The organism is Sphingobium sp. CCH11-B1, from assembly GCF_001556865.1.
Lineage (GTDB): Bacteria > Pseudomonadota > Alphaproteobacteria > Sphingomonadales > Sphingomonadaceae > Sphingobium.
This window is the reverse complement of record NZ_LSJY01000214.1, coordinates 1-57,671: the sequence shown is the minus strand read 5'-3', so window position 1 is coordinate 57,671 and position 57,671 is coordinate 1. Positions and strand designations below refer to the sequence as shown.

General features: G+C 64.3%; 47 protein-coding genes, 1 tRNA gene and 1 pseudogene. 26 read left to right on the top strand and 23 right to left on the bottom strand.

The window, feature by feature from the left end; all coding sequences use genetic code 11:
- Positions 1 to 44: 44 nt before the first annotated feature.
- The 3 genes from nadA to AX724_RS22215 are packed head-to-tail and all read left to right on the top strand — an operon-like array spanning position 45 to position 2,596.
- Positions 45 to 1,043 (top strand): quinolinate synthase NadA, encoded by a 999-nt coding sequence (nadA, locus tag AX724_RS22225; RefSeq protein ID WP_082733642.1) that lies wholly within the window; start codon positions 45 to 47, stop codon positions 1,041 to 1,043.
- Positions 1,044 to 1,047: 4 nt separating this feature from the next.
- Positions 1,048 to 1,896 (top strand): carboxylating nicotinate-nucleotide diphosphorylase, encoded by an 849-nt coding sequence (gene nadC / locus AX724_RS22220; RefSeq protein ID WP_066771454.1) that lies wholly within the window; start codon positions 1,048 to 1,050, stop codon positions 1,894 to 1,896.
- Positions 1,889 to 2,596, top strand: coding sequence for a ribonuclease T2 family protein (locus AX724_RS22215; protein WP_066771451.1), 708 nt, complete (start codon positions 1,889 to 1,891; stop codon positions 2,594 to 2,596). The genes nadC and AX724_RS22215 overlap by 8 nt, the downstream gene beginning before the upstream one ends.
- On the opposite strand, the gene AX724_RS22210 is transcribed toward AX724_RS22215, so the two are convergent.
- The gene (locus AX724_RS22210) at positions 2,593 to 3,015 is read right to left on the bottom strand and encodes a DUF4112 domain-containing protein (RefSeq protein WP_066771449.1); all 423 of its coding nucleotides are present in this window, start codon (positions 3,013 to 3,015) and stop codon (positions 2,593 to 2,595) included. The genes AX724_RS22215 and AX724_RS22210 overlap by 4 nt on opposite strands.
- 19 nt (positions 3,016 to 3,034) lie before the next feature.
- On the bottom strand, positions 3,035 to 4,525 hold the full coding sequence (locus tag AX724_RS22205; RefSeq protein WP_066771446.1) for an ABC transporter substrate-binding protein: 1,491 nt from the start codon (positions 4,523 to 4,525) through the stop codon (positions 3,035 to 3,037).
- A gap of 142 nt (positions 4,526 to 4,667) precedes the next feature.
- On the opposite strand from AX724_RS22205, the gene AX724_RS22200 reads away from it, so the two are divergent.
- Both AX724_RS22200 and AX724_RS22195 read left to right on the top strand, forming a co-directional pair.
- Positions 4,668 to 6,095: an OprO/OprP family phosphate-selective porin gene (locus tag AX724_RS22200; protein ID WP_066771603.1), complete on the top strand. Its 1,428-nt coding sequence runs from the start codon at positions 4,668 to 4,670 to the stop codon at positions 6,093 to 6,095.
- 25 nt (positions 6,096 to 6,120) lie between these two features.
- Positions 6,121 to 6,420 (top strand): putative quinol monooxygenase, encoded by a 300-nt coding sequence (locus AX724_RS22195; protein ID WP_066771443.1) that lies wholly within the window; start codon positions 6,121 to 6,123, stop codon positions 6,418 to 6,420.
- 16 nt (positions 6,421 to 6,436) lie between these two features.
- On the opposite strand, the gene AX724_RS22190 is transcribed toward AX724_RS22195, so the two are convergent.
- Positions 6,437 to 7,405, bottom strand: coding sequence for a diacylglycerol/lipid kinase family protein (locus AX724_RS22190; RefSeq protein ID WP_066771438.1), 969 nt, complete (start codon positions 7,403 to 7,405; stop codon positions 6,437 to 6,439).
- A 10-nt stretch (positions 7,406 to 7,415) separates the two neighbouring features.
- The gene (locus tag AX724_RS22185; RefSeq protein WP_066771437.1) at positions 7,416 to 7,910 is read right to left on the bottom strand and encodes a DUF2141 domain-containing protein; all 495 of its coding nucleotides are present in this window, start codon (positions 7,908 to 7,910) and stop codon (positions 7,416 to 7,418) included.
- A gap of 128 nt (positions 7,911 to 8,038) precedes the next feature.
- Here AX724_RS22185 and lptF point away from each other — a divergent pair, with 128 nt between their 5' ends.
- Both lptF and lptG read left to right on the top strand, forming a co-directional pair.
- Positions 8,039 to 9,253: an LPS export ABC transporter permease LptF gene (gene lptF, locus AX724_RS22180; RefSeq protein WP_066771435.1), complete on the top strand. Its 1,215-nt coding sequence runs from the start codon at positions 8,039 to 8,041 to the stop codon at positions 9,251 to 9,253.
- A 4-nt stretch (positions 9,254 to 9,257) separates the two neighbouring features.
- Entirely contained in the window at positions 9,258 to 10,358 is a 1,101-nt protein-coding gene (gene lptG / locus AX724_RS22175) for an LPS export ABC transporter permease LptG (RefSeq protein WP_066771433.1), read from the top strand.
- A 170-nt stretch (positions 10,359 to 10,528) separates the two neighbouring features.
- Here lptG and AX724_RS22170 read toward each other — a convergent pair whose 3' ends face one another.
- Positions 10,529 to 11,596: a fatty acid desaturase family protein gene (locus AX724_RS22170; protein WP_066771431.1), complete on the bottom strand. Its 1,068-nt coding sequence runs from the start codon at positions 11,594 to 11,596 to the stop codon at positions 10,529 to 10,531.
- A gap of 150 nt (positions 11,597 to 11,746) precedes the next feature.
- Here AX724_RS22170 and AX724_RS22165 point away from each other — a divergent pair, with 150 nt between their 5' ends.
- Both AX724_RS22165 and AX724_RS22160 read left to right on the top strand, forming a co-directional pair.
- Entirely contained in the window at positions 11,747 to 12,904 is a 1,158-nt protein-coding gene (locus AX724_RS22165) for a hypothetical protein (RefSeq protein ID WP_066771600.1), read from the top strand.
- Between the two features lie 100 nt (positions 12,905 to 13,004).
- Entirely contained in the window at positions 13,005 to 13,187 is a 183-nt protein-coding gene (locus AX724_RS22160; protein WP_066771423.1) for a CsbD family protein, read from the top strand.
- 96 nt (positions 13,188 to 13,283) lie between these two features.
- On the opposite strand, the gene AX724_RS22155 is transcribed toward AX724_RS22160, so the two are convergent.
- A complete protein-coding gene (locus AX724_RS22155; RefSeq protein ID WP_066771421.1) occupies positions 13,284 to 14,648 on the bottom strand; it encodes an alanine/glycine:cation symporter family protein in 1,365 nt (454 codons plus the stop codon).
- Positions 14,649 to 14,749: 101 nt separating this feature from the next.
- Between AX724_RS22155 and glmM the strand changes: the two genes are divergently transcribed.
- From glmM to AX724_RS22135, 4 genes are read left to right on the top strand one after another with little or no spacing between them, the layout of a single operon-like run.
- On the top strand, positions 14,750 to 16,090 hold the full coding sequence (gene glmM / locus AX724_RS22150; protein ID WP_066771419.1) for a phosphoglucosamine mutase: 1,341 nt from the start codon (positions 14,750 to 14,752) through the stop codon (positions 16,088 to 16,090).
- Positions 16,090 to 16,314 carry a DUF1272 domain-containing protein gene (locus AX724_RS22145; RefSeq protein WP_066771417.1) on the top strand — a complete coding sequence of 75 codons (225 nt, stop codon included), beginning with the start codon at positions 16,090 to 16,092 and terminating at the stop codon, positions 16,312 to 16,314. The genes glmM and AX724_RS22145 overlap by 1 nt, the downstream gene beginning before the upstream one ends.
- Positions 16,311 to 17,072, top strand: a complete 762-nt coding sequence (gene thiD / locus AX724_RS22140) for a bifunctional hydroxymethylpyrimidine kinase/phosphomethylpyrimidine kinase (RefSeq protein WP_066771414.1) — start codon at positions 16,311 to 16,313, stop codon at positions 17,070 to 17,072. The genes AX724_RS22145 and thiD overlap by 4 nt, the downstream gene beginning before the upstream one ends.
- Positions 17,065 to 17,664 (top strand): ribonuclease HII, encoded by a 600-nt coding sequence (locus tag AX724_RS22135; RefSeq protein WP_066771411.1) that lies wholly within the window; start codon positions 17,065 to 17,067, stop codon positions 17,662 to 17,664. Before thiD ends, AX724_RS22135 begins: the two co-directional genes overlap by 8 nt.
- Here AX724_RS22135 and betI read toward each other — a convergent pair.
- The gene (gene betI / locus AX724_RS22130) at positions 17,651 to 18,301 is read right to left on the bottom strand and encodes a transcriptional regulator BetI (protein WP_066771408.1); all 651 of its coding nucleotides are present in this window, start codon (positions 18,299 to 18,301) and stop codon (positions 17,651 to 17,653) included. The two genes, AX724_RS22135 and betI, sit on opposite strands and share 14 nt — an antisense overlap.
- Before the next feature lie 158 nt (positions 18,302 to 18,459).
- A complete protein-coding gene (locus AX724_RS22125; RefSeq protein ID WP_066771405.1) occupies positions 18,460 to 18,801 on the bottom strand; it encodes an ArsR/SmtB family transcription factor in 342 nt (113 codons plus the stop codon).
- Positions 18,802 to 19,088: 287 nt separating this feature from the next.
- Here AX724_RS22125 and AX724_RS22120 point away from each other — a divergent pair, with 287 nt between their 5' ends.
- A complete protein-coding gene (locus tag AX724_RS22120; protein ID WP_066771402.1) occupies positions 19,089 to 20,234 on the top strand; it encodes a site-specific DNA-methyltransferase in 1,146 nt (381 codons plus the stop codon).
- A gap of 91 nt (positions 20,235 to 20,325) precedes the next feature.
- Positions 20,326 to 21,444 (top strand): dihydropteroate synthase, encoded by a 1,119-nt coding sequence (gene folP / locus AX724_RS22115; RefSeq protein WP_066771399.1) that lies wholly within the window; start codon positions 20,326 to 20,328, stop codon positions 21,442 to 21,444.
- A gap of 13 nt (positions 21,445 to 21,457) precedes the next feature.
- On the opposite strand, the gene AX724_RS22110 is transcribed toward folP, so the two are convergent.
- Positions 21,458 to 21,913 (bottom strand): vgr related protein, encoded by a 456-nt coding sequence (locus AX724_RS22110; protein WP_066771397.1) that lies wholly within the window; start codon positions 21,911 to 21,913, stop codon positions 21,458 to 21,460.
- On the bottom strand, positions 21,910 to 22,386 hold the full coding sequence (locus AX724_RS22105; protein ID WP_066771597.1) for a copper chaperone PCu(A)C: 477 nt from the start codon (positions 22,384 to 22,386) through the stop codon (positions 21,910 to 21,912). Before AX724_RS22105 ends, AX724_RS22110 begins: the two co-directional genes overlap by 4 nt.
- 185 nt (positions 22,387 to 22,571) lie before the next feature.
- Between AX724_RS22105 and dnaK the strand changes: the two genes are divergently transcribed.
- Both dnaK and dnaJ read left to right on the top strand, forming a co-directional pair.
- Positions 22,572 to 24,470, top strand: a complete 1,899-nt coding sequence (dnaK, locus tag AX724_RS22100; protein WP_066771395.1) for a molecular chaperone DnaK — start codon at positions 22,572 to 22,574, stop codon at positions 24,468 to 24,470.
- 62 nt (positions 24,471 to 24,532) lie between these two features.
- Positions 24,533 to 25,666: a molecular chaperone DnaJ gene (gene dnaJ / locus AX724_RS22095; RefSeq protein WP_066771393.1), complete on the top strand. Its 1,134-nt coding sequence runs from the start codon at positions 24,533 to 24,535 to the stop codon at positions 25,664 to 25,666.
- A gap of 87 nt (positions 25,667 to 25,753) precedes the next feature.
- On the opposite strand, the gene AX724_RS22090 is transcribed toward dnaJ, so the two are convergent.
- Positions 25,754 to 27,556 carry an acyl-CoA dehydrogenase C-terminal domain-containing protein gene (locus tag AX724_RS22090; RefSeq protein WP_066771391.1) on the bottom strand — a complete coding sequence of 601 codons (1,803 nt, stop codon included), beginning with the start codon at positions 27,554 to 27,556 and terminating at the stop codon, positions 25,754 to 25,756.
- 40 nt (positions 27,557 to 27,596) lie between these two features.
- Positions 27,597 to 28,007, bottom strand: coding sequence for a MerR family transcriptional regulator (locus AX724_RS22085; protein ID WP_066771389.1), 411 nt, complete (start codon positions 28,005 to 28,007; stop codon positions 27,597 to 27,599).
- An 86-nt stretch (positions 28,008 to 28,093) separates the two neighbouring features.
- On the opposite strand from AX724_RS22085, the gene AX724_RS22080 reads away from it, so the two are divergent.
- Positions 28,094 to 29,713: an NAD(P)/FAD-dependent oxidoreductase gene (locus AX724_RS22080; protein WP_066771387.1), complete on the top strand. Its 1,620-nt coding sequence runs from the start codon at positions 28,094 to 28,096 to the stop codon at positions 29,711 to 29,713.
- A 355-nt stretch (positions 29,714 to 30,068) separates the two neighbouring features.
- On the opposite strand, the gene AX724_RS22075 is transcribed toward AX724_RS22080, so the two are convergent.
- From AX724_RS22075 to hflK, 10 genes are all read right to left on the bottom strand, one after another.
- A tRNA-Gln gene (locus AX724_RS22075) sits at positions 30,069 to 30,142 on the bottom strand.
- Positions 30,143 to 30,343: 201 nt separating this feature from the next.
- Entirely contained in the window at positions 30,344 to 34,630 is a 4,287-nt protein-coding gene (gene rpoC / locus AX724_RS22070; protein ID WP_066771386.1) for a DNA-directed RNA polymerase subunit beta', read from the bottom strand.
- Positions 34,631 to 34,709: 79 nt separating this feature from the next.
- Entirely contained in the window at positions 34,710 to 38,876 is a 4,167-nt protein-coding gene (gene rpoB, locus AX724_RS22065) for a DNA-directed RNA polymerase subunit beta (protein WP_066771384.1), read from the bottom strand.
- A gap of 369 nt (positions 38,877 to 39,245) precedes the next feature.
- On the bottom strand, positions 39,246 to 40,583 hold the full coding sequence (locus AX724_RS22060) for a cell wall hydrolase (RefSeq protein WP_066771382.1): 1,338 nt from the start codon (positions 40,581 to 40,583) through the stop codon (positions 39,246 to 39,248).
- 18 nt (positions 40,584 to 40,601) lie between these two features.
- Positions 40,602 to 41,519 (bottom strand): cysteine synthase A, encoded by a 918-nt coding sequence (cysK, locus tag AX724_RS22055; protein WP_066771380.1) that lies wholly within the window; start codon positions 41,517 to 41,519, stop codon positions 40,602 to 40,604.
- Positions 41,516 to 42,820 (bottom strand): MFS transporter, encoded by a 1,305-nt coding sequence (locus tag AX724_RS22050; RefSeq protein ID WP_066771377.1) that lies wholly within the window; start codon positions 42,818 to 42,820, stop codon positions 41,516 to 41,518. Before AX724_RS22050 ends, cysK begins: the two co-directional genes overlap by 4 nt.
- Positions 42,821 to 42,977: 157 nt before the next feature.
- Positions 42,978 to 44,609, bottom strand: a complete 1,632-nt coding sequence (locus tag AX724_RS22045; RefSeq protein ID WP_066771375.1) for a helicase HerA-like domain-containing protein — start codon at positions 44,607 to 44,609, stop codon at positions 42,978 to 42,980.
- Positions 44,610 to 44,734: 125 nt separating this feature from the next.
- Positions 44,735 to 46,237, bottom strand: coding sequence for a Do family serine endopeptidase (locus tag AX724_RS22040; RefSeq protein WP_066771373.1), 1,503 nt, complete (start codon positions 46,235 to 46,237; stop codon positions 44,735 to 44,737).
- 127 nt (positions 46,238 to 46,364) lie between these two features.
- Positions 46,365 to 47,210 (bottom strand): protease modulator HflC, encoded by an 846-nt coding sequence (gene hflC, locus AX724_RS22035; protein ID WP_066771371.1) that lies wholly within the window; start codon positions 47,208 to 47,210, stop codon positions 46,365 to 46,367.
- Positions 47,210 to 48,325, bottom strand: a complete 1,116-nt coding sequence (hflK, locus tag AX724_RS22030) for an FtsH protease activity modulator HflK (protein ID WP_197421669.1) — start codon at positions 48,323 to 48,325, stop codon at positions 47,210 to 47,212. The genes hflC and hflK overlap by 1 nt, the downstream gene beginning before the upstream one ends.
- Before the next feature lie 74 nt (positions 48,326 to 48,399).
- On the opposite strand from hflK, the gene AX724_RS22025 reads away from it, so the two are divergent.
- Positions 48,400 to 49,365, top strand: a complete 966-nt coding sequence (locus AX724_RS22025) for an Mrp/NBP35 family ATP-binding protein (protein WP_066771362.1) — start codon at positions 48,400 to 48,402, stop codon at positions 49,363 to 49,365.
- Here AX724_RS22025 and AX724_RS22020 read toward each other — a convergent pair whose 3' ends face one another.
- Positions 49,366 to 49,824 carry a GNAT family N-acetyltransferase gene (locus tag AX724_RS22020; protein ID WP_066771356.1) on the bottom strand — a complete coding sequence of 153 codons (459 nt, stop codon included), beginning with the start codon at positions 49,822 to 49,824 and terminating at the stop codon, positions 49,366 to 49,368.
- Between the two features lie 86 nt (positions 49,825 to 49,910).
- Between AX724_RS22020 and AX724_RS22015 the strand changes: the two genes are divergently transcribed.
- The 7 genes and pseudogenes from AX724_RS22015 to AX724_RS21985 form a co-directional block, all read left to right on the top strand.
- Positions 49,911 to 50,345, top strand: a complete 435-nt coding sequence (locus tag AX724_RS22015; protein ID WP_066771346.1) for a CoA-binding protein — start codon at positions 49,911 to 49,913, stop codon at positions 50,343 to 50,345.
- A gap of 39 nt (positions 50,346 to 50,384) precedes the next feature.
- Positions 50,385 to 52,652 (top strand): molybdopterin cofactor-binding domain-containing protein, encoded by a 2,268-nt coding sequence (locus AX724_RS22010; protein WP_066771343.1) that lies wholly within the window; start codon positions 50,385 to 50,387, stop codon positions 52,650 to 52,652.
- Positions 52,649 to 53,650: a ferrochelatase gene (gene hemH, locus AX724_RS22005; protein WP_066771341.1), complete on the top strand. Its 1,002-nt coding sequence runs from the start codon at positions 52,649 to 52,651 to the stop codon at positions 53,648 to 53,650. Before AX724_RS22010 ends, hemH begins: the two co-directional genes overlap by 4 nt.
- Positions 53,651 to 53,676: 26 nt before the next feature.
- Entirely contained in the window at positions 53,677 to 54,399 is a 723-nt protein-coding gene (phbB, locus tag AX724_RS22000) for an acetoacetyl-CoA reductase (protein ID WP_066771340.1), read from the top strand.
- Complete coding sequence (locus AX724_RS21995; protein WP_066771338.1) at positions 54,399 to 54,680, top strand: ribbon-helix-helix domain-containing protein; 282 nt, start codon at positions 54,399 to 54,401, stop codon at positions 54,678 to 54,680. Before phbB ends, AX724_RS21995 begins: the two co-directional genes overlap by 1 nt.
- 60 nt (positions 54,681 to 54,740) lie before the next feature.
- The gene (locus AX724_RS21990; RefSeq protein ID WP_066771336.1) at positions 54,741 to 57,107 is read left to right on the top strand and encodes a TonB-dependent receptor; all 2,367 of its coding nucleotides are present in this window, start codon (positions 54,741 to 54,743) and stop codon (positions 57,105 to 57,107) included.
- A 183-nt stretch (positions 57,108 to 57,290) separates the two neighbouring features.
- A pseudogene (locus AX724_RS21985) lies at positions 57,291 to 57,671 on the top strand (energy transducer TonB); the annotation flags it as partial.

Sequence of the window (57,671 nt, the reverse complement as noted above, 5' to 3'; positions counted from 1 at the left end):
CCCGCCTATCTGCGCGAGCATCGAGGCGATACGGAGTTGACAGGGTGGACGCACGTGGCGGCATAGGCGGATCGTTGCAGGGGTTGGACCTGCGCGCGGAGATCGACCGGCTGCGCAAGGAACGCAACGCCGTGATCCTGGGCCATTATTACCAGACTCCCGAGATCCAGGACCTGTCCGATTTCGTCGGTGACTCCCTGGAACTGTCGCGCAAGGCGGCGGAGACGGATGCGGACGTGATCGCCTTTTGCGGCGTGCGCTTCATGGCGGAGACGGCGAAAATCCTGTCGCCCGAAAAGATCGTCGTGCTGCCGGACATGGACGCTGGCTGCAGCCTTGAGGACAGTTGCCCGCCCGCGCAGTTCAAGGCATTCCGCGAGGCGCATCCCGATCATATCGCGCTCAGCTACATCAACTGCTCGGCAGAGGTGAAGGCGCTCAGCGATATCATCGTCACTTCGTCTTCGGCGGAGAAAATCCTCTCGCAAATCCCCAAGGACCAGAAGATCATCTTCGGCCCGGACAAGCATCTCGGCGGATATCTCAAGCGCAAGTTCGACCGCGACATGCTGTTGTGGCCGGGCGTGTGCATCGTGCACGAGGCGTTCAGCGAAACCGAATTGCTGAAGCTGAAGGCGCAGCATCCCGACGCCCCCGTCGCCGCGCACCCGGAATGCCCGCCCTATATCATCGATCATGCCGACTATGTCGGGTCGACCAGCGGCATTCTGGACTTTGCGAAGACCATGCCGGGCGACACGCTGATCGTCGCGACAGAACCGCACATCATCCACCAGATGCGTAAAAGCGTGCCGCACAAGGAATTCATCGGCGCGCCCGGCGCGGACGGCAACTGCAATTGCAACATCTGCCCCTATATGGCGCTCAATACGCTGGAAAAGCTCTATCTGGCGCTGCGCGACCTGCAACCGCGAATCGAGATGGATGAAGGGTTGCGTCTGCAGGCGAAGAAGAGCCTCGACCGGATGCTGGAGATGGCGAGCGGGAGCGTGGGACAGGGCGATCTGGGCGCGCGGAACTGATCCGGTGACGTTCACGCTTCCCGGTTTCGAACTCGACGCCTTTGTCGCGGCGACCCTTGCCGAAGACCTCGGCCCTGACGGCCGGGACGTGACCAGCGAGGCCGTGATCCCCACCGACGCGATATTCGAAGGCGTGATGGACAGCCGCGATGCGGTGACACTGGCGGGGTTGCCGATCGCCATCGCCTTCTTCCGCGCACTCGACCCGGAGGTGGAGATCGAGCAGCTTCATCAGGATGGCGAGAGCGTGGCGGCAGGGACCGACTTGCTGCGCATTCGCGGCAAGGCGCGGGCGATGTTGACGGCCGAGCGGTCGGCGCTGAACACGGTGCAGCATCTGACCGGGATCGCCACGATGACGCGCGCCTATGTCGATGCGATCCTGGGCACCGGGGCGACGCTGCTCGACACGCGCAAGACCATCCCCGGCCTTCGCGTCCTGGAAAAATATGCGACGCGCATGGGCGGGGCGACCAACCATCGCATGGGCCTGTGGGATGCGGCGATGATCAAGGACAACCATGTCGCGGTCGCAGGATCGGTCGAGGAAGCGGTGCGGCGGGCCGTCGCCGCAGGGGTGGAGCGGATCATCGTCGAGGTCGACCGGATCGACCAGATCGAACCCGCGCTCGCCGCCGGGGCGACCCACCTGCTGCTGGACAATATGGATGCCCCGACATTGCGCGGCGCGGTGACGCTGGTCGGCGGACGCGTGCCGACGGAGGCTTCGGGCGGCGTGACGCTGGACACGATCCGCGCGAAAGCGGAGACGGGCGTGACCTATATCAGCGTTGGACGCCTTACCCAATCGGCACCGGCTGCCGACATCGGACTGGATTTTGCCTATGCTTAAGATATTGCTGCCCGTGCTGGCGCTTGCCGCGCCGACCGCCGCTCTGGCGCAGGCGGGGCAATGTCGCTTGCCGGACATCATTTCCCGGCCTGTGGTCGAAGGGCCGACCGAGCAGGAGCCGAAGCGCGTTCTGCCGATCGGCAGCTACACGCTCGCGGTCAGTTGGTCACCCGACTATTGCGCACGGTCCAGGGGCGGCGCGAAGGATGATTTCCAGTGCCGCTCGGGCAATGATTTCGGCTTTACGCTGCATGGCCTCTGGCCTGACGGATATGGCAAGGACTGGCCGCAATATTGCAAGCCCGCCGCGGTGCTGCCGCGCAAGGTGGTGCGCGAACATCTCTGCTCCACGCCGTCGGTCCAGCTGATCCAGCATGAATGGGTGAAGCACGGCACTTGCCTGCCGACCACGCCGACCAAATTCTTCGCCCTGTCACGCAAACTGTATCAGGCGCTTCGTTTCCCCGACATGAAGGAACTCGCGGCGCGGCCGACTCTGTCCGCGCGGGCGTTCGCCACGGCCTTCGCCGCGGCGAACAAGGGCATGAGCGCCGATATGATGCGCCTCAACGTCTCGCGCGAGGGGACACTGAGTGAGGTGTGGGTCTGCATGGACCGCAAGCTGCGCTACAGCCGCTGCCCGTCGCATCAGGGCGGCGTCAATGACGGGACGCAAATTCGGATCGTGCCGAAGCGTTAAGCGTCGATCGTCACCGTCGAGGGATGGTGGCGATCGAGATGCTTGCGGATGATCCGCAGATTTTTGGTGTTCGACTTGAAGAAGAAGTCGAAGGCGTCACCGGCGAAAGGGATCGCGCCGATCAGCGTATCGAAGCCGACATTGGCGGCCATGCGCGTGATATGCCATTTCGACATGCCAAGGTTGCGCGCTTCCCACACGATCCACGCGCCCATGGCCGCCGTCGCCAGGTCGCCCACAACAGGGATAAGGCCGACGAGACTGTCGAGACCGACGCGTCGCGTGGTGCCGGGAATGACGAACAGCCCCTCCAGCATCTTTTCCATCGCCTCGATCCGGCGGCGGACCGAGGCGGGATCGCGGCCGAAGCCGGGCATGTCGCGCACGATGCGGTCGAACTGATCCTGCGAAATCGCCATCCATCTGTCTCCTTCACCGTTAGTTGGTGGTGCGGAAGAGATGGTTCAATGGGTGGCGCGCACGCGGCGACGGTTGAAAGCCGCTCAGCCTTTTGGACACCAGCGACCAGCGCACCGGCGCGCCGAGAGGGATATAGCCATTGTGCGCGACCATCAGCGCCTCTGCTTCCGCGATTCGAGCCATGCGCTCGTCGGCGTTGCTGGCAAGACTGGCGGCCTGAAGCTGGGCATCGGCCAGACCGCTGCAATGCACCTTTCGCGCGCAGCCGACCCGGCCAAGATACCAGATGGCGCTGTCATAGGCGGCGACTTCGTCCACCAGCCTGAGGTCCGCTGTTGCCCGCATGCTGACTCGCTCGACGGTGAGGCCGATCGTGCCCAGGTCGCGCGCCAGCAGGCCGAAGAGCAGCGTCGATCCCGGTCCTTGCGGCAGCGCGATGCGGAGCGGCGGTGGATCGCCATTGTCGGCGCGCCAGCGCGTGACGCTGGCCCGCGCCTGCGCCCGCCGGTCGTCCAGAGAAAGTGCCGACCATGCCGGATCGGTCGGCGGACGCGGAAGGTCCATCTGGTCCGGCAGGATGCGGTCGCTGGTGGCCCAGCCACCCAGGGGGAATACGGCGGGCAACTGGCTCCGGTCGATCGCCATGTTGATCGCGGCGCGCACATTATCGTCGTCCAGCAGCTTGCCCGAGCCTGTAATCGCCAGTCCCAGAAGACCGCGCACAGGATCGACCCGCACATCGTCGCGGTTGATGCCGGCCGGAACCAGGAAAGGAAGATCGGAATAGCGGCCGCCGAGCACCAGCGCAGCGTCGCCTTCGCGGAAGCGGATGATGGCGAGTGCTGGCCTTTCGGCCCGCAGCACACGTGTCTGCCATTCCGGGACGGGCTGATCGTTGCCGCCATCGTCGCCGCTGCTGCGGTCGACCGGCGTCAGGAACAGGCGTTTGCCCTGCGTGACCGGGCGATAGGGGCCGGTTCCGCCGTCGCGGGACAGCAACGCCATTTGCGGTTGTGCCAGCATCTGCAGCACATAGGGGCGGGATGCCGCGAGCCGCACCTCGACCACTTCGCCTGTCATCGGGACAACGGCTTCGACCGCGTCGAACGGCCCGTTGGGGTCGAGCCGCCGCAGCATCACGATCCGCGCCATCAGCATGCGAGCGACATCCGGCGCGGTGACGCGCGTCCCGTCCGCCCAGAAGGCGCGGCGCAGGCGGAAGATATAGCTGCGCCCGTCATCCTCCACGATCCAGCGCTGGGCGAGCGCGGGCAGGATGTCGCCGCTGGCGTCGAACGCGACAAGACCCTGCGCCGTGGCTTCGAGCATCAGCTTTGCGGCAGGATCGGGCAGATTCTGGAGCGGGCGCGTCAGATCGTCACGATCGCCGATTACGCTGACGGCGACGGGACCGCGTCCTTCGTCCGAACAGCCGCTCGTCAGCAGGGCGAGCAGCGCGCCGATGCCGCCCAAACGGCGGGGCGCGCGAAGAAGAGAGGAAATGGTCATCCCGCCATCAGGATTAGCCCGCGATTGCGGCCGCGCCAACCATCGATCGCATCCCGGCCGGTGTCACAAAACAGAAATATAAATGACGCTCAAGCGTAATTAAAACTTCATAATGGCGGCGCGGAGCAGCGAAGGGGAAGAGATGACGTTCCGTTCACGACTGGCAAGGGGAACAGCGCTGGCGCTCGCCATCCTTCCGGCTTCGACCATGGCGCAGACGATCGATGCGGCAGAGGCCGCAGCGATGCGCGCGCAGATTGCGGCCCTGAAGGCGCAGGTCGACCGGCTGGAGGTGCGGCTGAACGGTGAAGCCGGCAGGGCAACGTCGACCGCAACGGCGGCAGCGTCGGCAGCGTCGGCAGCGTCGGCAGCGACGACCCCGGTTGCGGTTGCCGCCGCCAGCGCGCCCAAGGCCGAGCAGCCATCATCGATCGGCTGGAAGGGCGGGCCGGTCTTCACGCGCGGAGATGCCAGTTTCCATGTGAAGGGCCGCATTCAATATGATGCCGGGCTGCTGATGACACCCGCCGGAGTCGACGACCGGGCAAAGGGCTATTCCAACGAACTCCGCCGGCTCCGGCTGGGCGGGGAAGGGCGGCTTGGCGGCGGCTTTGGCTATAAGCTGGAACTGGAGCTGTCGGACAACAGCGTGGAACTGGTCGATACCTTCATTACATATGAGAAGGGGCCATGGCTGGTGACGCTGGGCAATCACAACAGCTTCCAGTCGCTCGACGAACTGATCAGCGACACGGGCGGCGCAGTGATGGAGCGGGCGGCCTTCACCGACGCTTTCGGTTTCGAGCGGCGGCTGGGCCTGTCGGCGCAATATCGGTCCGGCATCCTGCTGGCGCAGGCTGGCGTCTTTTCGGACAGCGCCGATTCGCTGACCAATGCCAGCGACGGCGCGAACGGCGGAGACGAAAATAACAGCTACAGCCTGGACGGACGCATCGTGATTGCGCCCAAGCTGGGCAAGACGCAGCTGCATTTTGCCGCGTCGGGCCATTGGCGCGACCTTCAGCGGCTGGGTGAGGCGCCGCAGCGCTATCGCCAGCGCGCCTATCTGCACAGCGCCAATAGCCGGTTCCTGTCGACGCCGCCCATCCTGGCGGAAGGCGAAACAAGCTATGGGCTGGAATTTGCGGGCGAGCGTGGGCCGTTATGGTGGGCAGGAGAGGCGCACTGGCTGCGCGCGGCGCGGCCGGGCCTGTCCGATCCGACCTTCTTCGGCGGCTATGGCGAGGTGGGCTATGTCCTCACTGGCGAAAGCCGCGGCTACAAGAACGGTATTTTCGGTGTGGTGAAGCCAGACAGTCCCATGAGTGCCGGCGGATGGGGCGCATTGCAGGCAACGTTGCGCTACGACTATCTCAGCCTCAACGACAAGGGGATCGTGGGCGGCACGCAGAATGGCGTGATCGCGGCGCTGGTATGGACGCCGATCGAATATGTTCGGTTCAACCTAAACTACGCGCACCTCGCTTACACCGACGCGGCGATTACCGCCGGCGGCCGGCGCGACTATAGCGTCGATATATTGGGCTGGCGCGCGGAACTGGACTTCTGACGGGCAACGGCCCTAAGGTCGCGCCATGCTGATGATCCTTGGAACCTTCCGCCTGCCCGCCGACAAAATGGATGCGGGCCGCCCTGCCATGACCCGCATGGTAGAGGCCAGCCGGGCCGAAGACGGGTGCGTCGAATATGTCTTTGCCGAGGATGTGGCCGATCCCGGCCTCATCCACGTAAAGGAACGATGGGTCGATCAGGCGGCGCTGGATCGCCACAATGCGGCGGCGCACATGGCGGAATGGCGCGCGGCCGGCGCGGCGCTGGGAATAGGGGAGCGGAACCTTGCCATCTCCGAAATCGGGGAATGGCGACCGCTCTGAGGCCCGCGCAGCGGCTTTAGGCCGCCAGCCGCAGAAAGGGCACCGGCTCGGTCGAGCGCAGGACGATGGGCTTGCCCTCTGTCGCTTCGAACAGTTCGCCGTCGAGGATGACGCTGCTGCGTTCCCCCTCGATCCGGATCATGTCGCCCTGCTCCAGATGGATGCCCTGCATCCGCGCCTTGCCCACGCGGCGGAACAGGCTGGCCCATACGAGGCGCAGCAGGGCGGACAGGCTCTGGTCGACCGCCATCAGCTTCATGTTGCCGCGCCGGCTGCCGCCCGGCTGCACGCCAAGCAGCAGCTTTTCCAGCGTAGTCACGATCAGCACGGAAAAGCGTCCGGCGAGCTGGCCGTCGCGGATCAGCGAGATGCGCACCGGCTTGCTGGAGGGCGGCAGGAAGCGCGCCCGGATGCCGAACAGCAGCGAGAAGACCACGGCGAGCGCGGTGATGAAATGGCTGAGGCCGTTGGAAAGGCCGAGCGGATAAATCTGGTTGCGGCAATAGAGCATCGTATCGGCAAGGCCCGCGCCGCCCAGGAACATGCCCAGCACCGGCCGGCTTTCCGCCTGGCCGTCGGACAGGGCGATCAGTTCGCGGGCGACGACATGATCTTCGACGCCCGACTTGGCGATCTCCAATATCCTTTCCAGCGCCTTGATCGGGTCGCCGTGAATGCCAAGGTCGAGGGCGATGAGGTTCGTCTTGCCGTTGGGCAGTACAGCGATCGGCGGAACCCGGCCATGGAAATGTTCGCCCTGATACAGTTCGGTCAGCGACGCCTGCACCGTTCCGTCGCCGCCGTTGATGACGATGACGGCGGGATCGACGCGGGCGATCGTCTGGAACGCCCGGCCGATCTGGTCGACATGCTCCACTTCATAATGGAAGATGTCGGGATGGTTGGCGCAATAGCTGCGCACGCGCGGAAGCGTCTGCCGGTTGCCCGTGGACTTGGGATTGGACAAGAGCGCGACGCTGACCATCTGGGTTCGATCACATATATTTGAGGTTGATCGTGATTTTCGTCACCCCAGGGCCGGCATAGAAGGCGGCCTTTTCCACCCCGGGCTTGCCGAGGTTGAAGATGCTGATCGACGGATTGTTGGAAAAACCGCCGCCATCACGCGAGATGTCCGTCTTGCCATTGCCGTCGCGATCGTGCCGCACGGCGATGCCGTAGCGGCCCGGCTGGGGCACCGGCATGCAGAAGCGCATCGCGCCTTCGGACGGGCGCACGGCGGTTTCGATTCGGTTGAGCCACTCACCCTTCGCCAACCAGGCGTCGCGCGTGGCGGGATAGGACTGGACCCGCACCTTGCCGGTCGCGGCGGCGAAGCCGCGCACATCGACCAGTACCGCCGGCCCCTTTGCCTGGGGGGCGCAACGATCCAGATCGTTCGAGATTTCCTGCCCATGAGCCATCGCCGGCGCAGAAGCGAGCAGCGCCGCCGCCGACATGAAACCCATTGCAACTTTCAACATGACCATCAGACTCCTGGAAGCTATAGCCACCGGCATGGACCGGAGGCTGAGCCCCTGTTCGCCCCGCAATTGCTCCCCCGTCATATGGGATCGGTTTGCGGCCAAATCATGGTGATGGGACGACGACTTAGAGAATGCTGACCGCCACCGACCGCTATCTGGCCCGTCTCATCGCGGTGCCGATGTTCGCCACGCTGGTCATATCAGCGATGCTGCTGGTGCTCGACAAGATGCTGAGCCTGTTCGATTTCGTCGCGGCGGAAGGCGGGCCGGTCAGCGTCGTGTGGCGGATGCTGGCCAGCATGCTGCCCGAATATCTGTCGCTCGGCATACCCATCGGCCTGATGCTGGGCATCCTGCTCGCCTTCCGCAAGCTGGCGCTGTCGTCGGAACTGGATGTGATGCGGGCGGTGGGGCTGTCCTACGGGCGGCTGCTGCGCGTCCCCTACATGTACGCCATCGCGCTGGCACTGCTGAATTTCGGCATCGTGGGCTTCGTGCAGCCGCTGTCCCGTCACGCCTATGAAGCGTTGCGGTTCGAGCTGCGGTCAGGCGCGCTCGGCGCGTCGATCAAGGTGGGCGAGTTCACGACCCTGGGCAAGCGCATGACGCTGCGCATCGAACGCAGCCGGGACGAAGGCCGCAACCTGCAGGGAATCTTCGTGCGCGCGGTCAGTCGCAATGGCCAGTCAGTCGCGGTGACGGCGGAACAGGGGACGTTCCTGGCGACGGACGATCCAGACACGATCATCTTCCGCCTGCGCAACGGCGTGCTGGTGAACGACGGTCCCAAATATAAGACGCCGCGCATCCTGTCTTTCTCCAGCCACGACCTGCCCATCGACCTGCCCCAGATCGAGCGGTTTCGCGGCCGTGACAACGACCGGGAAAAGACGATTCCGGAACTCGTGGTGATCGGCCGCAACGCCGACACGCCCGACAAGCTGAAGGACGAGGTGCGCGCCAATTTTCACTTCCGCATGGTGGAGGTGGTGTTCATGTTCCTGCTGCCGCTGGCCGCGCTTGCCTTCGCCATACCGCCCAAGCGATCGACGTCCGCACTTGGCGTTTTCCTGTCGATCGTGTTCATCGTAACCTATCACAAGATCAACCAATATGGCGAAAGCGTCGGCGCGCTGGGCCGGATCGATCCCATCATCGCGTTGTGGGGGCCGTTCGTCGTCGCGTCGGCGCTGGTGCTGTGGATGTATCATGTGATCGCTCACCGCCCCGGCGGGCAACCGACAGCGGCGCTGGAATATGCATTCGGCAAATTGGGCAAGCAGATTGCGCGCCTGCTGAAATTCGGGCGGAAACGCAGCCCCGCAGCCGCGGAAGGAGCGGCTTGACCCCATGAACCTGAGTTTCTTTCCCTCCCGCCAGATGAGCTGGTATATGGCGCGGCTGTTCCTGACGCGCACTTTTGCCGTGCTGATGCTGCTGGTGGTGGTGCTCCAGACGCTGGACCTGCTGGGCAACAGCGGCGACATCCTGGCCTATCCCGGCAATGGCGACGCGCAGCTTTGGCATTATGTCGGCCTGCGCACGCCGCAGATCATAGCGACCTTCCTGCCTTTTTCCGTCCTGCTCGGCACGCTGGTCATGCTGGCGACGCTGAACCAGAATAGCGAGATCATCGCGATGAAGGCGGCGGGGCTGTCCGCGCACCAGATACTGGCCCCGCTGATCGCAGCGGCATTGGGCGTGTCGGTCATCAGCTTCGTGTTCAACGAACGGATCGTGGCGCGGTCCACGGCCGCGCTGAGCGCCTGGGAGGCCGTGGACTATGGACCCATTCCCCACGACAGCGGCATCAAGTCCAACCCGTGGGTGCGCGATGGCAACAATCTGGTCAACGTCGCCATCGTCGCCGGGCGCGGCCAGGATGTCCAGCTTCGCAAGATCGAGATATATAATCGCGTCAACAACGCACTGACGACCATCATCCAGGCGCCGCGCGGTCATTATGATGGCGCCAGCAAAAGCTGGGTATTGGAGGACGCGCAACAGTTCGACGTGGCGCGCGGGACCGGGCGCGCGATCGGCACGGTCCGCTTCGGCCATGATATCCGGCCCGATCAGTTCACCCTGGCGAGGGTCGACCCGGACGCGCTGACCTTTGGTGAGTTGCAGTCCGCGATCAGCGACCTGCGGGATGCCGGCCGGCCGACGAGCGAGCTGGAGGGCAATCTGTGGCACAAATTGTCCGGTCCGCTGTCGGCATTGCTGATGCCGATCCTGGGGTCCGTCGCCGCCTTCGGGCTTGCCCGTTCGGGACAGCTGTTCATCCGCGCGGTGATGGGCATGGCGCTGGGCTTCGCCTATTTCGTGGCGGACAATTTCTCGCTCGCGATGGGCAGCCTGGGCGCCTATCCGCCGCTGCTCGCGGCCTGGGCACCCTTTTTCCTGTTCCTGCTGGTAGGTGAGACAGTGCTGTTCCGCACCGAGGAATAGGCGCAAAAAGAAGGCCCCGGCGACCAAGGGACGTCGCGCAGGGCCTTCCACAGGGGGCGTTCCGATCCCAGAGGGGGGAGAGGGGGACCGGAACAGCCCCGATATGGGCGCGGCAATTCCGGTTTCAAGACGCAACTGGAAATCTTTTCGATCCCGCTTCGTAAAAGCGCTCAACGCGCCCGCATCGTGCTTCGTGCGATCTTGCCGACCAGCGGCATCATGCCGGTGTAATTGCCTTTCCGATAGGGCGATTCCATGTCCAGCGTCGCCATCAGCCGGGCATGGGCCTTGCCCAGCGCGTGATAGGGTACGCTCGGCAGCAAGTGATGCAATGCGTGGTAGCGAAGGCCCACGGGGGCCCAAAGAGCGGGCAGCATGGCGGGGGGAGGGACGTTGACCGAATCCAGATATTGCGCCGTGACGGTCATCGGCTCGCCCTCATTTTCCCACAGATGCGCCACCAGCGTCCGCAACTGGTTGACGACGGTCATCGCTGCGTGGACCGCCATGTAGACGAGCAGCGGCTTCCACCCGAAGGCGAAGACGCTGCCGATCAGCGCCAGCGCGACGAAACAGGCGCCCGCCTCCTGGGCTGCCCACATGCGGGCGAAGTCTCCTTCGGGCGCACGACGGCGATAGGAGGGGTTGATCGACAGGGCGGAAAATTCCGCCACCACCTTCGCGCGCAGCGGCGGGATCAACAGCGACAGCGGCGTGAGGACGCCGAAGCGCAGGATGAGACCCACAGGCGCCAGCGACGCGACCAGGATGAACAGCGGCAGCGACCATGGTTTCATAAGCGCGAGCGGCAGATATTCGGGATCCTCCGCCGTGCCGTAGCGGGTGCGGGCATGGTGCTGGGTATGGACCCCTTCATACATGAAGGAAGGGATCATGAGCGGAATGCCCACGATCAGGTTCCAGCCCGCGCGAAAGCCGGGCAGGGCGCCCTTGCGATAATGGGTCAGTTCATGGATGAAGCTCGCCGCGCGATAGAGGGCGAGCATCGCCACGAAGCCGCAAGCGACAGCGATCGCCACATTGTCGACCAGGATCGCACCCGCCAGCGCGCCCCAGCCCGCCAGGGCTGAAGCCAGCATGTCGCTCCAGAAAATGCGGGGATCAGCGACGCTAAATTCGCGTGCCAGATCCGCCGCAGCCCGCAGCATCGCTACATCGTCGGGGATCGCCGCGCGCGCCCGCCGCGCGGCGGCAAGGATGGGATCGTACTTCGTCATGCGGGCCGTCCTAGTCTCCAAATACGCTGACATCATGGCAGCACCATGACATATTCACCATCCCGGTCGCGTCGCGTACCCGCATGATTGACAATGCGCGGACAAGGGTGGAACTGCACCGCCAGCATCGAAATTGCGAAAGCGGCGCCCGTGGCCAACTCTGATCTGGTAATTACCCCCGTTTCCGGCAAGGCCGACATGAAGGCCTTCATCGATCTGCCGTGGCGGCTCTATGCCGGCGACCCCAATTGGGTTCCGCCGTTGAAGGCCGAGGTGAAGGAGTTGCTGACGCCGGGCAAGAACCCCTTTTTCGGCCATGCCGAAGCGCAATATTTCCTCGCGCGGCGCGGCGGCAAGGTAGTGGGGCGCATTTCCGCCCATATCGACAGGCTGGCGTTGGACCAGCCGCCCGAACAGGGGATGGGGCCTGGCACTGGGAATTTCGGCCTGTTCGAGGCGGAGGATGGTGCGACCGCCAAGGCGTTGATCGCTGCGGCGGAGGATTGGCTGCGCGCCAAGGGCATGACGCGGGTGCTGGGGCCGATCTCGCTTTCCATCTGGGAGGAGCCGGGCCTGCTGATCAAAGGCCACGACCATCCGCCGACGGTCATGATGGGGCATAACAGCCCGGCCTATCAGGCGATGATCGAAGGGGCGGGCTACGCGCCGGTCAAGCAGCTCAAAACCTATGAGCTGGACATTACGCAGGAATTCCCACCGCTGATCCAGCGGATCGTCCAGTCGGGCGAGAAGAATCCGCGCATCCGCGTGCGGCAGGTGGACAAGTCGCAGTTCGACAAGGAAGCCGCGATCATCCTGGGTATCCTGAACGACGCGTGGGGCAATAATTGGGGCTTCGTTCCGATCACGGACGAGGAGGTCGCGCATACCGGCAAGAAGCTGAAGCCGATCGTGTTCGAGGATCTCATCATGATCGCCGAGCTGGACGGCGAGCCGGTGGCATTCATGATGACGCTGCCCGACCTCAACGAAGCGGTGAAGCCGCTGAACGGTGCGCTCTTCCCGTTCGGATGGATCAAGCTGCTGTCCTGGCTGCGCAAGCCCAAATGCCGCACGATGCGCGTGCCGTTGATGGGCGTGGTGCAGCGGCTGCAGGCGTCGCGCATGGCGAGCCAGCTGGCTTTCATGATGATCGAATATATCCGTCGCAACGCGGTTACCCGTTATGGATCGACGCGCGGCGAGATCGGATGGGTGCTGGATGACAATCAGGGGATGAACGCCATCGCCGACGCTATCGAAAGCCGTGTGAACAAGATTTACCAGATCTACGGAAAGACGCTGTAGATCATGACCAAAGTTTAATCGTTTCGGAGCCGTTTCTTGTGAAACTCCCTCGGCCGCGCGTCGTTTCTAACCCAAGATAACAACGTAAGGAGTGTTTATCATGGGTGAGACTGTCGACAAGCTGAAGGCCGCCGGAAACAAGGCAGCGGGTGCGGTCAAGGAATCCATTGGCAAGGCCACTGACAATGAGCGGCTGGAAGCCGAGGGCAAGGCGCAGAAGGCCAAAGGCACGGCGCAGGACGTTGCCGGATCGGTCAAGGGCGCGCTCGGCGACAAGATCTGATCGCCTCATCTGAGGGTCAGCAAAGGGCCTCGCTCCTCGAAAGAGGGGCGGGGCCTTTTCATGCGCCTGGCTCTGCTCCGGTCGATGCCGGAGCAGCTATTTCTCCGCCAGATACGTCCGTACATCGCGGCGCAATTCGCCGGCACAGAGATACAGCGCGATCACATTGGGGATCGCCATCAGGAAGAAGCTGGAATCAACGATGCCGACCACCCGGCCAAGGTCGATCGCGGCGGCCGGCGGCAGCGCGACGACATAGAGGATTTTGTAGGTCCATTGCGCCCTGGGCCCATGGCCGAAGAGGTAACCCCAGGCCTGCAGTCCATAAAAGCCCCACGCCACCAGCGTCGAATAAGCGAACAGGAAGACGACCACCGCGAGCAGCCAGGGGAACCAGGGCGACACCTTGGCGAAGGCGGCCGAGGTAATGGCGATCCCTTCCAGTCCCGTATTCCATGTGCCTGCCACGACCAGTGCCAGCCCCCCGAGCGAGCAGACGATCATCGTGCCAAGCAGGGGTTCAAGCAGGGCGACCAGCCCTTCCGATACGGGATGTTGCGCCCGGGCGAGGCTGTGCGCCATCACGGCGGATCCCACGCCGGCCTCGCTGGCGAAGACCGCGCGCCGCATTCCCGCGACGAAGGCTCCCACAGCGCCACCCGTCGCCGCCGCACCGGACCAAGCGCCGTTCCAGATCAGCGCCAGCGCGGCAGGGATTTCGCTGATATGCAGGATCAGGATCGCCGCGACGCCCAGAAGATAGACGGCGACCTTGAGAGGGGTCAGCCGTTTCGCGACTTCCCCCAACCAGGCCGCGCCGCCCAGCGTCACCAGCGCGACGGCGGAGGCCAGGAACACGCCATAGGCCCAGCCATTGCTGATGCCGGTCACCACCTTCACCTGCGCGAAGCTCTGGTTGACCTGCACCATGGGGATCGCGCCGAACAAGGCGAAAAAGGCGTAGGTACCGCCCAGCGCCAGGCCCAGCTTCGGCCAGCCGCGCGCCGCGCCGACCGCCTTTAGCACATACATCGGTCCGCCATGGGCATGGCCGCGCGCATCGAACATGCGATATTTGAGGCCCAGCGTCACCTCCGCCATCTTCACCGTCATGGCGAACCAGCCGATGATGAACATCCACAGGATCGCGCCCGGCCCGCCCATCGTCAGCGCGACCGCGACGCCGGCGATGTTGCCAAGGCCGATGGTACCGGACAGCGCGGTCGAAAGCGCTGCCCACTGGCTGACATCGCCCTTCGCCTCACCTTCGCGCGGTTGCGACCGCAGGATGCGCAGCGCCCGCCCAACCTCAGTCACATTGGGGAAGCCCAGCCAGAAGGTGAAGAACAGCATGGGCAGCGCCAGATAGAGGACGATCAGTTCGATTTGCGTCCCGAGCATCGGTATCTTGAAGAAAACGGCGTTAGACAGGCCGTCGACGAAGGCATTGAACTGGTCCATCGCGCGGACATGCCGGTGGCCGCATGGAAAGTCGATTAAAGATTGCTCATGTTGGCTCTGCCGGGTTGCGAGGGCATGGTCGATCGGTGCATGGAAGGCCCATGAGCAGGCAATATTTTGGCACCGACGGCATTCGCGGCCGCACCAATACATGGCCCATGACGGCCGATCTGGCGATGAAGGTCGGCATGGCGGCGGGCACGCATTTCCAGCGCGGCAGCCACCGTCATCGAGTGGTAATCGGCAAGGACACGCGCCTTTCGGGCTATATGGTCGAAAATGCGCTGGTCGCTGGCTTTACCGCCGTCGGCATGGATGTGGTGCAGTTCGGCCCCATCCCGACGCCCGCCGTCGCGTTGCTCGCTCATTCGATGCGCGCGGATCTCGGCGTCATGATCTCCGCCAGTCATAATCCCTTTTTCGACAATGGAATCAAGCTCTTCGGCCCGGACGGGTATAAGCTGTCCGATGAAGATGAATTGAAGATCGAGGCGTTGCTGGGCCAGGATATCCCGCTCGCGGCGTCGAAGGACATCGGCCGCGCCCGCCGGGTCGAGGATGCGCGCGGGCGCTATATCCACGCCGTCAAGTCGAGCTTTCCCGCCGACCTGCGGCTCGACGGCCTGCGCATTGTCGTCGATTGCGCGAACGGCGCCGCCTATCAGGTCGCACCGTCAGCCCTGTGGGAACTGGGCGCGGACGTGGTCGCGGTCGGCGTGACGCCCAACGGCACCAACATCAATGACGGATGCGGATCGACCGCGCCGCTGCTGCTGCAGGAAACCGTCGTTTCCGCCGGCGCGGACATCGGCATCGCCCTGGATGGCGACGCCGACCGGTTGATCGTGGTGGATGAAAAGGGGCAGATCGTCGACGGCGACCAGATCATGGCGCTGATCGCCGCCAATTTTGCGCGCGACGGCCTGCTGCGGGGCGGCGGACTGGTCGCAACGGTCATGTCGAACCTTGGCCTGGAACGGTTCCTGTCGGGGCATGGCATCGGTCTTGAACGCACCAAGGTCGGCGACCGCTATGTGCTGGAACGGATGCGCGAGGGCGGCTTCAACGTGGGCGGCGAGCAATCGGGCCACATGATCCTGTCGGATTATGCCACCACGGGCGATGGCACCGTCGCGGCGCTGCAGGTGCTGGCCGCGCTCGTCCGCTCGGGCAAGCCGGCCAGCGAAACCTTGCACCAGTTCGATCCGGTGCCGCAACTGCTGAAGAACGTACGCTTTGCTGGCGGCAAGCCGCTGGAGCATGACGATGTGAAGCGGGTGATCGCGCAGGCGGAGGCGGAACTGAACGGATCGGGTCGCCTCGTCATCCGTCCTTCCGGCACGGAGCCTGTGATCCGCGTCATGGCCGAAGGCGACCGGGAGGATCAGGTGAAGGACGTGGTCGAACGCATCTGCGCCGCGGTGGAAAAGGCAGCGGCCTGATGCTGGAGATGCGACCCGATTGCGAACGGTGCGGCATGGACCTGCCAGCCGATGCGCCCGGCGCGTTTATCTGCTCTTTCGAATGCACCTTCTGCGCGCCCTGTGCGGAGGCGCTCGACGATCGCTGCCCCAATTGCGGCGGCGAACTGATGGACCGGCCGACCCGCGTGGGGAAGGCGCTCGCGGCCAACGCCGCGTCCACGGAGCGGCGTTTTCGGGCATGAGCGTCCCGCGCATTCTCATCATCGCCGGCTCTGACAGCGGGGGCGGGGCGGGCATTCAGGCCGATATCAAGACGGTGACCCTGCTGGGCGGCCACGCGATGACCGCGATCACGGCCATCACCGCCCAGAACACGCTGGGGGTGCAGGCGGTGCATCCCGTGCCGACCGAGATGGTGCTGGCGCAAATGGATAGCTGCATCAGCGACATCGGCGTCGATGCCGTGAAGATCGGGATGATCGGCAGCGCGCAAACGGCAAGGGCGGTGGCGGAGCGGCTGGCGGCGCTGGACGGTGTGCCGATCGTCTTCGACCCCGTCATGGTCGCGACCAGTGGATCGACGCTGGCGGACGAGGCCACGATCGCGGCGTTCGAGAAGCTGATGGCGATCGCGGCGCTCGTGACCCCCAATTTGCCGGAACTTGAAGCACTTGGCGGCGAACAGATCGCCATCCTTTTCGACACCTATATTCTCGCCAAGGGTGGTCATGGAGACGGGCCGATGCTGACCGATCGCCTGATCGGGCCGAAAGGGGTTTGCAAGGCATGGAGCAACGCGCGGATCGACACGCCGCATACCCATGGCACCGGTTGCACATTGGCGAGCGCGGTCGCGTGCGGGCTGGGGCAGGGGCTTGATCTGGTGGATGCCATCGAACGGGCACGGAAATATGTACGCCAGGCATTGATGACCGCGCCCGCGCTGGGGGCGGGACATGGGCCTATGGGCGTCCCGCTGGGATTCCACCTTCATGCCTGATTTCGCGCATGAACTCCGCCATCATCCCGGCCTTGTTGCGGGGGTGGACGAAGCGGGCAGGGGGCCGCTGGCCGGGCCGGTGGTCGCCGCCGCCGTTATCCTGCGGCAGGAGGATTGCCCCGACGGCCTTAACGACAGCAAGCAGTTGAGTGCCGCCAAGCGCGCGGTGCTGGAGGGCGAGATCAAGGCGCGCGCGCTTTGCTGGGGCATCGGCGTCGCGAGCGTCGAAGAGATCGACGACATCAACATCCTCTGGGCGACGATGCTGGCCATGACCCGCGCGGTCGATGCGCTTTCCCAAGACTGCGCGCATGTTCTGGTCGATGGCAACCGCTGCCCCAAATGGCGCTGGGCCTCCACCGCCGTGGTGGAGGGCGACGCCAAATGCCTATCGATCGCCGCCGCCTCGATTCTTGCCAAGGAAGAGCGGGACCGGATGATGATTGCGGCGGCGGCGGATCACCCCCATTATGGCTGGGAGACGAACAAGGGCTATGGCAGCGCCCGGCATCTGGCGGCCCTGCGCGAACATGGGCCGACGCCGCTGCACCGGCGCAGCTTCGCGCCGGTGGCGCAGCTCAGCTTGCTATAGCCGAAGCCAGAACCTGGTCCATCGCCGCCGCGACCATGGTCTGCGCCTCCTGCGGGGAGAAGGTGCTGCGATCGAGGCAGAGTTCCAGCCATAGCCCGTCGACCAGGGCGATCAGACTGATCGCGGCGATGCGGGTGCGCGCAGGGCACATGGCCGGTACTGCGGCTCGCAGCAGCCCTTCCAACTGCCGCCGTGCCGCGCCGTACACCTCCGCATGGACGGCAGCGATCCGGGGGTCGGATTTGACGAGGCTCCAGAAAGCGATCCAGGTCGCGAGCAGATCGGGGTCCAGGACGGGCGGGGTGAAATTGGCTTGCAGGCAAGCGCGGAGACGGTCGCGCGGATCGTCCCCTGCTGCGTCGACAGCCGCGTCAAGCGCCGCGTTCACTCGGGCGCCGACATCGGCATAGGTGGCCAGGATCAGCGCGTCCACGCCGTCAAAATAATGAGTGAGCAGGCCGGAGGACACGCCGGCATAGGCGCATATGGCGCGAACCGAGGTGCCGACCACGCCTTTCTCCGCCAGGCACCGGGCGGTGGCGTCGATCAATGCCTGTCGCCGGACATCCGCCGTTTCCCTTACGAAACGGGCCCTTTCCCGCACGATGGTCGATCGCTCGTTCACCTGCATCTGCATCCACCTCCCGGCCGCCGCTTTGACGGCTAATCGGAGAGAAGACAAGAGAGGATGAAGGGATGGTAACGCTAATATTACCAAATATACGGCCAAAGAGTAATGATATTATGATGATTGTCCCAAGCATTGCCGATTATATCTAAGGTGAAATGCTTCCATCAGTGAGCTTCCAACGTTTCCAATGCAGCGAAGCGTTGAGACCAGAGGGCTCCATGCACGGCCATCCACTGGACGACCGGGCCGAGCCCCTTGACCCGAGCGGCATACCAGGTTTCGCGACCGCGGCGATGTGCGGTCACGAGTCCCGCGCGCTTCAGCTTGTCCAGATGGCGCGACACCATGGGTTGGGACACGCCCGCATTCACTGTCAGCGCCTGCACATTCTGCTCCCCCTCTCGCACCAATGTTTCCAGAAGGGCGCGCCTGGTGCCGTCTGACAGCGCCTTGAAGAGCGCGTCGGCAGCGGCATGGCGATCCATGGTTGAGGAGAGACTTGTCATCGATAATCCATAACCATGTGGGCATGAATGGGTCAAGTTTATGGGCCGCCCCACGCGGTTGAAGGCCGTTAACCAAAAAAAGTCCGTCTGGCACGAAGCGTGAGTCTTTTGCATCACACCGCCCGATATTGAGTCTTCCGGCGGCAGGATGACTCAATATATTGTGGGTCTCCCTTCGTTCCGCCGCAGGTCAACCGATATGTGAACGGCAAGGTCTAAACGGCTGATCTTGACGCAGGACTCCCGAGGACTCATCGCTTGGCTTCAAGAGACATGGGGGTTGGCATATGGGTGTGATGGAGCGCGTCGCGGCGCCGCGGCGAAAGAAGGCGAGCGCGCCGGCCGCATTGGATATGGCGGCGCAGATTCCGGTCGACACCCTCCTGAGGGGCGACTGCATCGCGCATATGGCAGCGCTGCCTGACGCCTGTATCGACATGATCTTCGCGGACCCGCCCTATAATCTGCAGCTTGGCGGCGACCTCTTCCGGCCGGAAGGCGGCCGGGTCGATGCGGTCGACAACGACTGGGACAAGTTCGACACGCTGGGCAGCTATGATCGTTTCACGAAGGCATGGCTGCGGGAAGCAAGGCGCATCCTGAAGCCCAACGGCACCATCTGGGTGATCGGCAGCTATCACAACATCTTCCGTGTCGGCACGGCATTGCAGGATGAGGGCTTCTGGATCCTCAACGACATTATCTGGCGCAAGTCCAATCCCATGCCCAATTTCAAGGGCACCCGCTTCACCAATGCGCATGAAACGCTGATCTGGGCCAGCCAGGGTGAGGATGCGCGCTACACTTTCAACTACAAGGCGATGAAAACGCTGAACGACGAATTGCAGATGCGGTCGGACTGGGTGCTGCCCATCTGCGGCGGGCCAGAGCGGTTGAAGCGCAACGGCACGAAAGCGCATCCGACGCAGAAGCCGGAGGCCTTGCTCTATCGCGTGCTGCTGGCCTGCACCAAGCCGGGCGACGTGGTCCTCGACCCCTTCTTCGGCACCGGCACGACCGGCGCTGTCGCCAAGCGTCTCAAGCGCAAATGGATCGGCATCGAACGCGAAGGCGACTATATCGACGTGGCGCTGGAGCGGATCGAAGCGGCGCTGCCGCTTGACGAGAGCGCGCTCACCATCATGCAGAGTGCGCGGACCCAGCCCAAAGTGGCGTTCGGTACGCTTGTCGAAACCGGCTACCTCACGCCCGGCGCGATCCTGACCGATGCCAAGCGGCGCTGGCAGGCGATCGTACGCGCGGACGGATCGCTGGGCGTGGGCGCGGACAGCGGCTCGATCCACAAGATGGGCGCAACCCTGCAGGGCGCGCCGAGTTGCAACGGCTGGACCTTCTGGCACCATGAGGCGGAAGGGCGGCTGATGCCGATCGACACGCTGCGCCAGACCTATCTGCTGGCGAACGAGCCCTGACTAACCCTGTTCCGGTCGTGTCGAGCGAAGTCGAGGCATGGTAGCGCGTGGCTTCTCGACTTCGCTCGAAGCGAACGGCTAGGGAATATCCATGCCCGATCTCCCCTCGCACGACCGCCTCTATTTGAAGCCCGTCTGGTTTGTGCCAACGCCCATCGGCCTGCCGGACGGCAGCGCCGCGCGAATGGGCAACGGCCTCATCTGGTTCCAGGGTTATGAAGTAACGGCCTTTAACGGCGCACGGCGGATCGCGCGCTTTACCGTGCCCGTGGCCGAGTTTGCCGCGTGGCTCCCGACTCTGCCGGACGTGCTGGCGCAACGGGCTGCAATATTGGCGGCGAATATCTCGGCGCAGCGAGCGCCGCTGTCGCTTGGCGACCGCACCATCCGTTTCGACGCGCCGCAGGCGATGGCGATCCTGAACGTTACGCCCGACAGCTTTTCCGATGGGGGGAAGCATGTCGATGATCCGCAGGCGGCGGCGGACGCCGGGTTCGCCATGGCAGCGGCCGGCGCGGCGTTGATTGACGTGGGCGGGGAATCGACGCGGCCAAAGGCGGCAAAGGTCTGGGAAGGCGATGAGATCGCCCGCGTCGTCCCGGTGATCGGGCGGCTGGCGGCGGCGGGCGTGCCGGTGTCGATCGATACGCGCAAGGCGGCGGTGATGGAAGCGGCGCTGGGCGCGGGGGCCTCCATCGTCAATGACGTATCGGCGCTGGCGCATGATCCGCGTGCGCTGGAGGTCGTGGCGCGCGCCGGCTGCCCCGTGATCCTGATGCATGCGCCGTCCAGCGGCGATGATCCGCACCATAATCCGGCCGGTTATGGCGATGTCGTCGCCGATGTGTTCGACCATCTGGAAGCGCGGATCGCCGCCTGCATCGAGGCGGGGATCGCGCGGGAAAGCATCATCGTCGATCCGGGGCTGGGCTTTGGCAAGGGGCTGGCCGACAATCTGGCGCTGGTGAACGGACTCGCCATTTTCCAGGGCCTGGGCGTTCCGCTGCTGTTTGCCGGGAGCCGCAAGCGGCTGATCGGCGCCTTGTCGAACGAGGCTCCGGCGGCCGACCGGCTGGGCGGGTCAGTCGCGCTAGTATTCCGCGCCGCGCAACTGGGTGCGCAGATGGTGCGCGTCCATGACGTGAAGGAAAGCGTGCAGGCGCTGCATCTGTGGCGAGGGCTGGCCGATGCAGGGTTGAGCGGAGTTTGACCGGCATGTCCGATCAAAAGGGCAGCAGCGCCTCATAGGCGTCCAGCCCCGGCTTTCCCTCGACGTGCTGGCCGCGCTTAAGCAGAAAGGCATGGCGCACGATTTCTGCCTGCTGCTCGATGCCGTAGCGCATGAAGGGCTTTCCCGGCACATAGTCGTAGGCGTAGCGGCAGAAGGGGTGTCGCATCAGCGGCAGCCACCATTTGCCGCTGCGCTGCGCCTGCCAGACATGGGTCATCTCATGGATGAAATGCCCTTGCACATGTAGCGGGCTGGCGCAGAAATCATCGCAATAGAGGCCGCCCGTTGGCGCGAACCAAAGATGGCCGTCCGGGGCCATGGTGACGCCATCTGGCTGGAGCGGCCACCATTTGCGATTGTGGATGCGTACGCGGCCATAGTCTATCGCCTGCCTGAACATGGTGCGGGCAAGTACGGTCTCTTCCGCCGTGAGCGGGCGTCCGTTCAATGGCCGGCATGCTCCTCCGGCTTTGCGGCGGGCGCGCCGGCCGCGCCGTCGGGCTTGCGGATCACCGCGTCCACCAGCAGCCGGTCGCCATTGCCCATAAGGAAAGTCAGCTGCATCTTGCCCCGGCTGATCGCGGTGTCATTGACGCCCCACAGCATCAGATGCTTGCCGCCCGGCGCGAAAGCGATCGTGCCCTTGGCCGGAACGTCGACGCTTTCGACCGGCTTCATCGTCATCATGCCGTCTTTGGCCATGCTCTCGTGCATTTCGACCTTGAGCGCATAGTCAGTGATGACACCCCGGATCTGCGCGCCCGAATCGCCGCCATGGGCGACGAAATAACCGGCAGACGGCGTGTCCTTGTTAGGCGACAGACGTACCCAGGCCTGATCGATATAGGAAGGCGCGGGGTCGCCGCAGCCGGTCAAGGCCAGCGGAGCCGCGAGGGCGACAAGGGCCAAAGGTGCGCGCATCCAAATCTCCATGCCAGATATCCATCATTGTCTCGTTTCCGGTCGTTCCGCAAAGCTAATAGCCCATGCTTCTTGTGCCAAGCGAAAGCGCGCCTATATCCGGCATGCAAACCGGCCTTGCCTTGGCGCTTTAGTGAGGTATGGGGCCGTCAACCGCTGAAAATTTGGGGTTATAAGAGGACAAGATGGCAAAAGTTATCGGGATCGACCTGGGCACCACCAACAGCTGCGTTGCTGTCATGGACGGCGGCAAGCCCAAGGTCATCGAAAATGCGGAAGGGGCGCGGACCACGCCCTCGATCGTTGCCTTCGCCAAGGATGGCGAGCGTCTGATCGGTCAGCCGGCCAAGCGCCAGGCGGTCACCAACCCGGACAATACGATCTTCGCGGTGAAACGCCTCATCGGCCGCCGCTTCGACGATCCCATGACCAAGAAGGACATGGAGCTTGTCCCCTATTCTATCGCGAAGGGGCCGAACGGCGACGCCTGGGTCAAGGCCGGGGGGCAGGATTACAGCCCGTCGCAAATCAGCGCCTTCATACTCCAGAAGATGAAGGAAACCGCCGAGAGCTATCTGGGCGAAACCGTGACTCAGGCGGTGATCACCGTTCCCGCTTACTTCAACGACGCGCAGCGCCAGGCGACCAAGGACGCCGGCCAGATCGCCGGTCTGGAAGTGCTGCGCATCATCAACGAACCGACGGCGGCCGCTTTGGCCTACGGGCTTGAAAAGCAGGACGGCAAGACGATCGCGGTTTATGACCTTGGCGGCGGCACCTTCGACATCTCGATCCTCGAGATCGGCGATGGCGTGTTCGAGGTGAAGTCGACCAACGGCGACACCTTCCTTGGCGGCGAGGATTTCGACGCGAAGGTGGTGGAATATCTGGCTGCCGATTTCCAGAAGGCCGAAGGCATCGACCTTACCAAGGACAAGCTGGCGCTCCAGCGGCTGAAGGAAGCGGCTGAAAAGGCGAAGATCGAGCTGTCCTCTGCGCAGACGACCGAAGTCAACCTGCCCTTCATCACCGCCGACCAGAACGGTCCCAAGCACCTCGTCAAGACGGTGACTCGCGCCGATCTGGAACGCCTCGTCGCGGACCTCATCAAGCGGACGATGGAACCTTGCAAGAAAGCGCTGGCCGACGCGGGCGTCACCGCCAGCGAGATCAGCGAAGTCGTGCTGGTGGGCGGCATGACCCGCATGCCCAAGGTGCGCGACGCGGTGAAGGAGTTCTTCGGCAAGGAACCCCACACCGGCGTCAACCCTGACGAAGTCGTCGCCATGGGTGCGGCGATCCAGGCGGGCGTGCTGCAGGGCGATGTCAAGGACGTGCTGCTGCTCGACGTGACCCCGCTGTCGCTGGGCATCGAGACGCTGGGCGGCGTGTTCACGCGCATGATCGACCGCAACACGACGATCCCCGCCAAGAAGAGCCAGGTCTATTCGACTGCCGACGACAATCAGCAGGCGGTGACGATCCGGGTGTTCCAGGGCGAGCGCGAGATGGCGGCAGATAACAAGCTGCTGGGTCAGTTCGACCTCGTCGGCATCCCGCCAGCGCCGCGCGGCGTGCCGCAGATCGAGGTGACGTTCGACATCGACGCCAACGGCCTTGTCAACGTGTCCGCCAAGGACAAGGGCACCGGCAAGGAGCAGCAGATCCGCATCCAGGCATCCGGCGGCCTCAGCGACTCGGACATCGAGCAGATGGTCAAGGACGCCGAGCGCTTCGCCGAAGAAGACAAGAAGCGGCGCGAAGCGGCGGAAGCCAAGAACAATGCGGAAAGCCTGGTCCACACGACCGAGGCGCAACTGGCCGAACATGGCGACAAGGTCGACGCCAGCCTCAAGGGAGAGATCGAAACCGCCATCGCCGCGACCAAGTCCGCGATCGAGGGCGGCGATGCTGAAGCCATGAAGACGAAGGCGCAGGAACTCGCCACGGTCGCCATGAAGCTGGGCCAGGCCATCTACGAGAAGGAGCAGGCTGCCGCCGCTTCGCCCGGGGCCGACGCGCCCAAGGCGGATGACGACGTTGTCGATGCCGAATTCTCGGAAGTGGACGACAACAAGGCGTAAGCTGATAGACTGCCCCTGCTGCTTGTTCGAATGGAGCGGCGGCGGGGGTAGCCGGGAACCATATGACGACCGAACTCGACTATTATGCTCGGCTCGAAGTCGAGCGCACGGCGGATGGCGCGACCATCAAGAGCGCGTATCGAAAGCTCGCGATGAAATATCACCCGGATCGTACCGGGGGAGACGCCGACAGCGAAGCCAAGTTCAAGGCGGTGTCGGAAGCCTATGAGTGCCTGAAAGACCCTCAAAAGCGCGCGGCCTATGACCGCTACGGCCATGTCGCCTATACCAATGCGCAGAACGGCGGAGGCGGCGGCGGGTTCCGTGGCGGACAGGGCGGCTTTTCCGATCTGGGCGATATTTTCGAGACGATCTTCGGCCAGTCGGGCTTTGGCGGCGGTGGACGGCAGCAGCAGCGCCGCGGCGCTGACTTGCGTTACGACATGGAAATCAGCCTCGACGAAGCCTATCATGGCAAGCAGACCGAGATCGAGATCGAGGTGTCGGCGGTCTGCGAGACCTGCGACGGGTCGGGCGCGCAGCCGGGCACCGGCGTCAAAACCTGCGGCACCTGCCACGGCCATGGTCAGGTTCGGGCGCAGCAGGGCTTTTTCGTGGTCGAACGCACCTGCCCGTCCTGCCACGGCGCGGGGCAGGTGATCGAAAGCCCCTGCCGTTCCTGCCGGGGCGAGGGCCGGGTAGACAGGCCCAAAACCCTGTCCGTCTCCATCCCCGCCGGCGTGGACGAAGGGACGCGCATCCGCCTGTCGGGGGAAGGCGAGGCGGGGCCACGCGGTGCACCTGCGGGCGACCTCTACATCTTCCTGCATGTGAAGCGTCATTCGATCTTCGAGCGGGACGGCACGACGCTGTTCTGCCGGGCGCCGGTCAGCTTCACCACGGCTGCGCTGGGCGGCAGCATCGAGGTGCCGGGGCTGGACGGCAGCCGGCACGAAATCAAGATCCCGGCCGGCATTCAGTCGGGCAAGCAAATCCGCCAGCGCGGCGCTGGGATGCCGGTGCTGAACGGCCGGGGGCAGGGCGATCTCGTCATTCAGGTCGATGTCGAAACGCCGACAAAGCTTACCGCGAAGCAAAAGGAACTGCTCGAAGCCTTTCGCGAGACGGAGACGGGCGAGGAATGCCCGGCCTCGACCGGCTTCTTCGGCAAGCTCAAGGAATTGTGGGGCGACTAAAGCCGGGATAAGCGACGTCGCGTAATGAAAAAGGCTCCGGGGAACACCCCGGAGCCTTTTCATTGGGTAGATGCAGCAATCAGGCTGTCATGCCGCCAGGAACAGGTCAGGATCGAGCGCCATCAACGTATCCGCGCCGCCCTCGATCTTCCGGCGCAGCGATCCTGCGTCGGGCATGATCCGTTCGGCAAAGAAGCGCGCCGTGACCAGCTTGGCTTCCAGGAACCTGGCGTCGCCTTCACCCGCTTCAATCAGGGCGGCGGCAGCCTTCGCCATGCGCAGCCACATGAGGCCGGTCGCGACGATGCCCAATATGTGCATATAATGGTGCGCGCCAGCCCCTGCATTGTCGGGGTTTTTCATGGCGTTCTGCATCAGCCACATCGTCGCCGCGCCCAACTGGCCGCTCGCCTTTTCCAGCGCGTCGGCGATCGGCGCGATCTGCGGATCGGCCTTCGCCGCCGCGACTTCCTCGGCCACCGTCTTCAGGAAGGCCTGGAGGGCACGACCGCCATTCATCGGCAGCTTGCGCCCGACGAGGTCCATCGCCTGCACGCCGTTCGTGCCTTCGTAAATCTGGGCGATCCGGGCATCGCGCACATATTGCTCGACGCCATTCTCCCAGATGTAGCCGTGGCCGCCGAACACCTGCTGCGCCGCGACCGCGACGTCGAAGCCCTTGTCGGTGCCATAGCCCTTCACCACCGGGGTCAGAAGCTGGAGCATGTCGTCGGCAGCCTGCCGTTCTTCCTCGCTCGCGGCGTTATGCGACAGATCGACCTGGAGCGCGGTCCAGAGAATCAGCGCACGCAGTCCCTCTGTCAGCGCCTTGGCTTCCATCAGCATGCGACGCACGTCGGGATGGACGAACAGCGTGTCGGCCTTTTCATTTGGTTCCTTGGGGCCGGTGAGCGCGCGGCCCTGGCGGCGATCCTTGGCATAGTGGACCGCGTTCTGGAACGCTATGTCGGCCTGGCCCAGCCCCTGAAGGCCGACGCCCAGCCGCGCCGCGTTCATCATGATGAACATGGCGGCGAGGCCCTTATTCTCCTCGCCCACCATCCATCCGGTCGCGCCGTCATAATTCATGACGCAGGTGGCGTTGCCATGGATGCCCATCTTGTGCTCGATCGAGCCGCAGGACACGGCATTGCGATCGCCCAGCGATCCGTCCTCCTTCACGAATGTCTTCGGCACGACGAACAACGAAATGCCCTTGCTGCCCTCGGGCGCGTCGGGCGTCTTGGCGAGCACCAGATGGATGATGTTTTCCGACAGGTCATGCTCGCCCGCCGATATGAAGATCTTGGTGCCGGTGATGGCGTAGCTGCCGTCACCCTGCGGTACGGCCTTGGTCTTGATGAGCCCGAGGTCGGTGCCGCAATGCGGCTCCGTCAGGTTCATCGTTCCGGTCCACTCGCCCGACACCATCTTGGGAATGTAGCGGTGCTTCAACTCGCTGCTGCCCTTCGCCAGCAGCGCCGAGATCGCGCCGTTGGTCAGGCCAAAATACATCTCGAACGCCTGATTGGCAGAGGTCATATATTCGCCCAGCGCGGTGGCGACGACCATCGGCAGGCCCTGGCCGCCAAATTCCTCCGGCGCGTGCAGCGTGGTCCAACCGCCCGCGACATATTGGTCGTAGGCGGCCTTGAACCCCGCGGGGGTGGTAACGCTGCCGTCGGGGTTGCGGGTACAGCCTTCCTTGTCCCCGGACGCATTCAGGGGAAACAGCACTTCGGCGGCCATCTTGCCGCCTTCGGTCAGGATCGCTTCGACCAGATCGGGTGAGGCGGACGCAAAGCCGGGCAGGTTCGCGTAGCGGTCCAGGCCGACGACATGGTCCAGCACGAAGCGGGTGTCGCGAACGGGGGCGGCGTAGCTGGGCATGATCTTCTCCTGCGACTATTCTTATGAAGGGGGTAGGGGCTTATTTCTGCTCGATGGTGGACACGAAGGCGGCCAGTTCGGCGATCGCGGCGTCGATGTCGTCCTTTTGCCGGGTCAGCAGGTCGATGCGCGCCCTGCACTTGTCCACGGTGACGCGCCGCTGCTCCTCATGTTCCTCATCCGCATCGTAGAGGTCGATCATTTCGCGGATTTCGGTAAGGCTGAAGCCCACGCGCTTGCCCCGCAATATCCAGGCGAGGCGGGCGCGGTCGCGGCGGGAATAGATACGGGACAGGCCCTGCCGTTCCGGCGAGATCAGCCCTTCATCCTCGTAGAAGCGCAGCGCGCGGGCCGTCACGCCAAATTCTTCCGACAGGTCGGTGATGCTGTAGCTCTGCCGTTCGCTATGGTCGGGCAGTTCGATGCCGGCGATGCTGCTGCGATTGTCCATGACGGTAAAATAGCGGCGCTTTACGTTTACGTCAAGGTGAGTTTGGGGCGCTTCCCGTCGCCGCCGCTTTGGGCTAGGGGCTTTGCATGATCCGCCTGTCCGGCCTGAAACTTCCGCTCGACCATCCGGCCGATGCGATACCCCTTGCCCTGTGCGAGCGGCTGGGGCTGGAGCCCCACGCACTGCACGGGCATAGCCTGGTGCGCAGGGGCAATGATGCGCGTCGGCGCAACGCGATCCAGCTCGTCTACACGCTGGATGTCGACGTGTCGGATGAGGAGGCCGTGCTGGCCCGTTTCGCCAACGATCATGACGTACGCCCGACGCCTGACACCCGCTATCATTTCGTCACGCATGCGCCTCAAGGCTGGCAGGGCAAGCGTCCGGTCGTGATCGGTGCAGGACCGTGCGGCCTGTTCGCCGGCCTCATCCTGGCGCAGATGGGATTTCGTCCGATCATCCTGGATCGTGGCAAGGTGGTTCGCGAACGGACGAAGGATACATGGGGCCTGTGGCGCCGGGGCGAGCTCGATCCAGACTCCAACGTGCAGTTCGGAGAGGGCGGGGCCGGCACCTTTTCCGATGGCAAGCTCTATTGCCGGGTCAAGGACCCGCGCTTCCTGGGCCGCAAGGTGCTGGAGGAGTTTGTCGCCGCCGGCGCGCCGGATGACATTCTGTGGGAGGCGCATCCCCATATCGGCACCTTCCGCCTCGTCTCCATGGTCGAATCGATGCGCCGCCAGATCGAGGGCCTGGGCGGCGAATATCGCTGGCGGCAGCGCGTCGACGATCTGGTGCTGGAACCGGTTGGGGACGGGACGCAGCGGTTGCGCGGCGTGGTGCTGGCGGACGGCTCCGTGATCGAGAGCGACCATGTCGTGCTCGCCATCGGCCACAGCGCCCGCCCGACCTTCGAGATGCTGCACCGGCGTGGCGTGCATATGGAAGCGAAGCCCTTTTCCATCGGCGTGCGGATCGAGCATCCGCAAAGCTGGATCGATCGCGCCCGCTACGGCAAGTGCGCCGGTCATCCCGATCTGGGCGCCGCGGCCTACAGCCTTGCCCATCATTGCGGAAACGGGCGCACGGTCTATAGTTTCTGCATGTGTCCGGGCGGCCGCGTGGTCGCTGCGACTTCAGAGGAAGGGCGTGTCGTGACCAACGGCATGAGCCAGTATAGCCGCGCCGAATTCAACGCCAATTCGGGGCTGGTCGTGGGCATCGATCCTGAGAGGGACTATCCCGGCGGGCCGCTTGCCGGCATCGATTTCCAGCGCCATTGGGAAAGCCTGGCCTATGTCGCGGGCGGATCATCCTACCATGCACCGGGGCAGACTGTGGGCGATTTCCTGGCTGGTCGACCATCCACTCGGCTGGGATCGGTCGATCCGTCCTATAAGCCAGGCGTGACGCCCACCGACCTGTCGCAATGCTTGCCGCCCTTCGTCATCGATGCGTTCCGCGAAGCGCTGCCCGTCTTTGGCCGGCAGATCGCCAATTACGATCATCCCGATGCCGTGATGACAGGCGTCGAGACGCGCACATCCTCCCCCCTGCGCATCAATCGGGACAGGGATTTTCAGAGCATCAATGTGAACGGCCTCTACCCGGCGGGCGAGGGGGCGGGCTATGCAGGGGGTATCCTGTCCGCGGCGATCGACGGGATCAAGGTCGCAGAGGCGGTGGCGCAGGCGATCATGGCCTGAACAGGCGCAGCCGATGCCTCTTATGAGCCCGGCTTGCAGGATTGACCCTCATATTGATGGCGGTGAAGCGCACAGGCCCTACCTTTCCATCTTTCGACCGGGAAGCGGAACCCAGGCCCGCCACCCACGCCTCTGGCGGGAAGGAAGCGCGCTATTCCCTGACTGGCCGTGATCAGCTTCCAACGGCCATCGGTCTGATTGCTCGCGATGGGGACGCCGGTTCCCGTCAGCCATTGCTTCATCTGTGAACGGGGCGCGGTCAGCCAGTCACACCGCGTTCATGCAGGGGGCACGTGCCGCGGGCGGCATCGACCTGAAAGTCGATGCACAAAGTCTCTGTTCATGAGAGTTTGAGTGGATGCCCGACAAGGATTCGAACCTTGATTGACGGAGTCAGAGTCCGCTCTCTTACCATTAGAGGATCGGGCATCAGAGCAAGGCCAAGCCCCGCTCGGGAGGCCGCAGATAGGCGGGTGCACCGGTTCCGTCAAGCGCCTTTGGCGTCTTTTTTGAAACCTGACGACACGCCGGCATCATGAAAAACCCGCCGGACGATGCGCGTCCGGCGGGCCTTGTTTCTGGTGATAAGGAGGATGGCGGGCGCTGCTTTCGGCCAGCGCCCGCCGCCCCTTATTCGCCGTCGCTGTTCAGCAGGTAATCGCCCGCGTCGGCATCACGACCGTGGGTTTCACCCTCGACCATGCCAAGCGGATCGTCACCGATCGCGGCTTCCGGACCCTGCGCCAGTTCAGCTGCATGTTCCTCCGCAGCGGTGCGGGGAGCAATCAGATCGACCTGGCTGACACCGCGCAACGCGGCCCGCAACGCCGCGTCACGCGACGAGGCGGCGACGCGCAGGCGGTTCATGCCAGCGCCGGTACCCGCCGGGATCAGGCGGCCGACGATGACATTCTCCTTGAGGCCGACCAGCGTGTCCTTCTTGCCCTGAACCGCTGCTTCCGTGAGGACGCGGGTGGTTTCCTGGAAGGAGGCCGCCGAGATGAACGAACGCGTCTGCAGCGAGGCCTTGGTGATGCCGAGCAGCACCGGCTTGCCTTCGGCGGGCTGATAGCCGGCCGGCAGCTTGGCGTTGATCTCGTCCATTTCCTCGCGATCGACCTGCTCGCCCACCAGCAGCGTGGTGTCGCCGGACACGGTGATCTCGACCTTCTGCAGCATCTGACGAACGATCGTCTCGATGTGCTTGTCGTTGATCTTCACGCCCTGCAAGCGATAGACTTCCTGGATTTCCGCGACCAGATATTCGGCCAGCGGCTCGATGCCGAGCACTTCCAGAATGTCGTGAGGGTCGGGCGAACCACCGATCAGGTTGTCGCCGCGCTTCACATAGTCGCCTTCCTGGACGTCGATCACCTTGCTCTTGGGGATCAGATATTCAACCGGCTCGCCGCCATCCTCGGGATTGATGGCGATCTTGCGCTTCGCCTTGTAATCCTTGAGGAACTGGACGCGGCCCGACACCTTGGCAATGATCGCATTGTCCTTGGGCTTGCGGGCTTCGAACAGTTCGGCGACCCGCGGCAGACCGCCGGTGATGTCGCGGGTCTTGGCCGCTTCGCGGCTGACGCGCGCCAGCACGTCACCGGCCTGTACCTGCGCACCATCGTCCACCGACAGCGTCGCACCCACCGCCAGCATGTAGCGGGCGGCTTCGCCCGACTGGTCGTCGAGCAGGGTAAGGCGCGGACGGAGATCTTCCTTCGAGCGAGCCGAGCCACGGAATTCCGTGACCACGCGCTGGGCGATACCGGTCGCTTCGTCGGTCTGTTCGGTCAGCGTCTTGCCGTCGATCAGGTCCTGATACTTCACGACGCCGGGCTTTTCCGTGATCACCGGCATGGTGAACGGATCCCACTCGGCAATGCGGTCGCCCTGGCTCACCTTGTCGCCATCGGCGAACAGGATGGTCGCGCCATAAGGCAGGCGATGGGTTGCGCGTTCGCGGCCCTCGCTGTCGATGATCGCGATCTCGCCGTTGCGGGCGAGGCTGAGGCGACGACCCTGCTTGTCGGTGATGGTCGGCATGTCGCGCAGTTCGATCGTGCCGTCCGCCACGGATTCGAGGTTCGACGTTTCGTTGAAGTTCGCCGCACCGCCGATGTGGAAGGTCCGCATGGTAAGCTGCGTACCCGGTTCGCCGATCGACTGCGCCGCGATGACGCCGACGGCCTCGCCGATGTTGACCGGGGTGCCGCGGGCAAGGTCACGCCCGTAGCACTTGGCGCAGACGCCCATCTTGCTTTCGCAGATAAGCGGACTGCGAATCTTCACCGCCTGCGTGCCGATCGCCTCGATCTGCGCGATCATGGCTTCGTCCAGCAGGGTGCCGATCGGGATCACGACGCTGCCGTCCTTGCTATCGACGATGTCCTGCGCCGTGGTGCGACCCAGGATGCGCTCGCCAAGCGACGCGATGGTCGAGCCGCCCTGGACGATAGCCTTCATCTCCAGCGCCTTTTCGGTGCCGCAATCCTCCTCGACGACGGTGCAGTCTTGGCTGACGTCGACCAGACGGCGGGTCAGGTAACCCGAATTCGCCGTCTTGAGCGCGGTGTCGGCCAGACCCTTGCGGGCGCCGTGGGTGGAGTTGAAATATTCAAGGACGGTCAGGCCTTCCTTGAAGTTCGAGATGATTGGCGTTTCGATGATCTCGCCCGAGGGCTTGGCCATCAGGCCGCGCATGCCCGCAAGCTGCTTCATCTGCGCCTGCGAACCACGGGCGCCGGAGTGGGCCATCATGTAGATCGAATTGATCTGCGCCATGCGGCCGGTCTGCGGGTCCTTGGGTTGCGCACGGATTTCGTCCATCATGGCGTTCGCAACCTGGTCGCCGCAGCGGCTCCAGGCGTCGATCACCTTGTTGTACTTTTCCTGCTGCGTGATCAGGCCGTCCTGATATTGCTGCTCATAGTCGGCCACCAGCGCCTTCGTTTCGTCGACGAAGGTCGTCTTGCTGTCCGGGATCACCATGTCGTCCTTGCCGAACGAGATGCCGGCCTGGAATGCGTGGCGGAAGCCAAGGCTCATGATCGCGTCGGCGAACAGAACCGTGTCCTTCTGGCCGGTGTGGCGATAGACCTGGTCGATGACGTCGCCGATTTCCTTCTTGGTGAGAAGGCGGTTGACCACGTCGAAGGGCACCTTGTGGCTCTTGGGCAGGCATTCGCCCAGCAGCATGCGGCCCGGGGTCGTTTCGAACCGCTTCATATACTGGTTGCCGGCTTCGTCCGTCTGCGGCACGCGGCTGGTGATCTTCGAGTGCAGCGTCACGGCCTTGGCATAGAGCGCCTGATGCACTTCCTGCATGTCGGCAAGCAGCATGCCTTCGCCCGGCTCGCCCTCGCGCTCCATCGACAGATAATAGATGCCCAGCACCATATCCTGCGACGGCACGATGATCGGCTTGCCGTTGGCGGGCGAGAGGATGTTGTTGGTCGACATCATCAGCACGCGCGCTTCCAGCTGTGCCTCAAGGCTCAGCGGAACGTGGACGGCCATCTGGTCACCGTCGAAGTCGGCGTTGAAGGCCGAGCAGACGAGCGGGTGCAGCTGGATCGCCTTGCCTTCGATCAGCACGGGCTCGAAAGCCTGGATGCCGAGACGGTGAAGCGTGGGCGCGCGGTTCAGCATCACCGGATGCTCGCGGATCACCTCGTCCAGGATGTCCCAGACTTCCTTGCGCTCCTTCTCGACCCATTTCTTTGCCTGCTTCAGGGTCATGGAAAGACCCTTGGCGTCGAGGCGGGCGTAGATGAAGGGCTTGAAAAGTTCGAGCGCCATCTTCTTGGGCAGGCCGCACTGGTGCAGCTTCAGCTCCGGCCCGGTCACGATGACCGAACGACCCGAATAGTCGACGCGCTTGCCGAGCAGGTTCTGGCGGAAGCGGCCCTGCTTGCCCTTGAGCATGTCGGACAGCGACTTCAGCGGACGCTTGTTCGCGCCGGTGATGACGCGGCCGCGACGGCCATTGTCGAACAGGGCGTCGACGGCTTCCTGCAACATGCGCTTTTCGTTGCGGACGATGATGTCCGGCGCGCGCAGTTCCATCAGGCGCTTCAACCGGTTGTTACGGTTGATGACGCGGCGATAGAGGTCGTTGAGGTCCGAGGTCGCGAAACGGCCGCCGTCCAGCGGGACGAGCGGGCGCAGTTCGGGCGGGATGACCGGCACGACGTCCAGGATCATCCATTCGGGGCGGTTGCCCGATTCCAGGAAGCTCTCGACGACCTTCAGGCGCTTGATGATCTTCTTGGGCTTGAGTTCCGACTTGGTGACGGCGAGCTCGTCCAGCAGCGCCTGCTTCTCGCCCTCGAGGTCGAGGTCCATCAGCATCTGCTTGACCGCTTCCGCGCCGATGCCGGCGGAGAAGGCGTCCTCGCCATATTCGTCCTGCGCGTCGAGCAGCTCGTCCTCGGTCAGAAGCTGGAACTTCTCCAGCGGGGTGAGGCCCGGCTCGGTGACGATGTAGCTCTCGAAGTAGAGGACGCGCTCAAGCTGCTTCAACTGCATGTCGAGCAGCAGGCCGATGCGGCTCGGCAGCGACTTCAGGAACCAGATGTGCGCAACGGGCGCGGCCAGTTCGATATGGCCCATCCGTTCGCGGCGAACCTTCGACACCGTGACTTCGACACCGCATTTTTCGCAGACGATGCCCTTATATTTCATACGCTTGTACTTGCCGCACAGGCATTCATAGTCCTTGATCGGACCGAAGATACGCGCGCAGAACAGGCCGTCACGCTCGGGCTTGAACGTGCGATAGTTGATGGTTTCGGGCTTCTTGATCTCGCCGAAGGACCACGACCGGATGCGCTCGGGAGAGGCGAGGCCGATCTGGATCTGGTCAAAGGTTTCCGGCTTGGCGACCGGGTTGGCGAAGTTGGTCAGTTCGTTCATATCTCAAGTCCCTCTAGAGGGTAAAATTCCGGGGCGAGGATGGGGAGGGCACTGTCCTTGGGAGACAGCGCCCGGCCCCTTACTCCGCCGCCTGCGCGAGGCCGTCGTCGCCGTCCTCGATCTCGTCCATCGCGGCGAGCTCGACGTTGAGGCCGAGGCTGCGCATTTCCTTGACGAGCACGTTGAAGCTCTCGGGAATGCCGGCCTCGAACGTGTCGTCGCCCTTGACGATCGCCTCATAGACCTTGGTGCGGCCGACCACGTCGTCGGACTTCACCGTCAGCATTTCCTGCAGCGTGTAGGCGGCACCATAGGCCTGGAGCGCCCACACCTCCATCTCACCGAAGCGCTGGCCACCGAACTGGGCCTTGCCGCCCAGCGGCTGCTGGGTGACGAGGCTGTAGGGGCCGATGGAACGGGCGTGGATCTTGTCGTCCACAAGGTGATGGAGCTTCAGCATATAGATGATGCCCACGGTGACCTTGCGGTCGAACTTGTCGCCCGTGCGGCCGTCATACAGGTCCGACTGACCCGACGAGTGCAGCCCCGCCAGTTCCAGCATCTTCGACACGTCGGCTTCCCGCGCACCGTCGAACACCGGCGTCGCCATCGGCACGCCGCGGCCCAGATGTTCGGCCAGATCGATGATCTGGTCGGCGTCGCGGCCCTCGATCTGGTCGGCATATTGCTCGCCATAAGTGTCGAGCAACCGCTGCTTGACCGCGTCCGGCATCGCGCCTGCTTCCGCATTCGGATTGGCCTCGCGCCAATCCTCCAGCGCATGCTTGATCTGCTGGCCCAGGCCGCGCGCGGCCCAGCCCAGATGTGTCTCGAAGATCTGGCCCACGTTCATGCGGCTCGGCACGCCCAGCGGGTTGAGCACGATGTCGACATGGGTGCCGTCCTCCAGGAACGGCATGTCCTCGATCGGCAGGATGCGGCTGATGACGCCCTTGTTGCCGTGACGGCCGGCCATCTTGTCGCCCGGCTGCAGCTTGCGCTTCACCGCGACGAACACCTTGACCATCTTGAGCACGCCCGGGGGCAGCTCGTCGCCGCGCTGCAGCTTGTCGACGCGATCCTCGAACTTTTCGACGATCAGCTTCACCGCTTCGTCATACTGCGCCTTGACGGCTTCGATGCCGGCCTGACGCTGATCGTCCTCGACGGCGAACTTCCACCATTCATGACGCTCGACTTCGTCCAGCAGAGCCTCGTCAATGACGACGCCCTTCTTGACGCCCTTGGGCGCTGCCGAAGCGGTCTGGCCCAGCAGCATTTCAGACAAGCGGTTGAAGGTCGCACGGTTGAGGATCGCGCGTTCGTCTTCGCGGTCCTTGGCGAGGCGGTCGATTTCCTCCCGCTCGATCGCCATGGCGCGCTCGTCCTTGTCGATGCCGTGACGATTGAAGACGCGCACTTCGACGACCGTGCCAGCGACGCCCGGCGGCAGGCGCAGCGACGTGTCGCGCACGTCGCTCGCCTTTTCGCCGAAGATCGCGCGGAGCAGCTTTTCTTCCGGCGTCATCGGGCTTTCGCCCTTTGGCGTGATCTTGCCGACCAGGATATCGCCCGGCTCCACCTCGGCGCCGATGTAAACGATGCCTGCCTCGTCGAGGTTGCGCAGCGCTTCTTCACCGACATTGGGAATGTCGCGGGTGATGTCTTCCGGCCCCAGCTTGGTGTCGCGGGCCATGACCTCGAACTCCTCGATATGGATCGAGGTGAAGACGTCATCCTTCACGATTCGCTCAGAGATCAGGATGGAGTCTTCGTAGTTGTAGCCATTCCAGGGCATGAACGCGACGAGCGTGTTCCGGCCCAGCGCCAGTTCGCCGAACTCCGTCGACGGGCCGTCGGCGATCACGTCGCCGGCTTCGATCAGGTCGCCCACCTTCACCAGCGGGCGCTGGTTGATGCAGGTGTCCTGGTTGGAACGCTGGAACTTCTGGAGCGTGTAGATGTCGACGCCCGACTGGCCGGGTTCAACGTCGCCGGTAGCGCGGATGACGATACGGGTCGCGTCCACCTGATCGACGATGCCCGCGCGCTTGGCCGCGATGGCCGCGCCTGAATCCCGCGCAACAGTGCCTTCCATGCCGGTGCCGACGAAGGGCGCTTCGGCGCGGACCAGAGGCACCGCCTGACGCTGCATGTTCGATCCCATCAGCGCGCGGTTGGCGTCGTCATTCTCCAGGAAGGGAATGAGCGAGGCCGCGACCGACACCAGCTGCTTGGGGCTGACGTCCATCAGCGTGATGTGATCCTTGGGCGCCATCAGGAATTCGCCCGCTTCCCGCGCGGAAATCAGGTCTTCGACGAAGCTGCCGTCGGCGTTCACTTCGGCGTTGGCCTGCGCGATGGTGTGCTTGGCCTCTTCCATGGCGGACAGGTAGACGACATCGTTCGTCACCTTGTTGTCCACGACCTTGCGATACGGCGTCTCGATGAAGCCGTACTTGTTGACGCGGCTGAAGGTGGCGAGCGAGTTGATCAGGCCGATGTTCGGGCCTTCCGGCGTCTCGATCGGGCAGATGCGGCCATAGTGGGTCGGATGGACGTCGCGAACTTCGAAGCCCGCGCGTTCGCGCGTCAGACCGCCCGGCCCAAGCGCCGACACGCGGCGCTTGTGCGTGACTTCCGACAGCGGGTTGGTCTGGTCCATGAACTGCGACAGCTGCGAGGAACCGAAGAATTCACGCACCGCGGCCACGGCGGGCTTCGCGTTGATGAGGTCGTTCGGCATCACGGTCGACACGTCGACGGACGACATGCGTTCCTTGACGGCGCGTTCCATACGCAGCAGGCCGACGCGATACTGGTTCTCCAGCAACTCGCCCACCGAGCGGACGCGACGGTTGCCGAGATTGTCGATGTCGTCGATCTCGCCCTTGCCGTCCTTGAGGTTCACCAGCTCCTTGACCACGGCGAGGATGTCCTCGGTGCGCAGGGTGGTAACGGTATCCTCGGCATCGAGGTCGAGGCGCATGTTCATCTTCACGCGGCCGACCGCCGACAGGTCATAGCGTTCCGGATCGAAGAACAGGCCGGCGAACAGCGCTTCGGCGGTTTCCTTCGTCGGCGGTTCGCCGGGGCGCATGACGCGATAGATGTCGGCCAGCGCCTGGTCGCGATCTTCGGCCTTGTCGGCTTTCAGCGTGTTGCGGATCCAAGGGCCGGTGGTGACATGGTCGATGTCGAGCAGTTCCAGGCGGTCGATGCCTGCCTTGTCCAGCTTTTCGAGATTTTCCGGCGACACTTCGTCGCCCGCCTCGATGTAGATTTCGCCGGTGCTCTCGTTGATCAGGTCATAGGCGCTGTAGCGGCCATAGACTTCCTCGGTCGGAATGAGCAGCGTCTCAAGCCCGTCCTTCTCCGCCTTGTTGGCGGCGCGGGGCGAGATTTTGTGGCCGGCGGCGAACACGACTTCGCCCGACTTGGCGTCGACGATGTCGAAGGCGGGCTTGAGGCCGCGCCATGCCTCGGCGGTGTAGGGGATCTGCCAGCCGCCTTCGCCGCGCAGGAAGGTCACCTTGTTGTAGAACTGGCCGAGGATGTCCTCACTGTTGAGGCCCAGCGCATAGAGCAGCGCCGTGACCGGCAGCTTGCGCTTGCGGTCGATGCGGACGTTGACGATGTCCTTGGCGTCGAATTCGAAGTCGAGCCACGAACCGCGATAGGGGATGACGCGCGCGGCGAAGAGATATTTGCCCGATGCATGGGTCTTGCCCCGATCATGGTCGAACAGGACGCCGGGCGAACGGTGCATCTGGCTGACGATCACGCGCTCGGTGCCGTTGACGATGAAGGTGCCGTTCTGCGTCATGAGCGGCATGTCGCCCATATAGACGTCCTGCTCCTTGATATCGAGCACGGAGCGGGTTTCGGTGTCGGCGTCCACTTCGAACACGATCAGGCGCAGCGTCACGCGCATCGGCGCGGCGTAGGTGATGCCGCGCTGGCGGCATTCCTCGACGTCGTATTTGGGGTCTTCCAGCTCGTAATGGACGAAGTCCATTTCGGCAGTGCCGGCGAAATCGCGGATCGGGAACACTGAACGCAGCGTCTTTTCAAGGCCCGACACATAGCCGATCGACGGGTCGGACCGCAGGAACTGTTCGTAACTCTCCCTCTGAACCTCGATCAGGTTCGGCATCTGCACCACTTCGTGGATGTCGCCGAACACCTTGCGGATGCGCTTCTTCGCGCCGGTGTTGCTGATGGGGGGAAGAGCTTTGGTCGCCATGCGGTTCCTGCCTGTAACGGTTCGTCGTATTTTCCCGCATCGCAGCGGAAATTCAGTCCGTATGTTACGTCATGACGGGTGATTCGCACCTGTCATGCCACGCAAAAAAGTGCGGGCCGGGACTGTCCGATCCGCACTGTCAGCGTCTGTGACTCGCCGATTCCGCCCAATCCCGCCACGTTCGAGCGCTAGTCGAACGGGTCCCCGGGCGATCCGGGAGACGGCCCGCCGATCCATTTAGAAGGGATCGACCAGCCGGTTTCGTGACAGCCATATAGGCGCGCGACAACCGCTTGTGAAGAGGGTTGGGAAATAACCATAATCTCACCCGGACGACCGCATCCTTCCGATGCCCCGCTTTTACGGGTTCTATGGCTGAGCCTCTGTCACATTGCTCGCTGCGGATGAAGATACCGTCTCGCCCGGTGGCGCGATCCTGACCGTTTCGAACCGCGTCTTTCGCCGTATGCCGGGCAATCCTGTATCGGTGGCGGCAGCGGACGGTACAGCCACCGGAATGCGGTCGCGCATGCATTGGGCTTTCACTATGCGCGGCGTCCGGCTGCAGTTCCAAAGAGCCTTCTGAAGATTGTTCGTCGCGTCGTGAATATAGGAAAAGCGCATGGCGGCCATTGCGGCAAGCGTCAGCGGCACCTCCTTTGGCGCTTCGCCGGCAACCCAGCCCATGATCCGGCATTGCGCGCGCCCGGCGCAGAAAGTCTGCGCGAGCGACGGCCAACTGTCAGGCGCGCTCCCGCGCGGCAGTTCCACCAGGAAGCTGGCAGCATCCGCCACGGAGATGATGCGCACGCCCGCCACCGTCTTGCCGATCGCGTCCATGCCGACGCTTTCGGGATGCGTCGCCAGCACATCCGCATCCAGCGCAAGGAACGGGGTGGCTTCTGCGCCAGCGCCATGTGCGATGGACAGTTGCGCGATCTTGCCGACAACAGGTTCTGCGCCTTCTCTGCCGAAGCGGAAGGCGGGCGGGGTTCCCCACCATCCGCGCCAGCGGAAGAAAAGATGCGTGCCTACGGCCGTGATCTTGTCCAGGCTGTCGCTCCAATAGGGCACGACCCAGTCGGTGTGATAGTGGGTGGCATATCCGACCGCCTTGAACACCTTGCCGGCCAGGGCCGCCCGCGCGATGTCGCGGGCGCGCAGCCATGCCGCTGGCCGGGGGACACGCGCCAGCGCGCCGTCGCACGTGAAGGTGAATTGACAGCCGGTCCGTCGCTCCTGCCCCTGAAAGACCACACCGCACACCGTTTTGGGAAAGGCGGGATGGCGGACGCGGTTCAACACCACTTGCGCCACGGCCTGTTCTCCGATGGCGTCGTCCCCCGCCTCGTAGAGCTGCGCCGCGGCGAGGCAGTCGGTCGCGCGCGCGAGGTCGGCGTCGGATCCGCGGAACAGGAACGGCCGCGCGGCCGGGTTGGGATCCCGCGAGAAGGGGATCTTGGCATTGAACGCGCGCGCTTCTTCCGGCCCGAGCGCGTAGATCTGCACCGGCTCGACCGGTGGCGGCGGCGCCGCGATCGCCTGCATCCGGGCGCGCTGCGCGATCGCGTGAAACGGCGCGGACGGGCCTTCCGGGCGGGACCGGCTTTCCCATCCGGCCACCGCCATCGGCAGACCCACCAGGATGAGCGCCCATACCAGCCACATGACCGCATGTGGCCGGGCAGAAGATGACAGTTCGGTCATGCGTCTGGACGTTTGCGCTTATTCCGGCAGGAAATCGGGCACGGACAGGTAACGTTCGCCCGTGTCATAGTTGAAGCCGAGAACCCGGCTTCCCGCCGGCAGATCCTTCAGCTTCTGCGCAATGGCGGCCAGAGTCGCGCCCGACGAAATCCCGACCAGCATCCCTTCTTCCCGTGCGGCGCGGCGGGCATAGTCCTTCGCATCGGCGGGATCGACCTGGATCACGCCGTCCAGCAACTGCGTGTGCAGGTTCGCCGGCACGAAGCCCGCGCCGATACCCTGGATGGGATGGGGCCCCGCTTGCCCGCCGCTGATGACTGGGGACAGCGTCGGCTCCACCGCGAACACCTTGAGGTCGGGCCAGGCTTTCTTCAGCACCTCGGCCGTCCCGGTAATATGCCCGCCGGTGCCGACGCCCGTAATCAGCGCATCGATCGGGGTGTTGCCGAAGTCCGTCAAGATCTCGACGGCGGTCGAGTGGACGTGCACATCGATATTGGCCGGGTTTTCGAACTGCTGCGGCATCCAGCTGCCCGGCGTCTGGCTTACCAGCTCCAGCGCGCGCTCGATCGCACCCTTCATGCCCTTTTCGCGCGGGGTAAGGTCGAAGCTTGCGCCATAGGCCAGCATCAGCCGCCGTCGCTCGATCGACATGCTTTCCGGCATGACCAGCACCAGCCGATATCCCTTGACGGCCGCCACCATGGCCAAGCCCACGCCGGTATTGCCTGATGTCGGCTCGATGATCGTGCCGCCGGGCTGCAATTCGCCCGATGCCTCCGCGGCCTCGATCATCGCCAGCGCGATGCGGTCCTTGATCGATCCGCCGGGATTGGCTCGTTCCGACTTGATCCACACTTCAGCGTCGCCGAACAGGCGCTGGACGCGGATATGCGGCGTGTTGCCGATGGTTTCGAGTATCGAGGCAGCTTTCATAGGGGCTTCTCCTGGGTGGGGTGCGCTCGCCCGATGTCGGGTGGATCGAAACTATGTGCAAGGCGCAATTCGGGAAAGAGGCGCGCCCAGAAAATCGTGATGAGTATCGCGCCGATGCCGCCCCCGATGACGGCTGCCACTGGACCGACAAGCGCCGCGAGGAAGCCGGACTCCGCTTCGCCCAGTTCGTTCGACGCGGAAATGGTGAGTTGGGACAGGCTCGACACGCGCCCCCGCATGGCGTCGGGCGTGTGCAACTGCACCAGCGACTGGCGCACGAACACCGACACCATATCGGCGCTGCCCAGCACCACCAAGGATGCGATGCCGGTTTCAACCGCGATGGAGCGTGGCAGGAAGGCGGTACAGCCAAAGGCGATGGTCGCAAGTCCGAACAGGATGACCGCGCCGAGCATCTTGATGCCGACCTGCGTCTTCATCGGGCGGAAGGAGAACCAGAGCGCCGTCGCCCCTGCGCCGACGCCGGGGGCTGCGGCGAGATGACCGAGGCCCGCCGATCCCACATGCAATATGTCGCGGGCGTAGACCGGCAGCAGCGCCGTCGCGCCGGCCAGCAACACTGCGAACAGGTCCAGCGTGATCGTCGCCAACACAAGCCTGTTGCCCTTCACATAGGCGAAGCCGTCGATCATCTGGCGCAACGGATGGCGGGTCGTGTCGCGTGGCGGCTGCGGCACCCGACCAATGAAGAACATGGCGACCAACGCGACGCCGTACAGCCCCGACGCGATCGCATAGGCGCCCCAGGGCGCGGCTGCATAGGCATAGCCGCCCAGCGCGGGGCCCGCGATCATCCCGGTTTGCCAGAAGACGCTGGAAATGGCGATGGCGTTGGGCAGGACGGCAGGCGGCACCAGGTTGGGCGCGAGCGCGCCATAGGCCGGGCCGTTGAACGCGCGGGCGATGCCCACGACCACGGCGACCGCGAACACCAGCGGCAAGCTGACCCATCCTTCGAAGGTGGCGAACGCCAGCAGCCCGGACGCCGCGGTGAGCATCGTCAGGGTGATCCGGGTAATGATCCGCCGGTCATAATGATCCGCGACCCATCCGGTGACGGGCGTCAGGAAGAAGAGGGGGATGAACTGCGCCAGTCCGATCAGCCCCAGCTGCGCCGACGCGCCGGCGGTCGTCATCGTTTCGCGTGCGATATTATAGGCCTGCCAACCCAGCACGATCATCATGCTATATTGTGCCAGCACGGCCGCCAGCCGCCCGATCAGATAGGCCCGGAAACTGGGGAAGCGAAGCGGATGGCTCGGCGGGGGAGAAGCCGTCATGGGGCGTGGCTTAGCCGGGTCGCGCCCGTGAAAGCAATCGCGCAAAATGGCGCTTCGCCCTGCTTTTCCTTGTCGCAGACAAAATCGGCCTATCCGGGCACGGTTCTACGCGGTCTGCCCCGCCCGATGACCCTTCAAATCCGGCGCAAGATGCCGGCTATTTGAACAGGCTGCCCAATATCCCGCGTACAAGTTGGCCCGCTATGCCTCCCAATGAGGAACGGCGGCGCGATCCGCCGAATACCGCCCGGCCCAGTTCGTTGGCGACCTGACGCCCGACCGACGAAGCGGCGGAACGGGTCGCCGATTGCATGGCTTTCTCCAAAGCGCCCGGTTTGGCGGCTTCCCGCGCGGCGGCCGCATCGCGCCGCGCCTGTTCTTTCAAATCCGCCTCGCGCTGTTTTGCTTCCACCTTGGCTTGCGCCGCTGCAGCCTTGTCTGCCTCCGCCTTCGCCTTTTCCGCCTGCGCGGCGGCAGCGGCCGCCTGTCCCCGCGCGGCCAGGATTTCCTCCGCCGATTCGCGATCCATGGTTTCGTCATATTTGCCGGCGCAGGGCGAGATCGACTGGATGATCGCGCGTTCCTTGGCATCCAGCGGTCCCAGGCGGGAGCGGGGCGGGGCGATCAGCGTACGCTGGACGACACCGGGCGAGCCATCCTCCTGCAACAGGGACACAAGCGCTTCGCCGACCTTCAATTCGGTGATCGCCGTTTCGACATTCAGGTCGGGATTGACGCGGAAGGTGTCGGCTGCGGCCTTGATCGCCTTCTGGTCGCGCGGGGTGAAGGCGCGCAAGGCATGCTGCACGCGGTTGCCCAATTGCCCGGCCACATCTTCGGGGATGTCGATCGGGTTCTGCGTCACGAAATAGACGCCCACGCCCTTGGACCGGATCAGCCGCACCACCTGTTCGATCTTGTCGGTCAGCGCCTTGGGCGCGTCCTCGAACAAAAGATGGGCCTCGTCGAAGAAGAAGACCAGCTTGGGCTTGTCCGGGTCGCCCACCTCGGGCAGCGTCTCGAACAGGTCGGACAGCAGCCACAGCAGGAAGGTGGCGTAGAGCTTGGGGCTCTGCATCAGCTTGTCGGCGGCAAGGATGTTGATGTAGCCGCGTCCCTTCTCGTCCACTTGCAGCATGTCGTGGATGTCGAGCGCGGGTTCGCCGAAGAAATGGTCGCCGCCCTGACTTTCGAGTTGCAGCAACTGCCGCTGGATCGCGCCGACGCTGGGCTTTGTCACATTGCCGTAGCGAGCAGAAAGCGTGTCGGCATTCTCGGCGCAATAAGCGAGCATCGCCTGAAGATCGCCAAGGTCGAGCAGCAGCAACCCTTGCTCATCGGCATATTTGAAGGCGATCGACAACACGCCTTCCTGGGTTTCGTTAAGGCCCATGAGACGGGACAGGAGCAACGGCCCCATTTCGCTTACCGTCGTGCGAACAGGATGGCCTTGTTCGCCATACAGGTCCCAGAAGATCGCCGGATTGTCGGCATAGCTGTAATCGGTCAGGCCTACTTCCGTGGCGCGCGTGACCAGCTTGTCTGCATTTTTCGCGGTGGGGGAGCCCGCCATGGAAATGCCGGCCAGATCGCCCTTCACATCGGCCATGAACACCGGCACGCCCAGCGCCGAGAAACTTTCGGCAATGCCCTGCAGCGTTACGGTCTTGCCGGTGCCGGTCGCGCCCGCGATCAGGCCGTGCCGATTGGCGCGCCGCAAATTCAGATATTGGGGAATGCCGCCTTCCTTCTCCGGCGCGCCAAGACCGATGAAGATACCTTCGCTCATTCACGCACCCTCCAGAAAAAGAAGACCCGCTCGCCCCGGCCCATCGACAATGCGACGGACCGGCCCGAACGGGTCTGACAGGCTATCCCGATCCTAGCGAACCGGGATGCTTCGGCAAGCGCCGTCTATTTGTCGCGCAGGCGCACCGGCAGGAAGATCGCCGGCTGACCGCGCCGCAGCACCTGCAACAGGATGGCGTTGCGGCCCTGCGCGGCCACCGCCTTGACCTGTGCGTCCAGGTCCGCCTGGCTCAGCACGGGGCGATTATTGGCGCTCAGGATCACATCGCCGCGGCGCAGGCCCTTGGCGCCCGCATCGGTCGACCCGTCCACCCCGGTGATCACGACGCCGCGCGTATCGGCGGCGATGCCAAGCTGGCGCGTAATGGACGGCGTCAGCGGGATCGCGGAAATACCCAGCGACTGTTGCGCCGCCTGGCCCGGATTCTGGTCCTGCTGGCTGAAATCGTCATCGTCCTGGCCCTGCGCGAAGCTGTTCAGCTCGTCCTCGGACGGGCGTTCGCCCACGACAGCCGTCACCGTCTGGCGCTGGCCGTTGCGGATCAGCACGATCGGCACGCGCGCGCCGATCGACTGGCTGGCGACGATCGAGGAGAGATTCTGGTCGGGGCTGACTTCCTGGCCCGCCACGCTGACGATCACGTCGCCTGCCTTGATGCCCGCCTTGTCCGCGCCCTTGCCCGGCTCGACGCTCTGGACGAACTCGCCGCGATTCTTGGCAAGGCCAAGCGAATCGGCCAGGTCTTCGCCGAGCGGGCTGATCTGCACCCCCAGATAGCCACGCTTGATCGACTGGCCCTTCATCAGTTGCTGGACGATGGGCGCGGCCTGTTCGGACGGGATGGCAAAGCCGATGCCGACATTGCCGCCCGAGGGCGAGAGGATCTGGCTGTTGATGCCGATCACGTTGCCGCGCATGTCGAACATCGGGCCGCCGCTATTGCCCTGGTTGATCGAGGCGTCGGTCTGGATGAACTTGTCGTATGTTCCACCGGTGCCGCGATGCAGGGCGGAAATGATGCCCGCCGTCACCGTACCCGACAGGGCGAACGGATTGCCGATGGCGACGACCCAGTCGCCCACGCGCGCCTTGGTGCTGTCGCCGAACTTGACGAAAGGCAGAGGCTTGCTGGACGTGATCTTGAGCACCGCAAGGTCAGTCGCGGCGTCGCGGCCCACCAGCTTGGCGGTATATTCTTCCTTGTTGGTCAGCGTGACCGTGATCTGCTCGACGCTCGCGCCCTCCGCGCCAGCAGACACGACATGGTTGTTGGTGACGATATAGCCGTCGGCCGAGACGATGAAGCCCGAACCCAGCGACTGCGCCTGCCGGGTCTGCGGCTGGCCCTGACCCTGGCCAAACAGGTCGCCGAAAGGCGTGCCGGCAAAAGGATTCTGTACCTTCACCCGTTGCTTGGTCGAAATGTTGACCACGGCGGGTTGCAGTTTTTCGACCATGTCGGCCAGGCTGGCGGGCGCGCCTGCGGGCGCAGCGGCCTGCAGGCCTTCATTCTGCGCGACCTGCGCGCCCACATTGGAGCTGGTGGTAACGGCGATGGCGGTGCCGCCGAGCAGCAGGGCGCCGGTAATGGCATAAGCGTAACGCACTCGTGACGGTCCTCTTCAGATATTCAGGGAATGGGGAAGGCGGGACTCTTCGGATAGTCCTTCACATGCGCCGCCTTGCCTTAACCCTCTTTGAATGGCGCTGGTTCCGTAATGATCCTCCGCTCGATCAACGTCCACCCTGGAATTGGCGCAGGAACTCATTGTCGGGCGACAGGATGATGTTGGTCTGGCCGCTGCGGTCGGGCGAGAAGGTGTAGCGATAGCTTTGCATGGCCCTGTAGAAGTCGTAGAATTGCGGGTCCTTGCCATAGCTTTCGGCGTAGATGCGGGCGGCGTTGGCGTCCGCCTCCGCTCGGATGATCTGCGCCTGCTTCGCACCTTGCGCGCGGATGGTCAGCGCCTCCTGTTCGCGCGCGGTGCGCATACGGGTGAAGGCGCTTTCCAGCGGCGTGCCGTCAGGTAGGTCGGCGCGCTTGATCCGCACGTCCACGATCTCCGCCCCATATTGGCGGGCGACGCGGTTCAGGCCGGTCTCGATATTCTGCATGACCTGGCCGCGCTCCGGGCTGAGCAAAGCGGCGAAAGGCCGCTTGCCCAGTTCGTTGCGCAGCGCCGATCCCAGGATCGGGCGCAGCGCGTCGGACACGCGCTCCTCGCTGCCCGCCGCGATATACATGCGCAGCGGATCGACGATGCGATAACGGGCGAAGGCGTCGACCTGCAGGCGGAGCTGGTCGGTCGACAGCACCTGTTGCCGCTCCATCTCCACCGACAGCACCCGCTTGTCGATCCACACGATCTGATCGATGAAGGGCAGGCGCAGGATGACGCCCGCGCCGGTGTTTCCGAACGTCTCGTTGGCGCGGTAGCGGTTGATGATTGCCTTGGGATCGCCGAAGCGGACGATCACGCCCTGCTTGGTTTCCGGCACGATGGCGATGGTGCTGCCCAGGACGATAAGCGCGAACAGCGCGATCAGGGCCAGGGCGACGGGATGGCGAAACAGGGTCATCACTGTCCTCCCGTGCTGGCGGCGCTCTCGGCCGGTGTCGCCTGCGCGCGCTTCTTGAGTTCGGGCAGCGGCAGGTAAGGCGTCACATTCTTTCCTTCGACGATGGTCTTGTCGACGTTCGACAGCACGCCTTCCATGGTTTCGTAATACATGCGGCGGCGCGTCACCTCCGGGGAGAGCTTGTATTGCTCATAGACCTTGTCGAAGGCGGCGGCCTCGCCCTGCGCCTTGGCGGTCACCTGCTGCGCGGCGGCGCGCGCTTCGTTGAGGTAGGTCTGGGCCGTTTGTTGCGCGGCTGACACCGCCTTGAATGCGTCGTTCACCGCTGTTGGTGGATCGGCCTGCTTGATCGCGACGCCCTGGATGCGGATGCCCGACTTGTAGCCATCCAGTATTTCCTGCATTCGCTGTTCGACCTGCTGCTCGATGGTGGTGCGGCCAGCGCCCAGCGCATCGTCCAGGCTGACACTCGCCAGCACCGATCGCATCGCGCTTTCCGCGACCTCGCGCACCGTGGCATCGGGGTCGGACAGCTGGAAGAGATATAATTCGGGATTGCGGATGTTCCAGCGCACCGAATAGGCCAGATCGATGATGTTCTGGTCGCCCGTCAGCACCAGATTTTCGTTTTCCGCGCTCACCGATCCGATGTCGATCGTACGGATTTCCTCTACATCGACCGTGGTCACTGCCTCGAAAGGAGCGGGCAGGGTAAGGCTGATGCCAGGGGTCAGCGTCCGGCTATATTTGCCAAGCAGGGTGACGACACCCCGTTCCTGCGGGCCGACACGGTGGAAGCTGGTCAGAACCAGCCACAGCACGACGAGAAGGGCGATGCCGATGGGCCACAGCGCCTTGCTCGACGCGCGAGGCGGCAGGCCGCCGAACCCGCCACCGCCATTGCCGAAACTTTCCCGGCCGCGGCGCAGCAGTTCCTCGATCGCGGAAGGGCCCTTCTGGCCGCCGCCTGTCGGCTTGCCCGGCTGCGTCCACGGATTGCGGGGGCCGGCGGGGCCTCCCTTGCCATCATCCCCATCCGGCCCGTCATTCTTGCCGCCCCAGGGGCCCTGGACCATCGCTGCGATTGCGGGCATCCACCCGAATAATCTTGTCATGACCCCTTCTATAGGAAGCCTCCGGTCCGAAAAACAGTGCAAATGGCCGCGATAATTTCCTAGAGGCCGTCGCCATGACCGATCTTGCCGATTTTACCGCCCGCCTGACCGCCCTGACCGATGGCCGCGCCAGTGCCCCGCGCATCAGGGACGGCGTGATGACGCTGACGCTCGACGTCGCGGGATTGTCGCCGCAGCAGCGCGAAGGCCTTGCCGCCGCCATCCGGGAAGGCGGTCTCACCCTGTCCGATGTGATCGATGTCCGCATAATAGAAACGGCCGAGCGCCGCCCCTTGCGCATCCTCGCCGTCGCATCGGGCAAAGGCGGCGTCGGCAAGTCGACGCTTTCAGCGAACCTGGCCGTGGCGCTGCATCGCCTCGGCCTCAAGATTGGGCTGGTCGATGCCGACATATATGGCCCATCCCAGGCGAAGCTGATGGCGAGCGAGGACCAGAAGCCGGTCGCGCAGGACAAGAAGCTGATGCCCGTTACCGGCCCGCACGGCGTCCCGATGCTGTCGATGGCGCATCTGGTGGAGCCGGGCAAGGCGCTGGCCTGGCGCGGCCCGATGGCGGGCAATGCGTTGGGGCAGTTGATCGACGCGCATTGGGGCGATGCTGAACTGCTGGTGGTGGACATGCCGCCCGGCACCGGGGACATCCAGCTGTCGATGGTCCAGAAGCACAAGCCGGCCGGCGCGGTGATCGTGTCCACACCGCAGGACCTGGCCCTGATCGACGCGACCCGCGCCGTCAGCCTGTTCGCGCAGGCGGGCGTGCCGATGGTCGGCCTTGTCGAAAATATGGCCGGCTATGCCTGCCCCCATTGCGGCGAGATTTCAGATCCGTTCGGGCAGGGCGGCGCGGAGCGGGAGGCGGCGCAACTTTCCATGCCCTTCCTTGGTCGCATCCCGCTCGCCATCGACATCCGCCGCCGGTCGGATGCGGGCGATCCACCCGCCGCAGGCGAAGGCGCGCATGCGGACGTTTTCATGGGGATAGCGCGGAAGGTTGCGGACTGGCTGAAAGAAAAGGCCTGATCACAGGTCCAGATGCAGGAACTGGTTGAAGCCGCTCCTGTGATAATCGCCAAAGGCAGGCCCATCGACGAATCCGTGCCGCCGGTAGAGAGCGAGCGCCGGATCGAAGGACGGACCGCTGCCTGTTTCGAGACTGAGGCGCGTCATGCCGCGGGCTTGCGCCTCCGCCACGATGTGCGCCAGCAGCAGCGCCGCCACGCCGCGCCGCAGCTGGTCGGGATGAGTTCGCATCGACTTGATTTCGCCATGCCCGGGCGAGAGCGTCCGCAATGCCGCAATTCCGGCGATCTTCTCGCCATCCCATGCGGTCCAGACATCCAGGTCGCTCGCGCGCATCCCGCTCAGGTCCAGCGCGAAGACGGACTCGGGCGGGCTGTTCGCCTGCATTCCCGTCAGGTGGAGTGCCAGCAGCGCGATGGTCTGCTGATCGGAAAGGTTGGCCGGGCGGATGGTAAACATGCCGCCATGCTATCGCGAGGTCTTCAGGAAAGGAACGTCTTGCACCGGCTCGCGTCCTCCCCATGTCATGGGAGAGGAGACACGCCATGCCACTGACCGCCGCACAGGACATCGCCGATCTGCTGGACGAAACCCGCACCATCGCGCTTGTCGGCATATCCGACCGGCCGGACCGCGCCAGCTATTCGGTCATGGCCTTCCTTCAGGACCATGGCTATCGCGTCCTGCCCGTGAACCCGCAGATCGCCGGGGAGCATGTTCATGGCGAGTTCGTGTGGGCGCGGCTTTCCGACATCGGCGTGCCCATCGACATGGTGGACATCTTCCGCCGCAGCGAAGCAGCCGGAGAAGCCGTGGACGACGCGATCGCCATCGGCGCGAAGTCGGTCTGGATGCAGATCGGCGTCATCAACGATGCCGCCGCCGCGCGGGCGGAAGCCGCTGGCCTCAAGGTCGTGATGGATCGCTGCCCGGCGATAGAAATCCCGCGTCTTGGCGTCGCGCCCGTTCGCGCCGATTGACGCTAGGCAGCCGGCCCGCGCGCCTCTATCAGGCAGGGCATGGCGCGCGCACCGCGAAAGCGATCGGATAGAAGCAAGGGCATTGATCGCCGGACCCTGATCGTGGGCGGCGGCGCGGCGGCGGGTCTTCTGCTCGCCTGGGGCGTATGGCCGCGCAGTTACCGGCCCAACCTCAATGCCGGCCCGGGCGAAACCATCCTCAATGCCTTCCTGAAGATCGACCGTTCCGGCCAGATCATCGTCATCGTGCCGCAGATGGAAAGCGGGCAGGGGGTTGCCACCCTGTTGCCCCAGATATTGGCGGATGAGCTTGGGGCCGACTGGCGCACGGTCGCGGTCCAGAGCGCGCCCATAAGCCCGCTCTATGCCAACACGCTCCTCGCGCGCGAATGGTTGGCGAGCGACTGGACGCGCCTGCTGGGGGAGGCGGGCGACTGGGCGATCGGCCAATATGCCAGCCGGTCTTCCCTGATGCTGACGGGTGCGGGCACGTCCATCCCCATGTTCCACGATGCCTATCGCGATGCCGGCGCGGCCGCTCGGGTGCTGCTGTGCAAGGCGGCGGCGGCCCGATGGGACATCCCCTGGGAAAGCTGCGACATTCAGGAAGGCGTGATCTCCGACGGCGGGGCGAAGCGCATGAAGATCGGCGAGGTCGTGGAGGATGCCGCCCGCTTCGATCTGCCCGACATCCTTCCCTATCGGCAAGGGCAGGACGGCCGCCTTTCGGGGCAGGATCTGCCCCGGCTCGACACTCCGTCGAAGATTGACGGCAGCCACAATTTCGCCGCCGACATTCGCCTGCCCGACATGGTCTATGCTTCGATCCGGCAAGGGCCGATCGGTGACGCTGTGCTCGCCGGGCTGGACGAGCGATCGCCTGCGGGCGTGACCGGTTTCCTCAAGCTGGTGAAGCAGGAACGATGGGTAGCCGCCGTCGCCAGCAACTGGTGGGCGGCGAACAAGGCGCTGGACCTTGCCGATCCGGTCTTCACCCTGCGTGGCAAGCCGGTAAGCAGCGAAGCGATCGAGGACATGCTGGAGACGGCCTTCGCCGGGTCCGCCGGGCGGCGCATCTATGCGCAAGGCGACCTGTTGCCCGTGTTCGAAGGTGCGACCATCCTGGCCAGCGAATATCAGGTCGACGCTGGCCTGCACCTGACGCTCGAACCGATGGCGGCCACCGCCCGCGTGACGGACGAGGACGCCGAGATATGGCTGGCGACCCAGGCGCCTGCGCTGGCCCGCAACGCCATTGCCCAGGCGCTCGATCTGCCGGAAGCGGCGGTGACGCTTTATCCGCTGCACGCAGGGGGATCCTTCGGCCGCCGCATGGACTGGGAGGCCGGGTTGCAGGCGGCGCTCATTGCCCGCGACATGCGCCGGCCGGTGCAACTCCAATGGTCCCGGATCGAGGATGTGGTGCAGGATCGCCCGGCTTCGCCCGCCCGGGCGCGCCTCGCCGCGAAGCTGGGACGCAACGGCGCGATCGAAGGCTGGCTGGCAAAGGTCGCCGCACCTTGCGCCATGAGCCAGACATGGGCGCGGGTAGGGCGGGGCGACATGCCGCACGAAGCCGCGGCCGACATGGCGGACCAGCCCACCCGCCTCGCTGTCGCAGGGATGGCGCTGCCTTATGCTGCGCCCAACTGGGCGGTGGATCACTATCCGGCGGATGTCGGCCTTGCCCTTGGCTTTGCGCCCGGCAATGCGGCGTTGTACGGCACCTTCTTCACCGAAAGCTTCGTCGATGAACTGGCGCATCTTGCCGGGATCGAGGCGATGTCCTTCCGCATCCAGATGCTGGGCGGCAATCCCCGCCTTGCCCATTGCCTGTCCACCGCCGCCGCGATGGGCGGCTGGCAGGGCGGCATCAGCGGCAGCGGGCAAGGCATCGCTGCGCGCATGGCTGGCGGCGCCTATGCCGCCATCATGGTCGAAGCGGAGATGCGCGGCGACACGGTCAGCGTCTCGCGTATTGTCGCAGCGGTGGATGCGGGCGATCAGGTCAATCCCGACATCGCGCGGCAACAGGTGGAGGCCGGCCTCATCTATGGCCTTGCCTACGCGCTCGGCGCATCCACTCCTTATAAGGGCGGCCTTCCGACGCGGGCGATGCTTGGCCGCATGAACCTGCCGCGCCTTGCCGACATCGGGGAAGTGTCCGTGGAATTGATCCGCAGCACCGCGCCGCCGGCCGGCATCACCGATCTGGCGGCGCCGCTTGTCGCGCCGGCCGTCGCCAACGCCCTGTACACCTGGACAGGTCAGCGATTGCGCCGTCTTCCTCTATTGGCCTCGCCATGATCCTTCCCCCCGACCATCCCGCCATCGCCACGCCCAAGGTCGGCGTGCTGCTCATCAACCTCGGCACGCCGGATGCCCCGGATGCTGCTTCGGTGCGTCGTTACCTGCGCGAATTCCTCTCCGACCGGCGAGTGGTGGAAATACCCCGGATCCTCTGGCAGCCGATCCTGCACGGTGCGATCCTGACCACGCGCCCGAAGAAGTCCGCCCACGCCTATAGCCAGGTCTGGACGGAGGAAGGATCGCCGCTTGCCGTCCACACCCGCGCCACCGCGCAGGCGATGCAGGCTGCGATGGGGCAGGGCGTCGTCGTCGATTGGGCCATGCGCTATGGCAATCCCGGCATCGCTGAACGGCTGGCCGCGATGAAGCAGGCTGGGTGCGAGCGCATCCTGATCGCACCCCTCTATCCCCAATATAGTGCGGCCACGACCGCCACCGCCAATGACGCCGCTTTCGCCGCGCTCGCGGCGATGCGGTGGCAGCCGGCAATCCGTACCCTGCCGCCCTATCATGACGATCCGGCCTATATCGCCGCGTTGAAAATGTCGGTCGAGCGCAGCCTGGCCGGGTTGGACTTTGCGCCCGACGCGCTGCTCGCCAGTTTCCATGGCATGCCTGAACGGACATTGCGACTGGGTGATCCCTATCATTGCCAGTCCGTGAAGACTGTCCGGCTGCTGCGCGAAGCCTTGTCCCTGCCGGTGCATATGAGTTTCCAGTCCCGCTTCGGTCGCGCCAAATGGCTCGAGCCAGAGACGGAGGCGACGCTTGCCGGACTGGTCAGGGGCGGTGTCCGCAATATTGCTGTCGTCACTCCGGGTTTTGCCGCGGACTGCCTAGAAACGCTCGAAGAAATCGCGCTGCGCGCGCGGGACGCATTTTTGCGCGAAGGCGGCGAAAAATTCGTCTTTTTGCCCTGTTTAAACGCATCAGCCGAAGCTATCACCCTGTATCAAAGGCTGCTGAGCCGTGAGCTTTCGGGTTGGATCGACTGACCCAGACGCAGGAGAAGGATGCACATATGTCGAAGGTGGCGATCGTGACCGGCGGAACACGCGGCATCGGCGAGGCAATCAGCCTGGCGCTCAAGGACTTGGGCTACGCCGTCGCCGCCAACTATGCGGGCAATGAGGAAAAGGCAAAGGCCTTCACCGAACGAACCGGCATCGCCGCCTACAAGTGGGATGTCGGCGATCATCAGGCCTGCCTGGATGGATGCGCACAGGTCGCGCAGGATATCGGCCCCATCGACATCGTCGTCAACAATGCCGGCATCACGCGCGACGGGGTGCTCGCGAAGATGAGCTTCGACGACTGGAACGAAGTCATGCGCATCAATCTGGGCGGCTGCTTCAACATGGCCAAGGCGACCTTTGGCGGCATGCGCGAACGCGGATGGGGCCGCATCGTCAATATCGGCTCGATCAATGGGCAGGCCGGCCAATATGGGCAGGTGAACTACGCCGCAGCCAAGTCCGGCATCCATGGCTTCACCAAGGCGCTGGCACAGGAAGGCGCGAAATATGGCGTCACGGTCAACGCTATCGCGCCTGGCTATATCGACACCGACATGGTGGCCGCCGTGCCGGCTCCCGTGTTGGAGAAGATCGTGGCCAAGATCCCCGTCGGCCGGCTGGGCCAGGCGCATGAGATCGCGCGCGGCGTCGCCTTTTTCTGCAGCGAGGATGGCGGCTTCGTGACCGGCAGCACGCTGTCGATCAACGGCGGCCAGCACATGTATTGATGATGGCGGGCGGCCCTGTCGATCGTGAAGGGTCGCCCTTTTCTCCGCCCGTGAAGCGGAGCGTCACCATCGCCGGCCATCAGACCGCGATCAGCCTGGAACCGATATTCTGGGACGCGCTGCGCCAGGCGGCGTCGGCACGGCAGCTTCCCCTGAATGCGCTGATCGCGCGCATCGACGTGATGCGCATGGCTGCGGCCGACCCTCCCAATCTTGCGAGCGCCATTCGCTGCTGGCTGTTCGAGCAGCTCGAGCAGGGTGGTAAGAATTATTCGCAATAGCATTGACTATAAGAACGATTCGCAATAGCAGCCCCGGTGATCAAAAGGGGATACTGCTTCATGACCAAGAACACGACCACGCCGTCTTTCCTGGCACTGGGCTGCGTCGGTGCGCTGGCCTTCGCCACCGCCGCCCATGCGCAGCAGGAAGAGCCCGGACGGAAGCTGGGCGGAATGACCGTGACCGACACCGCGATCGAGGAAGACTCGATCAAGGTCGAAAAAGCGGAATCTCCCAAATATGTGCGGCCGCTGCTAGACATGCCGCAGACCATCACGGTTATCGGCAACCAGACGATTCAGAAGCAGAATCTCCTGACCCTGCGCGATGTGCTGTCCACCATCCCGGGCATCACCTTCGGCGCCGGTGAAGGTGGCGGCGGCTATGGCGACAGCATCAACCTGCGCGGCCAGAGCGCGAATACCGACATCAGCATAGATGGCGTGCGCGACAGTGCGCAGTACAGCCGCACCGACCCATTCAACATTGAACAGATCGAGGTCACCAACGGCGCGAACTCGGTCTATGGCGGCTCCGGCGCCATCGGCGGCAACATCAACATCGTCACCAAACGGCCCAAGGCGCAGGACGAGACGCTGATCCAGGCGGGCATTGGAACGTCCGATTATTATCGCGCCACTATCGACAGCAATGTCCGCGTCTCCGATCTGGTCGCGGTGCGCCTCAACGCCATGTATCATGAAAATGACGTGCCGCGCCGCCAGGTCGATCGCTACGAGCGCTGGGGTGTCGCGCCATCGGTCAAGATTGGCGTCGATGGGCCGACTTCGCTGACGCTGCTCTACACGCATCAGGAAGACCGGAACACGCCCCTCTACGGCGTGCCCTACTACAAGAACGGCGTCTATGACGGGCCGCTGCCGGGCGTGCCCTATAGCAGCTATCTAGGTTACCGGAATGTCGACCGTCAGGACCAGACCATCGACCAGGCGACCGCGATCTTCGATCACCGCTTCAGCGACACGGTCTCGATCCGTAACCTGACCCGCTGGCAGCGCGTCGAGCAGGATCTGGTGGTTGATCCACCCCAGGGTGGAACCTATTGCCTGCCGGGCGGTCAGACCCAGACCGGCGCCGCCTGCGCCGCCGGCCAGGTGCCGGGGCTATACTATCCCGGCGGCCCGCGCGGCAATTTCCGCTTCTCGGAAAATCAGGCGCTCTACAGCCAAACCGACCTCACGTTCAACATTCCGGGCGGGCACACGCTGGTCCTGGGCACCTCCGCCCTGCAGGAGGATTATGACCTCGACAGCGGCAACATCTTCCGCAATCCCGGCGGCGGCACCCCCAACCCAGTGTTGAACCCGATCCCGATAGGTGTGCCGACGGACTATATCGGGCCGATCAATCCCACGCAGACCAGCCGGCAAAAGGGCGATCTGTTCAACGTGGCCGCCTATGCCTTCGCGGCGGTCAAGATCGTCGATCAGATCGAACTGAACGGCGGCGTCCGCTACGAACATAATCGCGCCCGCTTCCGCTCCGACACGATCACGCCGTCGGCGCTGTCCATCCCGGACGGACAGGCCACGCGCTACCTTACCGGCGGCAAACAGAACTCGACCGACGACCTGTTCTCCTACCGCATCGGCCTGGTCTACAAGCCGGCGGAAAACGCAAGCCTCTACGTCGCCTATGGCAATTCGCGGAACCCCACCAGCACCACGGTCCGTGCCGGCTGCGGCCTGGCGGCGGCGGCGAACCTCAATATCGACCCGTGCGACCTGTCGCCCGAACAGGCGAAGAATTATGAGATCGGCGGCAAGATCGACCTGTTCGACGGCGGGTTGCAACTGACGGCTGCGTTGTTCCGCAACGAGCGCACCAATTACCGCGTCGCCAGCAACGATCCGTTCGTCGGCAATCTGCCGGTTGGCGACGGGCGCAACAGGGTCGACGGCATCACGCTCGGCGCGTCGGGCAATATCACGCCAGAATGGACGATCTTCGCCAACTACACCTATCTCGACAGCAAGGTGAAGCAGTCGATCTCCAACTACTGTCTTGAGAATCCCAATGCCAGCTATACGCCGCCCGGCACCACCACGGCGTTGACCTGCCCCGCCTTCGACCCGCAGGCCGGCAATTCGATGACCAATACCCCCAGGCATTCGGGCAGCCTGTTCACCACCTACAACCTGCCGTTCGGCCTGCAGCTTGGATATGGCCTGACCTATCAGGGCAGCTTCTTTTTGACCAATGTGACCGGCGCGCCGATGTACAAGTCGGACTCCTACCTGGTTCATCGGGCGATGCTGTCCTATCCGATCACGGACAAGTTCAGCGCGCAGCTCAACGTCCAGAACTTCACCAACGAGAAATATTATACCAGCATCCGCAACAATGGCTGGGCCAATCCGGGCGAGGGGCGCTCCTGGGTGCTGACCCTGGGCTACAAGCTCTAGACAGTCCGCCCCCCCCGACGTCGTCCCTTGCCGGGGGGGGGGGGATGGCGGCAGCTCCAACCTCCTTGGGCTGCCGCCCGTCTGCTCAGCTTTCCCGCGATCAGGCATATAGGTAATATGTGCAATTGATTCGCATTAATGTTCGCGATAGGACGCATTCAACGTTGGAGGAGAAGAGCTGTCATGTTGCGACTGGCAGAGGACAGAGCCGAAGAGGCGGGTTACGACATCGGCTTTGTGGAGCCGGTTCGCATCGCTTTGCGCCCGGTCCCGTCGCCTGCCGTCGCCGTGGAACGCTACGGTGCCCGGTCCCGCGCGAACCTGCCGGTCATCCTCCTCATCCTGCTGCTCCATGCGGCCCTCGTCTTCGCACTGGTTCAGGTGCGGCAGAATTATATCCAGGCAAAGGAAGCGAAGCTGACGGTCGTCAACCTGTCGTCGCCTCCGCCGCCGCCCGCTGCGCAGCAGGACACGCCGCCTCCGCCCTCCAAGCCCGAGGTCGTCGCTCCCCCGCCCATCGTCCATACGCCGACGCCCGCGCCGCAGATCGCCACCACCCCCGAT

Excerpts from the sequence above, each read along its gene's own strand:
- AX724_RS22215 (WP_066771451.1), top strand. The coding sequence starts at position 1,889 with ATGCTTAAGATATTGCTGCCCGTGCTGGCGCTTGCCGCGCCGACCGCC.
- AX724_RS22210 (WP_066771449.1), bottom strand. The coding sequence starts at position 3,015 with ATGGCGATTTCGCAGGATCAGTTCGACCGCATCGTGCGCGACATGCCC.
- AX724_RS22205 (WP_066771446.1), bottom strand. The coding sequence starts at position 4,525 with ATGACCATTTCCTCTCTTCTTCGCGCGCCCCGCCGTTTGGGCGGCATC.
- AX724_RS22200 (WP_066771603.1), top strand. The coding sequence starts at position 4,668 with ATGACGTTCCGTTCACGACTGGCAAGGGGAACAGCGCTGGCGCTCGCC.
- AX724_RS22195 (WP_066771443.1), top strand. The coding sequence starts at position 6,121 with ATGCTGATGATCCTTGGAACCTTCCGCCTGCCCGCCGACAAAATGGAT.
- AX724_RS22190 (WP_066771438.1), bottom strand. The coding sequence starts at position 7,405 with ATGGTCAGCGTCGCGCTCTTGTCCAATCCCAAGTCCACGGGCAACCGG.
- AX724_RS22185 (WP_066771437.1), bottom strand. The coding sequence starts at position 7,910 with ATGGTCATGTTGAAAGTTGCAATGGGTTTCATGTCGGCGGCGGCGCTG.
- lptF (WP_066771435.1), top strand. The coding sequence starts at position 8,039 with ATGCTGACCGCCACCGACCGCTATCTGGCCCGTCTCATCGCGGTGCCG.
- lptG (WP_066771433.1), top strand. The coding sequence starts at position 9,258 with ATGAACCTGAGTTTCTTTCCCTCCCGCCAGATGAGCTGGTATATGGCG.
- AX724_RS22170 (WP_066771431.1), bottom strand. The coding sequence starts at position 11,596 with ATGACGAAGTACGATCCCATCCTTGCCGCCGCGCGGCGGGCGCGCGCG.
- AX724_RS22160 (WP_066771423.1), top strand. The coding sequence starts at position 13,005 with ATGGGTGAGACTGTCGACAAGCTGAAGGCCGCCGGAAACAAGGCAGCG.
- AX724_RS22155 (WP_066771421.1), bottom strand. The coding sequence starts at position 14,648 with ATGGACCAGTTCAATGCCTTCGTCGACGGCCTGTCTAACGCCGTTTTC.
- glmM (WP_066771419.1), top strand. The coding sequence starts at position 14,750 with ATGAGCAGGCAATATTTTGGCACCGACGGCATTCGCGGCCGCACCAAT.
- AX724_RS22145 (WP_066771417.1), top strand. The coding sequence starts at position 16,090 with ATGCTGGAGATGCGACCCGATTGCGAACGGTGCGGCATGGACCTGCCA.
- thiD (WP_066771414.1), top strand. The coding sequence starts at position 16,311 with ATGAGCGTCCCGCGCATTCTCATCATCGCCGGCTCTGACAGCGGGGGC.
- AX724_RS22135 (WP_066771411.1), top strand. The coding sequence starts at position 17,065 with ATGCCTGATTTCGCGCATGAACTCCGCCATCATCCCGGCCTTGTTGCG.
- betI (WP_066771408.1), bottom strand. The coding sequence starts at position 18,301 with ATGCAGATGCAGGTGAACGAGCGATCGACCATCGTGCGGGAAAGGGCC.
- AX724_RS22125 (WP_066771405.1), bottom strand. The coding sequence starts at position 18,801 with ATGACAAGTCTCTCCTCAACCATGGATCGCCATGCCGCTGCCGACGCG.
- AX724_RS22120 (WP_066771402.1), top strand. The coding sequence starts at position 19,089 with ATGGGTGTGATGGAGCGCGTCGCGGCGCCGCGGCGAAAGAAGGCGAGC.
- folP (WP_066771399.1), top strand. The coding sequence starts at position 20,326 with ATGCCCGATCTCCCCTCGCACGACCGCCTCTATTTGAAGCCCGTCTGG.
- AX724_RS22105 (WP_066771597.1), bottom strand. The coding sequence starts at position 22,386 with ATGCGCGCACCTTTGGCCCTTGTCGCCCTCGCGGCTCCGCTGGCCTTG.
- dnaK (WP_066771395.1), top strand. The coding sequence starts at position 22,572 with ATGGCAAAAGTTATCGGGATCGACCTGGGCACCACCAACAGCTGCGTT.
- dnaJ (WP_066771393.1), top strand. The coding sequence starts at position 24,533 with ATGACGACCGAACTCGACTATTATGCTCGGCTCGAAGTCGAGCGCACG.
- AX724_RS22090 (WP_066771391.1), bottom strand. The coding sequence starts at position 27,556 with ATGCCCAGCTACGCCGCCCCCGTTCGCGACACCCGCTTCGTGCTGGAC.
- AX724_RS22085 (WP_066771389.1), bottom strand. The coding sequence starts at position 28,007 with ATGGACAATCGCAGCAGCATCGCCGGCATCGAACTGCCCGACCATAGC.
- AX724_RS22080 (WP_066771387.1), top strand. The coding sequence starts at position 28,094 with ATGATCCGCCTGTCCGGCCTGAAACTTCCGCTCGACCATCCGGCCGAT.
- rpoC (WP_066771386.1), bottom strand. The coding sequence starts at position 34,630 with ATGAACGAACTGACCAACTTCGCCAACCCGGTCGCCAAGCCGGAAACC.
- rpoB (WP_066771384.1), bottom strand. The coding sequence starts at position 38,876 with ATGGCGACCAAAGCTCTTCCCCCCATCAGCAACACCGGCGCGAAGAAG.
- AX724_RS22060 (WP_066771382.1), bottom strand. The coding sequence starts at position 40,583 with ATGACCGAACTGTCATCTTCTGCCCGGCCACATGCGGTCATGTGGCTG.
- cysK (WP_066771380.1), bottom strand. The coding sequence starts at position 41,519 with ATGAAAGCTGCCTCGATACTCGAAACCATCGGCAACACGCCGCATATC.
- AX724_RS22050 (WP_066771377.1), bottom strand. The coding sequence starts at position 42,820 with ATGACGGCTTCTCCCCCGCCGAGCCATCCGCTTCGCTTCCCCAGTTTC.
- AX724_RS22045 (WP_066771375.1), bottom strand. The coding sequence starts at position 44,609 with ATGAGCGAAGGTATCTTCATCGGTCTTGGCGCGCCGGAGAAGGAAGGC.
- hflC (WP_066771371.1), bottom strand. The coding sequence starts at position 47,210 with ATGACCCTGTTTCGCCATCCCGTCGCCCTGGCCCTGATCGCGCTGTTC.
- hflK (WP_197421669.1), bottom strand. The coding sequence starts at position 48,325 with ATGACAAGATTATTCGGGTGGATGCCCGCAATCGCAGCGATGGTCCAG.
- AX724_RS22025 (WP_066771362.1), top strand. The coding sequence starts at position 48,400 with ATGACCGATCTTGCCGATTTTACCGCCCGCCTGACCGCCCTGACCGAT.
- AX724_RS22020 (WP_066771356.1), bottom strand. The coding sequence starts at position 49,824 with ATGTTTACCATCCGCCCGGCCAACCTTTCCGATCAGCAGACCATCGCG.
- AX724_RS22015 (WP_066771346.1), top strand. The coding sequence starts at position 49,911 with ATGCCACTGACCGCCGCACAGGACATCGCCGATCTGCTGGACGAAACC.
- AX724_RS22010 (WP_066771343.1), top strand. The coding sequence starts at position 50,385 with ATGGCGCGCGCACCGCGAAAGCGATCGGATAGAAGCAAGGGCATTGAT.
- hemH (WP_066771341.1), top strand. The coding sequence starts at position 52,649 with ATGATCCTTCCCCCCGACCATCCCGCCATCGCCACGCCCAAGGTCGGC.
- phbB (WP_066771340.1), top strand. The coding sequence starts at position 53,677 with ATGTCGAAGGTGGCGATCGTGACCGGCGGAACACGCGGCATCGGCGAG.
- AX724_RS21995 (WP_066771338.1), top strand. The coding sequence starts at position 54,399 with ATGATGGCGGGCGGCCCTGTCGATCGTGAAGGGTCGCCCTTTTCTCCG.
- AX724_RS21990 (WP_066771336.1), top strand. The coding sequence starts at position 54,741 with ATGACCAAGAACACGACCACGCCGTCTTTCCTGGCACTGGGCTGCGTC.